The sequence below is a fragment of the Providencia sp. UF-224 genome, from assembly GCF_058245955.1.
On the sequence record NZ_JBSICC010000024.1, the window covers coordinates 1 to 56,114 of the forward strand.

Annotated in this window: 61 protein-coding genes and 1 riboswitch (1 of these 62 running past the window's edge); of the genes, 40 read left to right on the plus strand and 21 right to left on the minus strand. The window is 39.9% G+C overall.

The window, feature by feature from the left end:
* Positions 1–282: 282 nt before the first annotated feature.
* The 4 genes from AC4IFO_RS17780 (at position 283) to fabV (ending at position 2,904) form a co-directional block, all read left to right on the plus strand.
* Positions 283–435 carry an MbeCy gene (locus AC4IFO_RS17780; protein ID WP_490736379.1) on the plus strand — a complete coding sequence of 51 codons (153 nt, stop codon included), beginning with the start codon at positions 283–285 and terminating at the stop codon, positions 433–435.
* A 125-nt stretch (positions 436–560) separates the two neighbouring features.
* A complete protein-coding gene (locus AC4IFO_RS17785; protein ID WP_490736381.1) occupies positions 561–1,148 on the plus strand; it encodes a hypothetical protein in 588 nt (195 codons plus the stop codon).
* 77 nt (positions 1,149–1,225) lie between these two features.
* Complete coding sequence (locus AC4IFO_RS17790; protein ID WP_490736382.1) at positions 1,226–1,600, plus strand: DUF1090 family protein; 375 nt, start codon at positions 1,226–1,228, stop codon at positions 1,598–1,600.
* A 104-nt stretch (positions 1,601–1,704) separates the two neighbouring features.
* The gene (gene fabV, locus AC4IFO_RS17795) at positions 1,705–2,904 is read left to right on the plus strand and encodes an enoyl-ACP reductase FabV (protein WP_490736384.1); all 1,200 of its coding nucleotides are present in this window, start codon (positions 1,705–1,707) and stop codon (positions 2,902–2,904) included.
* A gap of 74 nt (positions 2,905–2,978) precedes the next feature.
* Here the strand turns inward: fabV and AC4IFO_RS17800 are convergent, their stop codons facing one another.
* Positions 2,979–3,488 carry a YcxB family protein gene (locus tag AC4IFO_RS17800; protein WP_490736386.1) on the minus strand — a complete coding sequence of 170 codons (510 nt, stop codon included), beginning with the start codon at positions 3,486–3,488 and terminating at the stop codon, positions 2,979–2,981.
* A gap of 140 nt (positions 3,489–3,628) precedes the next feature.
* A complete protein-coding gene (locus tag AC4IFO_RS17805) occupies positions 3,629–4,174 on the minus strand; it encodes a toxin-antitoxin system YwqK family antitoxin (RefSeq protein ID WP_490736388.1) in 546 nt (181 codons plus the stop codon).
* A gap of 234 nt (positions 4,175–4,408) precedes the next feature.
* Between AC4IFO_RS17805 and AC4IFO_RS17810 the strand changes: the two genes are divergently transcribed.
* The 3 genes from AC4IFO_RS17810 (at position 4,409) to AC4IFO_RS17820 (ending at position 6,865) form a co-directional block, all read left to right on the plus strand.
* Positions 4,409–5,614 (plus strand): nicotinamide mononucleotide deamidase-related protein YfaY, encoded by a 1,206-nt coding sequence (locus AC4IFO_RS17810; protein ID WP_490736390.1) that lies wholly within the window; start codon positions 4,409–4,411, stop codon positions 5,612–5,614.
* Between the two features lie 25 nt (positions 5,615–5,639).
* A complete protein-coding gene (locus AC4IFO_RS17815) occupies positions 5,640–6,026 on the plus strand; it encodes a GFA family protein (protein WP_490736392.1) in 387 nt (128 codons plus the stop codon).
* A gap of 62 nt (positions 6,027–6,088) precedes the next feature.
* Positions 6,089–6,865, plus strand: a complete 777-nt coding sequence (locus AC4IFO_RS17820; RefSeq protein WP_490736393.1) for a nucleotidyltransferase domain-containing protein — start codon at positions 6,089–6,091, stop codon at positions 6,863–6,865.
* Between the two features lie 4 nt (positions 6,866–6,869).
* Here AC4IFO_RS17820 and AC4IFO_RS17825 read toward each other — a convergent pair whose 3' ends face one another.
* Both AC4IFO_RS17825 and AC4IFO_RS17830 read right to left on the minus strand, forming a co-directional pair.
* Entirely contained in the window at positions 6,870–7,301 is a 432-nt protein-coding gene (locus tag AC4IFO_RS17825; RefSeq protein WP_490736395.1) for a DUF5339 family protein, read from the minus strand.
* A 130-nt stretch (positions 7,302–7,431) separates the two neighbouring features.
* Positions 7,432–7,857: a universal stress protein gene (locus AC4IFO_RS17830; protein ID WP_490736397.1), complete on the minus strand. Its 426-nt coding sequence runs from the start codon at positions 7,855–7,857 to the stop codon at positions 7,432–7,434.
* A 319-nt stretch (positions 7,858–8,176) separates the two neighbouring features.
* Between AC4IFO_RS17830 and AC4IFO_RS17835 the strand changes: the two genes are divergently transcribed.
* Both AC4IFO_RS17835 and map read left to right on the plus strand, forming a co-directional pair.
* Positions 8,177–8,383: a ParD-like family protein gene (locus AC4IFO_RS17835; protein ID WP_490736490.1), complete on the plus strand. Its 207-nt coding sequence runs from the start codon at positions 8,177–8,179 to the stop codon at positions 8,381–8,383.
* Positions 8,376–9,146, plus strand: a complete 771-nt coding sequence (gene map / locus AC4IFO_RS17840; protein WP_490736399.1) for a type I methionyl aminopeptidase — start codon at positions 8,376–8,378, stop codon at positions 9,144–9,146. The genes AC4IFO_RS17835 and map overlap by 8 nt, the downstream gene beginning before the upstream one ends.
* Positions 9,147–9,229: 83 nt before the next feature.
* Here map and AC4IFO_RS17845 read toward each other — a convergent pair whose 3' ends face one another.
* Positions 9,230–9,661 carry a carboxymuconolactone decarboxylase family protein gene (locus tag AC4IFO_RS17845; protein WP_490736401.1) on the minus strand — a complete coding sequence of 144 codons (432 nt, stop codon included), beginning with the start codon at positions 9,659–9,661 and terminating at the stop codon, positions 9,230–9,232.
* A gap of 156 nt (positions 9,662–9,817) precedes the next feature.
* Between AC4IFO_RS17845 and pdxR the strand changes: the two genes are divergently transcribed.
* Both pdxR and AC4IFO_RS17855 read left to right on the plus strand, forming a co-directional pair.
* Positions 9,818–11,287: a MocR-like pyridoxine biosynthesis transcription factor PdxR gene (pdxR, locus tag AC4IFO_RS17850; RefSeq protein WP_490736403.1), complete on the plus strand. Its 1,470-nt coding sequence runs from the start codon at positions 9,818–9,820 to the stop codon at positions 11,285–11,287.
* A gap of 319 nt (positions 11,288–11,606) precedes the next feature.
* Positions 11,607–12,890 carry a dicarboxylate/amino acid:cation symporter gene (locus AC4IFO_RS17855; protein WP_490736405.1) on the plus strand — a complete coding sequence of 428 codons (1,284 nt, stop codon included), beginning with the start codon at positions 11,607–11,609 and terminating at the stop codon, positions 12,888–12,890.
* Between the two features lie 84 nt (positions 12,891–12,974).
* Here AC4IFO_RS17855 and AC4IFO_RS17860 read toward each other — a convergent pair whose 3' ends face one another.
* Positions 12,975–13,862: a LysR substrate-binding domain-containing protein gene (locus AC4IFO_RS17860; RefSeq protein ID WP_490736407.1), complete on the minus strand. Its 888-nt coding sequence runs from the start codon at positions 13,860–13,862 to the stop codon at positions 12,975–12,977.
* 121 nt (positions 13,863–13,983) lie between these two features.
* On the opposite strand from AC4IFO_RS17860, the gene cuyB reads away from it, so the two are divergent.
* From cuyB to AC4IFO_RS17890, 6 genes are all read left to right on the plus strand, one after another.
* A complete protein-coding gene (gene cuyB / locus AC4IFO_RS17865) occupies positions 13,984–14,727 on the plus strand; it encodes a cysteate racemase (protein ID WP_490736409.1) in 744 nt (247 codons plus the stop codon).
* 279 nt (positions 14,728–15,006) lie between these two features.
* Entirely contained in the window at positions 15,007–15,951 is a 945-nt protein-coding gene (locus tag AC4IFO_RS17870; protein ID WP_490736411.1) for an SPFH domain-containing protein, read from the plus strand.
* Positions 15,952–16,128: 177 nt separating this feature from the next.
* Positions 16,129–16,614 (plus strand): 2-thiouracil desulfurase family protein, encoded by a 486-nt coding sequence (locus AC4IFO_RS17875; protein WP_490736413.1) that lies wholly within the window; start codon positions 16,129–16,131, stop codon positions 16,612–16,614.
* 19 nt (positions 16,615–16,633) lie between these two features.
* Entirely contained in the window at positions 16,634–17,083 is a 450-nt protein-coding gene (locus tag AC4IFO_RS17880; RefSeq protein ID WP_490736415.1) for a GNAT family N-acetyltransferase, read from the plus strand.
* An 80-nt stretch (positions 17,084–17,163) separates the two neighbouring features.
* Positions 17,164–17,517, plus strand: a complete 354-nt coding sequence (locus tag AC4IFO_RS17885; RefSeq protein ID WP_490736417.1) for an SH3 domain-containing protein — start codon at positions 17,164–17,166, stop codon at positions 17,515–17,517.
* A 394-nt stretch (positions 17,518–17,911) separates the two neighbouring features.
* Positions 17,912–18,718 carry a bestrophin-like domain gene (locus tag AC4IFO_RS17890; protein ID WP_490736492.1) on the plus strand — a complete coding sequence of 269 codons (807 nt, stop codon included), beginning with the start codon at positions 17,912–17,914 and terminating at the stop codon, positions 18,716–18,718.
* Positions 18,719–18,766: 48 nt separating this feature from the next.
* On the opposite strand, the gene ulaA is transcribed toward AC4IFO_RS17890, so the two are convergent.
* Genes ulaA through AC4IFO_RS17905 form a run of 3 tightly spaced genes read right to left on the minus strand, consistent with a single transcriptional unit; the run spans position 18,767 to position 20,790 of the window.
* The gene (gene ulaA, locus AC4IFO_RS17895; RefSeq protein ID WP_272516241.1) at positions 18,767–20,023 is read right to left on the minus strand and encodes a PTS ascorbate transporter subunit IIC; all 1,257 of its coding nucleotides are present in this window, start codon (positions 20,021–20,023) and stop codon (positions 18,767–18,769) included.
* 11 nt (positions 20,024–20,034) lie between these two features.
* Entirely contained in the window at positions 20,035–20,322 is a 288-nt protein-coding gene (locus AC4IFO_RS17900) for a PTS sugar transporter subunit IIB (protein WP_219248895.1), read from the minus strand.
* A 21-nt stretch (positions 20,323–20,343) separates the two neighbouring features.
* Entirely contained in the window at positions 20,344–20,790 is a 447-nt protein-coding gene (locus AC4IFO_RS17905; protein ID WP_490736418.1) for a PTS sugar transporter subunit IIA, read from the minus strand.
* 230 nt (positions 20,791–21,020) lie between these two features.
* Here AC4IFO_RS17905 and AC4IFO_RS17910 point away from each other — a divergent pair, with 230 nt between their 5' ends.
* Both AC4IFO_RS17910 and AC4IFO_RS17915 read left to right on the plus strand, forming a co-directional pair.
* Complete coding sequence (locus AC4IFO_RS17910) at positions 21,021–22,055, plus strand: LacI family DNA-binding transcriptional regulator (RefSeq protein WP_490736420.1); 1,035 nt, start codon at positions 21,021–21,023, stop codon at positions 22,053–22,055.
* Between the two features lie 249 nt (positions 22,056–22,304).
* Entirely contained in the window at positions 22,305–23,198 is an 894-nt protein-coding gene (locus AC4IFO_RS17915; protein ID WP_490736422.1) for an endonuclease/exonuclease/phosphatase family protein, read from the plus strand.
* Positions 23,199–23,248: 50 nt separating this feature from the next.
* On the opposite strand, the gene AC4IFO_RS17920 is transcribed toward AC4IFO_RS17915, so the two are convergent.
* Positions 23,249–23,542, minus strand: coding sequence for a hypothetical protein (locus tag AC4IFO_RS17920; protein ID WP_490736424.1), 294 nt, complete (start codon positions 23,540–23,542; stop codon positions 23,249–23,251).
* Positions 23,543–24,586: 1,044 nt separating this feature from the next.
* Between AC4IFO_RS17920 and AC4IFO_RS17925 the strand changes: the two genes are divergently transcribed.
* Positions 24,587–24,976: a hypothetical protein gene (locus tag AC4IFO_RS17925; protein ID WP_490736426.1), complete on the plus strand. Its 390-nt coding sequence runs from the start codon at positions 24,587–24,589 to the stop codon at positions 24,974–24,976.
* Between the two features lie 54 nt (positions 24,977–25,030).
* Here the strand turns inward: AC4IFO_RS17925 and AC4IFO_RS17930 are convergent, their stop codons facing one another.
* Positions 25,031–26,650: an FGGY-family carbohydrate kinase gene (locus tag AC4IFO_RS17930; protein ID WP_490736428.1), complete on the minus strand. Its 1,620-nt coding sequence runs from the start codon at positions 26,648–26,650 to the stop codon at positions 25,031–25,033.
* Positions 26,651–26,690: 40 nt separating this feature from the next.
* Positions 26,691–27,419 carry an SDR family oxidoreductase gene (locus AC4IFO_RS17935; RefSeq protein WP_490736430.1) on the minus strand — a complete coding sequence of 243 codons (729 nt, stop codon included), beginning with the start codon at positions 27,417–27,419 and terminating at the stop codon, positions 26,691–26,693.
* Between the two features lie 231 nt (positions 27,420–27,650).
* Here AC4IFO_RS17935 and AC4IFO_RS17940 point away from each other — a divergent pair, with 231 nt between their 5' ends.
* Complete coding sequence (locus tag AC4IFO_RS17940) at positions 27,651–28,679, plus strand: LacI family DNA-binding transcriptional regulator (RefSeq protein ID WP_490736432.1); 1,029 nt, start codon at positions 27,651–27,653, stop codon at positions 28,677–28,679.
* A gap of 59 nt (positions 28,680–28,738) precedes the next feature.
* Here AC4IFO_RS17940 and fetB read toward each other — a convergent pair whose 3' ends face one another.
* Both fetB and fetA read right to left on the minus strand, forming a co-directional pair.
* Positions 28,739–29,515 carry an iron efflux ABC transporter permease subunit FetB gene (fetB, locus tag AC4IFO_RS17945; protein WP_490736434.1) on the minus strand — a complete coding sequence of 259 codons (777 nt, stop codon included), beginning with the start codon at positions 29,513–29,515 and terminating at the stop codon, positions 28,739–28,741.
* 12 nt (positions 29,516–29,527) lie between these two features.
* Entirely contained in the window at positions 29,528–30,178 is a 651-nt protein-coding gene (fetA, locus tag AC4IFO_RS17950) for an iron efflux ABC transporter ATP-binding subunit FetA (RefSeq protein WP_490736436.1), read from the minus strand.
* Between the two features lie 483 nt (positions 30,179–30,661).
* Between fetA and AC4IFO_RS17955 the strand changes: the two genes are divergently transcribed.
* Complete coding sequence (locus AC4IFO_RS17955; protein WP_490736438.1) at positions 30,662–31,423, plus strand: SDR family oxidoreductase; 762 nt, start codon at positions 30,662–30,664, stop codon at positions 31,421–31,423.
* Positions 31,424–31,559: 136 nt separating this feature from the next.
* On the opposite strand, the gene tkt is transcribed toward AC4IFO_RS17955, so the two are convergent.
* Both tkt and rpiB read right to left on the minus strand, forming a co-directional pair.
* Entirely contained in the window at positions 31,560–33,569 is a 2,010-nt protein-coding gene (gene tkt / locus AC4IFO_RS17960) for a transketolase (RefSeq protein WP_490736440.1), read from the minus strand.
* Between the two features lie 32 nt (positions 33,570–33,601).
* Complete coding sequence (rpiB, locus tag AC4IFO_RS17965) at positions 33,602–34,054, minus strand: ribose 5-phosphate isomerase B (RefSeq protein WP_206083968.1); 453 nt, start codon at positions 34,052–34,054, stop codon at positions 33,602–33,604.
* Between the two features lie 322 nt (positions 34,055–34,376).
* Between rpiB and AC4IFO_RS17970 the strand changes: the two genes are divergently transcribed.
* The 8 genes from AC4IFO_RS17970 to AC4IFO_RS18005 all read left to right on the plus strand — a co-directional run bounded on the left by AC4IFO_RS17970 (position 34,377) and on the right by AC4IFO_RS18005 (position 41,143).
* Positions 34,377–35,489: an MDR/zinc-dependent alcohol dehydrogenase-like family protein gene (locus tag AC4IFO_RS17970; protein WP_490736442.1), complete on the plus strand. Its 1,113-nt coding sequence runs from the start codon at positions 34,377–34,379 to the stop codon at positions 35,487–35,489.
* 123 nt (positions 35,490–35,612) lie between these two features.
* Positions 35,613–36,878: an MFS transporter gene (locus AC4IFO_RS17975; RefSeq protein ID WP_273804640.1), complete on the plus strand. Its 1,266-nt coding sequence runs from the start codon at positions 35,613–35,615 to the stop codon at positions 36,876–36,878.
* Positions 36,879–36,889: 11 nt separating this feature from the next.
* Entirely contained in the window at positions 36,890–37,891 is a 1,002-nt protein-coding gene (locus tag AC4IFO_RS17980) for a dihydroxyacetone kinase subunit DhaK (RefSeq protein ID WP_490736445.1), read from the plus strand.
* Positions 37,892–37,902: 11 nt separating this feature from the next.
* On the plus strand, positions 37,903–38,556 hold the full coding sequence (gene dhaL, locus AC4IFO_RS17985) for a dihydroxyacetone kinase subunit DhaL (protein WP_490736447.1): 654 nt from the start codon (positions 37,903–37,905) through the stop codon (positions 38,554–38,556).
* A gap of 157 nt (positions 38,557–38,713) precedes the next feature.
* Positions 38,714–39,676, plus strand: a complete 963-nt coding sequence (locus AC4IFO_RS17990) for a sugar-binding transcriptional regulator (protein WP_490736449.1) — start codon at positions 38,714–38,716, stop codon at positions 39,674–39,676.
* A 153-nt stretch (positions 39,677–39,829) separates the two neighbouring features.
* Positions 39,830–39,901: riboswitch (Fluoride riboswitch) on the plus strand.
* Between the two features lie 177 nt (positions 39,902–40,078).
* Positions 40,079–40,459 carry a fluoride efflux transporter CrcB gene (gene crcB / locus AC4IFO_RS17995; RefSeq protein WP_490736451.1) on the plus strand — a complete coding sequence of 127 codons (381 nt, stop codon included), beginning with the start codon at positions 40,079–40,081 and terminating at the stop codon, positions 40,457–40,459.
* Positions 40,460–40,558: 99 nt separating this feature from the next.
* Complete coding sequence (locus AC4IFO_RS18000; protein ID WP_490736453.1) at positions 40,559–40,843, plus strand: hypothetical protein; 285 nt, start codon at positions 40,559–40,561, stop codon at positions 40,841–40,843.
* 39 nt (positions 40,844–40,882) lie between these two features.
* Positions 40,883–41,143 (plus strand): hypothetical protein, encoded by a 261-nt coding sequence (locus AC4IFO_RS18005; RefSeq protein ID WP_490736455.1) that lies wholly within the window; start codon positions 40,883–40,885, stop codon positions 41,141–41,143.
* A gap of 37 nt (positions 41,144–41,180) precedes the next feature.
* On the opposite strand, the gene AC4IFO_RS18010 is transcribed toward AC4IFO_RS18005, so the two are convergent.
* Positions 41,181–42,131 carry a sugar-binding transcriptional regulator gene (locus tag AC4IFO_RS18010; RefSeq protein ID WP_490736457.1) on the minus strand — a complete coding sequence of 317 codons (951 nt, stop codon included), beginning with the start codon at positions 42,129–42,131 and terminating at the stop codon, positions 41,181–41,183.
* Positions 42,132–42,307: 176 nt separating this feature from the next.
* Here AC4IFO_RS18010 and dalD point away from each other — a divergent pair, with 176 nt between their 5' ends.
* The 7 genes from dalD (at position 42,308) to AC4IFO_RS18045 (ending at position 52,221) form a co-directional block, all read left to right on the plus strand.
* Entirely contained in the window at positions 42,308–43,696 is a 1,389-nt protein-coding gene (dalD, locus tag AC4IFO_RS18015) for a D-arabinitol 4-dehydrogenase (RefSeq protein WP_490736459.1), read from the plus strand.
* Between the two features lie 11 nt (positions 43,697–43,707).
* Positions 43,708–45,174 (plus strand): xylulokinase, encoded by a 1,467-nt coding sequence (xylB, locus tag AC4IFO_RS18020; RefSeq protein WP_490736461.1) that lies wholly within the window; start codon positions 43,708–43,710, stop codon positions 45,172–45,174.
* A 91-nt stretch (positions 45,175–45,265) separates the two neighbouring features.
* Positions 45,266–46,555: an MFS transporter gene (locus AC4IFO_RS18025; RefSeq protein ID WP_490736463.1), complete on the plus strand. Its 1,290-nt coding sequence runs from the start codon at positions 45,266–45,268 to the stop codon at positions 46,553–46,555.
* A gap of 613 nt (positions 46,556–47,168) precedes the next feature.
* A complete protein-coding gene (locus AC4IFO_RS18030) occupies positions 47,169–48,392 on the plus strand; it encodes a hypothetical protein (RefSeq protein ID WP_490736465.1) in 1,224 nt (407 codons plus the stop codon).
* Positions 48,393–48,398: 6 nt separating this feature from the next.
* Positions 48,399–49,634 carry a Zn-dependent hydrolase gene (locus AC4IFO_RS18035; RefSeq protein ID WP_490736467.1) on the plus strand — a complete coding sequence of 412 codons (1,236 nt, stop codon included), beginning with the start codon at positions 48,399–48,401 and terminating at the stop codon, positions 49,632–49,634.
* A 49-nt stretch (positions 49,635–49,683) separates the two neighbouring features.
* Positions 49,684–50,868, plus strand: coding sequence for an amidohydrolase (locus AC4IFO_RS18040; RefSeq protein WP_490736469.1), 1,185 nt, complete (start codon positions 49,684–49,686; stop codon positions 50,866–50,868).
* A 111-nt stretch (positions 50,869–50,979) separates the two neighbouring features.
* Positions 50,980–52,221, plus strand: coding sequence for a hypothetical protein (locus tag AC4IFO_RS18045; protein WP_490736471.1), 1,242 nt, complete (start codon positions 50,980–50,982; stop codon positions 52,219–52,221).
* Between the two features lie 61 nt (positions 52,222–52,282).
* On the opposite strand, the gene AC4IFO_RS18050 is transcribed toward AC4IFO_RS18045, so the two are convergent.
* A complete protein-coding gene (locus AC4IFO_RS18050) occupies positions 52,283–52,459 on the minus strand; it encodes a DUF2526 family protein (protein WP_490736473.1) in 177 nt (58 codons plus the stop codon).
* Between the two features lie 67 nt (positions 52,460–52,526).
* Positions 52,527–53,087, minus strand: coding sequence for a helix-turn-helix domain-containing protein (locus AC4IFO_RS18055; RefSeq protein WP_490736475.1), 561 nt, complete (start codon positions 53,085–53,087; stop codon positions 52,527–52,529).
* Between the two features lie 81 nt (positions 53,088–53,168).
* Between AC4IFO_RS18055 and AC4IFO_RS18060 the strand changes: the two genes are divergently transcribed.
* A complete protein-coding gene (locus tag AC4IFO_RS18060; RefSeq protein ID WP_490736477.1) occupies positions 53,169–53,837 on the plus strand; it encodes an AzlC family ABC transporter permease in 669 nt (222 codons plus the stop codon).
* 2 nt (positions 53,838–53,839) lie between these two features.
* Positions 53,840–54,157 carry an AzlD domain-containing protein gene (locus AC4IFO_RS18065; protein ID WP_273840015.1) on the plus strand — a complete coding sequence of 106 codons (318 nt, stop codon included), beginning with the start codon at positions 53,840–53,842 and terminating at the stop codon, positions 54,155–54,157.
* 56 nt (positions 54,158–54,213) lie between these two features.
* On the opposite strand, the gene AC4IFO_RS18070 is transcribed toward AC4IFO_RS18065, so the two are convergent.
* Complete coding sequence (locus AC4IFO_RS18070) at positions 54,214–54,402, minus strand: YegP family protein (protein WP_275076944.1); 189 nt, start codon at positions 54,400–54,402, stop codon at positions 54,214–54,216.
* 293 nt (positions 54,403–54,695) lie between these two features.
* Complete coding sequence (locus tag AC4IFO_RS18075) at positions 54,696–55,013, minus strand: hypothetical protein (protein ID WP_490736480.1); 318 nt, start codon at positions 55,011–55,013, stop codon at positions 54,696–54,698.
* 275 nt (positions 55,014–55,288) lie between these two features.
* On the opposite strand from AC4IFO_RS18075, the gene AC4IFO_RS18080 reads away from it, so the two are divergent.
* Positions 55,289–56,114: the 5' portion of a luciferase-like monooxygenase gene (locus tag AC4IFO_RS18080; RefSeq protein WP_490736482.1), read on the plus strand. Its footprint extends 179 nt past the window's final position; the window shows 826 of its 1,005 coding nt (coding positions 1–826); the start codon lies at positions 55,289–55,291; the stop codon falls past the right edge of the window.

Consider the following 56,114-nt stretch of genomic DNA (forward strand, 5'->3'; position numbering starts at 1 on the left):
AAATCGGTAGACACAAGGGATTTAAAATCCCTCGGCCTTTAGGCTGTGCGGGTTCAAGTCCCGCCCTGGGCACCATCACTCTTAACATTGTTAAGTTTGACAATTAACCACCTTAAGGTGGTTTTTTTGTATCTATACTTTTCTTCGCTATTATTCAAACGATTGATTCCAAATAAAGTATTTTCTATGTAAATTAACACGAAAATCGTGTAAAAATCCGTAAGTCAGACCGTTCTGCCAGTTTTTTATGTCATTATTCAACTTTTAAGAGAGAGACTGGCTATGTCACATATGAAAACAGAAGTTGTGGTTGTGCGTTTAACAAAGCACGAGCGAGCGCTATTAGACGCAGTAAAAACAAAACCATTATTAGCAGATTGGCTAAAAGAAATTGCAATGGCTGAAGTGAAAGAACAAGAAAAAAAGGATAATTGAACACTAAAATAAGGTAATTACTGTTCAGTCAGGTCATTTAATTTGATAAAGACGATGTTGTTTTTGATTAATTACCCGTTTTTGATAGTATCAAATTAGATGACTTAATTGGGATGTGTTAAGTAATGATAAAAAGGATTTTAATTACCTTACTTGTTTTTGTATTAGCGGGTTGTAGTTCAAACAAACTGGAAGCGCCCTACGGGTTTAAGTGGGGGCAAACACCTGCTGATTTAAAGCGATTGAATTTAGTTGGGTTACAATGTACTGAATTTCAAGAAAGCGGTGCGTTGTGCTCAACACCAAATACGCCAACCGTCAAAGGGCGGATGTTTTTATTGATGTTTTCTCGAGAGGAAAATACTTTGATGTTGATTTCGGCTCAAGGAAAAGATAGTCGTGATCAAGGCGTCATCTTGGCTGAGTATGATGAAATTAATCAAAGGATGTATGAAAAATATGGCATTCCAAAGAAAACAATCGAACGGTATAAACGCGATTCTTTTTTCTTAGATAAAATATCTGATGATGAAACTACGCCATTTAAACGAGTATATGAGCATAATGGAATGCAAATAATGGTGGGGATCGTCAGTAATTCCCATTTTAAAAAGATTCATGACAAAAAAGATATTATTTACTCTGTCATGATTATTTATAATTTAATTCCAAATAAGCTGCAAGATACTGCTACGAAAAATAAAATTAAGTAAAAGCACTTAATTTGATTAAAAATGCGTAATTTTTTCATCATGTTATCTCTAAATCTTAACTAAGAAAATTCCCGTAGATGGAAAAAGGGAATGATGATGAACTCAATATCATCATTTTTATGACCACCGAGAAAAACATGAAAAAGACGCTGGTACTCGCACTATTGTTAACGATAATCCCACTATCGTCCCAAGCAGGGTCACATTATTCTAGTTGTGAAAAGAAAATCATAAAGTTAGAAAAGCAGCTACGCCATCTATCTCACCATGAAAATAGGCACAAAATTGCCAAAATAAAGCAAAAAATTCATGAAATCGAAGACAAATGTTATGACAGCCGTTCAGGGGCAACTCGTATTTATGATAACTATCCACGTGGAAAAACGAGTGAGTTAGAAAGGGAATTGGAATCCTTAAGACGTGTGATTGAAGCATTAAAGGACTTAAAATAGACAAAACTGGTCTGTTCACCATGTTTATTTTCCACCAGCCTTAAGTAAATGGAGAATATCAGGTATATTAGACGCTGATTGTTAGCTACCAAGAAAGAATGACTATGATTATCAAACCTAAAATTCGTGGTTTTATCTGCACTACAGCTCACCCAGCTGGCTGTGAAGCCAATGTTCGTGAGCAAATCGCCTATGTTAAATCTCGTGGCGAATTAAAAAATGGGCCTAAAAAGGTTCTGGTTATTGGTGCATCCACCGGTTACGGTCTAGCTTCTCGTATCAATGCTGCATTTGGCAGTGGTGCGGCAACTATCGGCGTATTTTTTGAAAAGCCGGGTAGTGAGGGCAAAACAGGTTCAGCCGGTTGGTATAACTCAGCTGGATTTGACAAGGCTGCCAAAGAAGAAGGCTTGTATGCAAAAAGCATTAATGGTGATGCCTTCTCTAATGAGTGCCGTCAAACAGTCATTGATTTAATTAAACAAGATTTGGGCCAAATCGACTTAGTCGTTTATTCACTGGCTTCTCCTGTGCGTAAAATGCCAGAAACGGGGGAACTCGTGCGTTCAGCGCTGAAACCGATAGGCGAGCCGTACAAGTCTGTTGCGTTAGACACTAACAAAGACGTATTGATTGAAGCGGTTGTTGAGCCTGCGAATGAGCAAGAAATTGCTGATACTGTCAAAGTGATGGGCGGCCAGGACTGGGAACTGTGGATGAATGCGTTAGATGAAGCTGGTGTTCTGGCTGATAATGCGCAGTCAGTGGCTTATTCCTATATCGGTACTGATTTAACGTGGCCAATCTATTGGCACGGTACTTTAGGTAAAGCTAAAGAAGATTTAGACCGCGCTGCGCAAGCAATTAACCAAAAGCTGCAAGCGAAAGGCGGCTCAGCCTACGTTGCAGTATTAAAATCAGTGGTTACGCAAGCGTCTTCAGCTATTCCTGTTATGCCATTATATATCTCTATCGTGTTTAAAATCATGAAAGAACAAGGCATTCACGAAGGTTGTATAGAACAAATTCAACGCTTATTCGCAACGAAACTGTTCAGCGGTACTGCACCAGATACCGATGAAAAACACCGTTTGCGTCTAGATGATTGGGAATTACGTGATGACGTTCAAAATACTTGTCGCGAAATTTGGGAAAAACTTAACGATAACAATATCAATGAGTTGACCGATTACCAAGGTTATAAAGCTGAATTCTTGCGTTTATTCGGTTTTGGCTTAAATGGCGTCGATTACGATGCAGATTTAAGTGGTGAAGTTAACTTTGAAGTGACTGAACTGGTTTAATAAACCATACATCATTCATTTTAGATATAAAGCCCGCACATAAATGCGGGTTTTTTTATTGACTAATCTAGCGGTCAGGCAATTTTACTTTTAACAAATAATATAAATTGTTGGCTTTCATTTTCTGATATAAAGCTACGTGCGGGGATGATGATGGCGTAGACCCTATCTAAAAATAGGTACAATAAATCACCATCTGTTTGGATAAACTTTACAGCACTCCATTTTGTCGATGAAGAACCTTGGGCGCTGGTTTCGTGTATTCCTTCATCATCAAACTGATATTCACGTTCCAAAAATAAAAAACCGTCGTCATCGGGAATAGCTTTATTAAAGCTTTGTACCATTCGTAGAGCAAAGGTAATAAAGAGTAATACAGCCAACAAAAAAGAAATAAAAATTATTGGCAATGTCGCTTGAAAATACTTAAATGCAGAGGCACAGGCGACGATAAAAAAAAGTATAAAAAGAGTAAAGGGCAAGCTGCTGGTTTTCTTTTTCGAAAAATATTGGTTTTTAAAACAATAACGACTGAACCTAATGTAATCAGTTCGGTTAAGTGAAACCAAAATTGGATTTATCATAAATGGATATCTTAATTTTTTATCAGGGAATGGGCGATATTGGGATAATAGCGGTAAGCGTATCGTGTGTAAATCTGCTAGGAAAGGAATCGGATTGATATTCAGAGGAATGTCCCCGAACAGCATTCGGGGATTGACAATTATTGGTCTAAATAAACCTCACCATCACGGAAATAACCTTTAGTCGCCACAACGCCATTCTCATCGTATTCAGTAATTTTGCCCACAAGCTCACCATTATTAAAGGTTCCTACAATATGGGGCTTATTAGTTGCGCTGTTGTGGTAAATTTTAAATGGACCTGATAATTTACCATTCGCTGCTGTCAGCTCAATATCAATACGTCCATCATCATGATATGTACGGACTAAGCCATCAACTTGACAATTTTTAAGGCTAATGTCAGATTCTATTTTACCATTTTTATAGTAACTCTTTAGGTATTTATCAAAGCAACCTTTACGGATCCACGTTTTTAATTCGGGTTTACCACTGTCATATTCCGTTTCAAATGCACCATCAGCAATTCCCTTTGGTGCCTTAGTCGACGGAAATTCAATTCCCTTAAGTTCTTCGAGTGAATCAAACTTTGAACTTGAACTGGATAACCCGCCAACTTGGCAGCCAGAAATAGCCAGTGCAAAAGAAAAAAATACGACAGATTTTAATTGGTTTATTTTAAACATATTAGCCTTATCTATTGCTGTGAAAAAATTAAATTATTCAATTGCCTATATGACTATAGACGTTTTATGAAGCATTATGGTGAGAATTTTCTTAAACAATTCATTTTCTATAACGACTATTAAATTGTATTTTTAATTATTCATTTTCTTTGAGTTAAAAATACTGATTTTAGTCGTCGAGGTAATAGGGTAATTTAGCGTTAGAATACTATTTTGTGATAAAGGAAGTTACGAATGTTAGTTGTAGAGATGCTAAGCACCGGTGATGAAGTTCTACATGGCCAAATCATTGATACCAATGCGGCATGGTTGGCAGATTGTTTTTTCCAACAAGGCCTCCCTTTAAGTACAAGAACGACTGTGGGCGATAATCTAGACAGCTTAGTTAATGCCTTTTTAGAACGTAGCCAGTATGCGGATGTTTTAATTGTGAATGGTGGACTTGGGCCAACCAGTGATGATCTCAGTGCATTAGCCGCTGCCAAAGCTGTTGGTGAACCATTGATTGAGCATACGCAGTGGATTGAAGTCATGGAACGCTACTTTATCAGCCGTGGACGAGTGATGCCTGAAACGAACCGAAAACAAGCATTACTCCCTAAAAATGCAGAGCTAATTGATAATCCAGTTGGTACGGCTTGTGGGTTTTCGATAAAGCTTAACAACTGTTTGTTATTCTTTACCCCTGGCGTGCCGTCTGAGTTTAAAGTTATGGTTAATGACCAAATACTGCCACGATTGAGGGCGCAATTTACCTTACCTGAACCTCCTATTTGCTTACGTTTAACCAGTTTTGGACGTAGTGAAAGCAGTTTGGCAAAGCAATTTGACTCAATAGAGATGCCTAAGGGGTGTGTGTTAGGCTATCGCTCCTCCATGCCAATCATTGAATTAAAATTGACAGGGCCTGCTTCTCAAAAAGCGCTTATGGAGCAACAATGGCACAGTATTAGGCAAGGTGTTGGAGATAACTTAATTTTTGAAGGTACTGAAGGCTTTGCTAAGAAAATCAGCAAACAATTACAAGAAAGGCAATTAAAAGTCGCAGTGAGTGAACAGTTCAGTGCAGGGTTATTAAGTTGGACACTAAGTTCAGAAGGCGCTTTAAATAATATCAGCCATGTGATTGGGAATGACTCAGAGCAAACACTCGCAACATTAATCGACCGTGCAAAAAATATCGCTAAAGACCAATTAGCGCCTCTAGGATTAGCGGTAGGGGAATTTGATGGTCAATTTTTAAATTTCGCATTATCAACCCCAGAAAAATGCTATGCGCAAAGAATACATTATTTACCGAATAATCATTCAAAGAAAGAAAAGCAAGAAGTCAGTGTGATGCTTATGTTAGATATGCTTTCCCGTTGGTTAAATGATCGAGAAGTTATCGGGTATTATGAATGGCTAGTGCAGACTGAGACGTTAATTTTAGAATTCTAGATCAGTGATTAAATTAAGGAGGTTTATGAAAACAACGTTTTCTGGCGGATGCCTTTGTGGAGATATTCGTTTTCAGGCAACATCACCTCGTAATATTCACTCGTGTTCATGTGATATTTGCCAAAAGCATACTGGTGCACAAACGGCTGTATGGTTAGAGTTCGCGGCTGAAAATGTTGAGTGGATTGGAAAGGGTGGGAAACCTGCAATCTACCGGTCATCTGATTATTCGAGCCGAGCATTTTGCTCTAAGTGTGGTAGCTCATTGGGAGCTATTGATGATGAACCTACGGTTGCATTGTTAACTGGGGTGCTGGATGAGCCTTCTCAGTTAGCTTTGCATTTAGAATATCATTCATTCGTTGATTTAGCGCCAGCTTGGTGGTGCCACTTATTCAATTATGAGCAGTAATTGAATTTGCGCTTAGACGTGTTAAGGTCGTAAGAATTCCTGCAAACAGTAATGGTTAACTAATGGCTTTAGATACACATAGCTATATTCGTGTTCTTGAAGAACAGCCTTATCAATCAGAATTTCAGCAAGTAATAACGGCGTCAATAGATCGTCTTAGAACTTTGTTAAACAAGGATCTCCACAGTATTTATATTTATGGGAGCGTAGCGAAAGGGCAAGCAACCCCATACAAATCTGATCTTGACCTTTGTGTCATCGTTAATCAACCGCTCAGTCAAACGGAAGCATTTCAACTAGTGCAACTGCAAGAGGCTTTGGCTTCGAACTACCAAGTGATTAGTAAGGTTGATTTTGATATTGGCACATATTCGGAGGTTATGGATGAGGCTAATTTATATAGCTGGGGCTATTGGATAAAACACCACTGTCGCTGTCTTTATGGTGATGACTTAAGTCGAAAATTTATGCTATTTATGCCTTCAAGGAAAATTGTGGATGCGATAAATAGTGATTTTATCGATGTACTAAATGGTTATATTAATCAAATTAGCGCCTGCAATGATTTAACTAAGCGAAAACTTTTGCAAAGAGCGGCCGCTAGGAAGTTAATCCGTTCTACTGATCTTTTACGTAAAGAGGAAGACAAAGACTGGCCTGACAGTCTTGAGGATTATGTGCAAAAAATAGTACTGCGTTATCCAACACAAAAAAGGCAGTTACAGTATTTTTTAGATCAGGCTTTAGAACCTTTCGTGGATGACCTGCAATTTACCGTTAACCTAAAGGCGCAGATGAATTGGCTCTCTGAAGAACGGTATAATATAAAGAGATGCTAAATAGTTATTCTTCGTTAGATTGCATTGCTTCAATAATATAGTTAAAGCTTGATATTCCTTTTTTACAGGCTTTATCTTTTAAAAGTGAAGGCGTCTTATCAATAGTGCTTTTAAGTGCAGATAATTGGCTTGCATACATTTCAGCTCCAGTAATACTAGGATTGTTGCCTAGGTACTCCACCGCAGTATCCACTTTTTGGTAAAAATACTCACAAGGCTTATCACTCATCTCGATAGTCTGTAACTCTTTTATTGCATTAGGAATGAGTTGCTCAGAGTTTTGTTTAACAAGTTCTAGATATTCCCCTGATTGAACTTGCTCAATAAGAGTGGAAACTTTATTTTTCATATTGAAAAACATGACAATAGCGACAAGGAGAGCCACGACTAATACAACATTAATGGCGATACTAATTCCGAGAAAATACTTTTTCATTACATTCCTTGATTGAAAAATTGCTAGTAAAGCAGGGTAATGCAAGTAAACATTTTTGTAATTAGGATTAGCGTGAAAAATAAGGCAGCTCTAATCAGATAGCTGCCTTATTACTAATAGGAATGATAATTTAACGGACAGTTAAAACAGAGATTTTTGAGTTTTGAATGACCATCGCCGCAGTGGAACCCAAGAAATAAGTGGACATACCAGGTCGCCTTGAGCCAATGACAATTAAATCGGCAGATATCTCTTCAGCAACACGTAAGATTTCATCTCTTGGTGTACCCATTAAAACTTGAGCGCTATGCTTATTTGTTGGGATATTAAATTCTTGGATGATTTCAGCAAGCTGCTTAGTCACATTTTCTTGCTCGCTATCTGCTTTTTCGGCAAAACCAAAACCCATCGTAGTGTAAAAAGGCACAGTCGGAATAATGGCTAAAAAATGAATATGCGCATTTTCATATTCAGCCAAATATTGGATATGCGACATAACAAGATGGGCTAAACTTTTCTCTGTAATATCAATAGGTACCAAGATTTTATTATACATGTTTTTCTCCAGCTTTCATTTAATGAGTCCATGCTGTAATCGAATTTAGAATTATAAGTAGATGCTAATTTGTATTCGCCTAACATGAGTATTAGGGGTGAAGATCAATAGGCGAACAAGGTTAAATTTTGCATATTGATAATAGCTGATTAACAATATAAATACTTTGACGGCGGATTCATCTTAAGAAAGTTAATGGAAAAACATCTGATATTTTTCATGCAGCTTGTGCTATTCAAATCGCCTTAGGTTTGCTTTCTGATAGCATTATTATATGATCCATAATAATTCATATATATTTCGTATTGTCGAGGGTGTTTTGGGGATCGTAAAAATTTCAGATGAACTGCATGATTATCTGCGCCATGCAAGCCAAGTGATGTCGCGTTCAATAAACTCACAAGCTGAGTTTTGGATAAAAATAGGCATGCAGGCTGAATTGAATCCGGATAAGACATTTGCAATGTTAATCAACGAGATGCTAGAAAAAGAGCTATCTGAGGCAAAAGGAAAAGTTCATGACTAATATTACAATTAAAACAGCAGAAGAAATTGAACTGATGCGTGAGTCTGGAAGACTATTGGCCAATGTATTTAAAATGCTTGATTCAGTTATTGTGCCAGGTATGTCCACGATGGAAATAAACGACAAAGTTGAGCGTTATATTGTCGATGAATTACAGGCACGCCCTGCAAGCAAAGGGCAATATGGCTACCAGTATGTGCTAAATACCTCATTAAATGAAGTGGTTTGCCATGGCGTACCTAAAACAGATGAGATCTTGAAAAGCAAAGATATTATTAATGTTGATATTACATTGGAAAAAAATGGCTTTATTGCTGATTCAAGTAAAATGTATGTCATGCCCGATGCCTCTCCACTCGCCCGTAAACTTGTTAAAGATACGTATGCGGCAATGTGGGAGGGGATCAAACAAGTCAAGCCAGGTGCAACGTTAGGTGATATTGGTTCCGCTATTCAACATTATGCAGAATCAAAAGGTTACAGTGTAGTCCGTGAGTATTGTGGACATGGTATAGGCCGCGAAATGCATGAAGATCCACAAGTATTACACTATGGCGTTAAAGGTAAAGGTGCAGAGCTAAAAGAAGGAATGACTTTTACAATTGAACCTATGATCAACCAAGGTGGTATGAAAATTAAAACAAAAAAAGATGGCTGGACAGTTGTCACAAGGGATAAAAAATTATCAGCCCAGTCTGAACATACCATTTTAGTGACAAAAGAGGGCTATGAAGTACTGACTTTACGTGATGAAGAAAAATAGTTTTTATCAATTAATTTAAGAGTATTGAAATGAGTTTGCTTCTTATATTAGGGGCAAACTCATTTTTTTACAGTAAGTCTTAGCTATTGCCTTAAGGCAATCGCAATGCGATTAAATGCACTCATTAAGCCAATAGCAATGGTTAAGTCAGAAATTTGTACATCACTAAAATGGCGATTCAGTTCATTAAACAAGCTATCTGGAGTACCACTTTCTGCAATATTAACTACCGCTTCAGTCCATGCTAATGCAGCACGTTCAGGATCGCTAAAATGATGGCTTACTTGCCAGCCTGCTAGGGTATCAATTTTTTTATTGCTTACGCCGGAATTACGTAATGAACTCGCATGCATATCAAGGCAAAACGCACAGCCATTTATTTGTGAAACTCTTAAATAAACCAATTCAATCAGTTCGTTACCTAATCCACTTTTATTGAGGGCATTTTTACAATCAATTAGCCCTTTATAGGCTTCTGGAGATAATGTGTTATACGCTAATCTAAGTGCGCTCATGGTGTTTCCTCATATATTTATTCAGTAGATAAAATGCAAAGTACAGTAACAATGATTGTTATGGTTTAATTTTAAAGGTATCTTGGCCTAGGTAAAAGGGACAAGAATGACCAATTTTACTGGGACAAGTTTTAGGTGAGTACATTGGGAGATAATATGTTTTTAAAAATTGATACCAATATTAATACACCAATTTACCAGCAAATTTATCAGCGAATTCATGAGGGAATTAAAAATAGTCAACTAAAAGCTGGACAGCGTTTGCCCGCGGTAAGAGTATTAGCGAGTGAACTCAATGTTGCTCGAGGTACGATTGAATTAGCGTATCAGCTATTAGTTAGTGAAGGGCTACTCGAAACAAAAGGGGCTAAAGGAACCTTTATTTCCCAAACGATAAAAAACTTCCCAACAAATCGTTCTAAAGAATCCGAAGACTTGAATCTTGAAGAGAAAGGTTCTAATCAGGCAGCGCTGATAAATAATTGTCCAAAACAAAGTTCTAATGGTTATACGGTTTCCCCCTTTCAATTAGGTACTCCAGCGTTAGATGCGTTTCCTCATAAGTTATGGGCCAGAATTTCTGCAAGAATATTACGAGATAGCCATTTTGATTTGCTCAGTTACCCTGATGCCCAAGGATTAAGGCAGTTAAGGGAAGGTCTAGCTCGTTATTTAATGATATCGCGAGGAATTAACTGCTCCCCAGAACAAATATTCATCAGTTTTGGCCATCGTGCGAGTTTACAATTAATTGCTCAAAGCTTATTTGCAGTAGGAGATATCGGTTGGTTTGAGGAACCAGGCTACCATATAGCGCGTGATTTTTTACAGCAAATAGGACTAAAGTTGATACCTGTAAGCGTGGATGGGCAAGGAATTAATGTTAAACAGGGAGTAAAAGTCGCACCAGAAGCTAGATTTGCACTCGTTACACCAACACACCAAAGTCCAACAAACGTCACATTAACTTTAGAACGCAGGCTAGCATTGCTTGAATGGGCAAACCAACAAGGCAGTTGGATTATTGAAGATGATTATGATGGTGAGTTCCATTACCAAGGTCGTCCATTACCCGCACTAAAAAGTCTGGATAGCGAAGAACGTGTCATTTACTGTGGGACGTTTAGCAAAGTATTGTATCCTGCATTACGTTTATCTTATATTGTTGTTCCTTCCACCTATCGTGATCATTTCAATTCCACTGCAATGATAATGGGAAATCAATGCCCAAGTTGGCAGCAGGAGATTACGAACGTTTTTATTCAAGAAGGGCACTTTTCCCGACATTTGCGCAAAATGCGCCACCTCTATCGGCAAAGAAGAACATTTTTAATAGAGGCGATAAAAATAAAATTGCATGATGTTTTTGAAGTGGAATTACATGCTGGTGGCATGCATATTATTGTAAAAATTATCAATGGAATATCGGCAACTCAATTTTCCCAATTAGCCACATATCATGGGTTAAAAGTTGAAGCTTTAGATGATTGGTTGATAAATAAAAAAGAAAGTGCTTTTTTATTATTGGCTTTTACCAATATAAAAGATATACAGGAAGCTTTGATGTTATGCCATAAATTAAATGAAATTAGCCATAGTTTATTATCATGTGAAGAGTTTAAATAAAGAAAATCAGATTTATTTTTATCTGATTTATTTGACTTAAGCTACGGGTTTGAGCGATTTTTTATTATTGAATTTAAATAATAAATTTAATTTTAAGCTCAATAATTAAATTTTTATAATTTATTTTCTTTTTTTATTTATTTTAAATCAATATGTTGGGATTGAATTGTTTGTTATGCAATTTTTGCATAAGATTAAGTCCATTTGCATTTCTCTTTAAGTTAAAAAAATGTAACTATCCAAATCAGGCTCAAGAGTCGCATCCGATAAAAGGTTATAGCTCCAACTATAATTTTACATAAATAAAATAGGGGTACGAATGAATAGACATAAACTCATGAAACAAATTATGATAGCGATTGTGCTTGGTATTGTACTAGGCTGGGCGTGTCATAATTATGCGGCATCAGTGGAAGAAGCAAAAGATATTGCATCTTATCTAAATATTATTACTGATGTATTTTTACGATTAATAAAGATGATTATTGCACCACTTGTATTTGCTACAATTGTTTCTGGTATTGTTTCCATGGGAGGTTCATCTTCTGTTGGAAGTATTACTATTAAAGCCATGGTATGGTTTATTTCAGCAGCAGTTATTTCATTATTAATTGGCATGGTTTTTGTTAATGTATTCCAATTAGGGGTGGGGTTAAATTTAACGGTTCCTGCCGTTGCGGTTGATAGTGGGCTAAATACTTCTGGCTTTACATTAAAAGCATTTATTACCCATATTTTCCCAAAAAGTTTTGCTGAAGCGATGGCAAACAACGAAATTTTACAAATATTAGTGTTCTCTATCTTTTTCGGCTCGGGACTTGCGTTTATCTGCAAAGATAAAAAAAGCCCAATTGTGACATTAATTGAAGATTTATCACGCATCATGTTCCGTATTACAGACTATGTAATGAGCTTTGCACCCTTTGCGGTATTTGCTGCAATTGCATCTGCGGTCACAGTTGAAGGCCTCGGTTTATTATACGACTATGGAAAATTAATTGGTCTTTTCTATGTTGCGTTAGCTGTATTATGGGGTGTGCTGTTCTTTGCAGGTTACGTATTCTTAGGTAAATCTGTATTTAGCTTAGGAAAATTAATTCGTGAACCTGTTGCGTTAGCTTTTGCTACCGCAAGTAGTGAGTCCGCTTATCCAAAAACAATGGAAGCATTGAACCAATACGGTGTTCCTAAAAAAGTCACCAGTTTTGTTTTACCGCTGGGCTATTCTTTTAACTTAGATGGTTCAATGATGTACCAGTCATTTGCAGTATTATTTATTGCCAATGCGTACGGTATTGATTTGAGCATTACTGAGCAAATTCTTATTTTATTAACACTGATGGTAACAAGTAAGGGAATGGCGGGTGTTGCTCGAGCTTCTATTGTGGTCGTTGCGGCAACACTACCCATGTTTAGCTTGCCAGAAGCTGGAATACTGTTGTTGCTGGCAATTGACCAATTCCTTGATATGGGAAGAACTGCAACAAATGTTGTTGGTAACAGCATTTCTACGGCAGTTATTTCCAAGTTAGAAGAAAGAAAGGGCGGTTTAAAAGAAGATTTAGATGTGATACTTGATGAAAAAGTGACATCAACACCATAGAATTTAAGGTTGTTTAGTAATTGAAACCCTTCTGAGTTGGTTAACTTTAGAAGGGTTTTGTTTATTCAGATTAATAGCAAAATATTATTTACTTGTTTGTTTGCGCATAAACTGCCAAAAACGTTCAGATGAAATATTGAGTCTTGCTTCTGTTCGATAGATATAAACCCCCATCGTGATGGAAAGCGTGCTATCTAGGATAGCGAGTTCACTTCTCTCAAGTTCATTTTTAATTGAAAAATCTGGCAACCAACCCACACCACTTCCATTGAGCACCATACGTTTTAGGACGTCACTCATTGATGAGACAAATGATAATTCAAAAGGTAAATCGGAAGATTTGTCCATTAGCTGGTTGACTTGTCTCCCCATGTAACTTTCGTCGGTATATTTCATTAAAGGTAGTGTTGTGCCATCTAATGCAAAAATAGGTTTCTTGTTTTTATCGCACAGTGAAACAAGATGTAAACGGCTTTCAAGAATTTTTGCATGTAGAAATGGTGAGGACATTAATTCTTCATTATAGAAGGATAAAATAAAATCACTTTGTCCTTCTTTTAGTTTATGAACGGCTTCATCAACATTGATTGACTCGACAAAGAAAATTTTATCAATATTTTGTGAGAACTGGGAAATGAAATCTGGAAGAAGAAAAACAGAAAGTGAATGTGCTGCTGAGATATTAATTTTTTGTTTATCGTTATCGATACCTTTAATTCTGTTTATTTGAAAATAGACATCATCAAGTAAGTTTCTAGCATAAACAATAAAACTTTTCCCTTGAGGTGTGAGCTGCAATGGATTGGTGTTTCTATCAAATATTTCAAATCCAACGGAGGATTCGATAGATTGAATTCTGCGACTAAAAGATGATTGAGATATATTTCTTTTTTCTGCTGCTAAAGTAAAACTGCGACATTCTTCTAGAACAACAATATCGTGCAACCATTTAATTTCGAGATTACTTATCATTGTATCCTCTTATGATTATAGTTATTTATTTCCTATGCAAATTTAGCATAACTTATAGAAACTCTGCAATTACGAAAGGAGAGCATTATGCGATTATATTATTAATTTGATGGGAGGGGTTATGAAAAAAATATTAGGTATGTTAGGGGGAATGGGACCAGGTGCAACAGCAGATGCATTTTCTAAATTAATCAATAATACTAAAGCATCTAAAGATCAGGAGCACATACCTGTCATTATTGTCTCTATTCCTGACATTCCAGATAGAACGGAAAATATTATTTATGATGGGCCATCACCATTACCTGCGATGATAGATTCATTAAAAATACTTGAGGGTGCAGGGGCTTCTTGTATTGTTATGCCTTGTAATACAGCACATTATTGGTATAAGGAGCTAATGAAGGAAGTGAAAATTCCTTTTATTAGTATCATTGACGCAGCATGTAAAAGTATTATTAATAATAAAATTAAAAAAGTGGCTTTATTGGCAACAACAGCAACCATACGTACGAAATTATATCAAGATAAACTCAGCTTTAATAATGTTGAATGTATTGTCCCTGATGAGGTAAATCAATATAAAATAATGCAAAGTATTATTGCTTACAAAGCAGGTGATCTTGATAAAGCAAAAGAGTTAATTTTTCCCTATATTAATATGCTAAAGTCTGATGGTGTCGATAAATTTGTGATGGGATGCACGGAGATACCATTAATTTTAGAAGAATTAGTTGAAAAATCACCGGATGAATTTATCGATGCCACTGAGGCTTTAATCAAAGAGGCTATAGATTGGTATAATCTTAGAGATGAACAGTTTGAGCAGGAAGTGACTAGTGGGAGTTGTCACAAGTTAGTTTAATCTTTTTATAGCCAGCATCAGGGTGTATTTTAAATATAATTATTAATCCTAATATAAAAATAGTAGGCCAGTATTATTTCAGGTATTTAATGTTTTTTTATTTATGAATGGACGAATAAACTGAAGACCTATATAACAAACAAATTTGGGTTGTAAAATAAACGCTTTTTCTTAATTTATTTGGCAGTTTAGGAGTTTTGTAACTTGTAGTTAGCGGGGGAGTAGCGACAATAGGCGTTTTATTATAATTATTAGTTATTGTCAGATAGGGATCTACTCATGCAATTTAAATCGATGGTTAAATTGGTTATTGGTGCAGCAGTGCTGCTTGTTCTTGGGCTTGTTGGGATTAACTCATATACCATTGTTCAAGATGGGTCTGTAAAAGTTGGTACATTTTTAGGGAAAGTTGATCCGGTGGCATATGATGCCGGGCTGCACTTTCCTATTAACCCATTTACTAACTTCGACACATACTCAACAAAAGATATTCGTGTTTCATTAAAGGAACTTAGGGTTCCTTCACAGGATAAACTGAAATCAATTGTTGATATTACTGTTATGCTGCAATTTGATGGTGCAAAAGCGCCCGTATTACGTATTAATGGTGGTACTGAAAGTGAGGCGTTGGATAAATATGTGCGCCAAAAACTGATCTCAACAATTTTAGAATTTGGTAAAGACGTGGCAAATGCCCAAGATCTTTATACCGCAGATACACAGAGGAAATTACAAGATTCCATTCGAGATGCAATTCAAGGTTATGCATCGCCATATGGTTACACGATTAAAGAAATTATGATCCAAGATATTACCTTACCAGAGGTGGTTCAGGAACAAGTGGTTAATACTAAAATGCGCCAAGAGCAAATTAACCAAGCAAAAGCTGAAGCAGAAAAAGAACGTGAATTAGCGCAGAAGAAAGTTGTCATTGCAGAAGCTGAGCGTGAGTCTGCGGAGCAACAAGCGATTGCTAGAGAACGTAATGCGCAAGCAAATGCATTTGCGATGCGCCAAGAGGCGGATGCAAAATTATATGCAGCACAAAAAGAATCAGAGTCTAATGCAATATTACAGCGCACAATTACCCGTGAAATGATCAATTGGAAGCAGTTAGAGATTGAACAGATTAAAGCGCACAAATATAAAGGCGAAGTGCCTAATATTGTTGTTGGTGCTGATTACGACGGCAAAATGATTATGGATATGCGCAGTAGTCAATAATTTAGTCTGAATATTTTTTTTAACTAAGACCAGCTTTATGCAAAGTAGAGCTGGTTTTTTTATAAGTAAAATAAGCATTATTAGCGCGAATAGAGTGGATTAAATGAAGTTTAATAGCCGCTATGGTGATATTAAATGCAAAAATTCTGAGATGAAAGAGAGAAGGATGAGGCTAAGGTGATAGCAGTAAGCTCATGTTTATTAGGGTTTTGTGTAAGGTATGATGGTCAGCATCAACTCTACGCCCCCTTAAAAGAACTCTATGAAGCAGGTAAGGTGGTCAGCATCTGCCCTGAAGTTTTTGGCGGGCTACCAACCCCCAGAGCACCCGCAGAAATACTCGGTGGCAATGGCGAAGATGTCTTATTAGGACAAGCTAAGATTATAGATAGCCAAGGCATTGATGTTACACAGGCTTTTGTTCGAGGTGCGGAAATAGCACTCAAAAAAGTGCAAGATTTAAATATCAGTGTTGTTGTTCTTAAGGCCAATAGCCCATCTTGTGGAAGCCAACAAATTTATAGCGGTGAGTTCAATGGTTCACTAAAAACAGGCATGGGAGTTTGTGCTGCATTATTTAAACAAAATAATATTCAAATTTTGGATGAAAACTCGCCAAATTTAATATCAGTGGTTAACGCATCACTTGATAATGCAACGTAACAATAGCGTTAGGTAATTTATGATACAAATCCGTGCTGTCGATAAATTCAATTTTTGGGATGTTGGGGAATTAACCTCTAATAAGGATGGCATTGCTACTGTTTTAGAGGAGTATGTATGTTGCAATGCATTTTCAATTGCTGAATCTCATTTTTATCCTGAGTATAAACCGCATGCGCTTTATCAGGGAGAGATCTTGATAGGCTTTTTTATGTATAAAATATTAGAGGATAAACCCCAAGAAGCTTTTATTTGCCGCTTTATGTTAGATCATAAATTTATAGGACAAGGGTTGGGTAATCAATCTTTCTTTGCGATTATCAAGTACCTCAAAGGGAGTGGGGTAAATAGAATTTCTTTGGGCTTAGATGATGAAAATAATATTGCAAAAAAAGTTTATATGAATCATGGTTTTAAATTTACCAATAAAATTTTGGATGGTGAGCATATTTATGCTATAGAGTTTTAATGTGTCAATTTGATCCTTTATAAAATTGGCTATAGTCTTCTACTATGATAATTAAAGACAAAAAAACTATGGGTAACGTAATGAAAAAACAGTTTATTGTGATTAGGAGCCATACATCGGAGTATCCTAACCCTATCCATTTTTCAGCGGGAGACCCGCTGGTGGTCGGCGAAAAATATGTAGGAGATGAAGGTTGGGACAATTGGTACTTTTGTTCATGTAATGGTTTAAGTGGCTGGGTTCCCAAACAATTAATCGAGTTAACTGGCGTAACTACGGGAATTGCTAAAGAAAGCTACAGCGCATTGGAACTGAATGTAGAGCCTCAGGAAAAGGTTATTGGATATCAAAAAACCAATGGATGGGTTTGGTGTGAAAAATTAGATTCACAAGAGCAAGGTTGGCTCCCTGAATTAAATCTACAAGAAATCTAGAGAATAAGCTCTCTTTTATAAAGCTGGGGCAAAATTTCTCTGGAAGTATCATGATTGAATGAATGGCCCTTATTTGAACGAGTTTTAGGCTTTTTTATCCGTTGGTCGTCAACTATTATTCCCAGCTCAATAAAAGGTGTGCTTTTTTCATCTAAAAAAATCAATATGATCATATCGGCACTATATATCTCGCTTTCTTTTTAACTTTAAGTCAAATTAATGTCTTTTAATGCTAAACAAAAAGCAAGCCACACTGAAAATTACACATTTTAAGTCATTACTGGATAATGATTTAGTGATCTTATCTAAATATCCTATTTTAGAGTTTCCTTGCTAGATAGTTATCTCGTAATCGTGGTATATCATCAGGAAATAAATCTGATGAGTTTAAATGATGTTTAATATCTCTGAGTTGATTAATGATTCGCCAATAGATTCGATTCTTTTATTTGTGATCACGTTTGTTTTATTAATTTTATCTGCTTATATTGGTAAATATATTTTTAAGCGTAAGTCGGCTCATGAAGAAGTTGCAGATGATGAAGCTAAAATTATCCTGGGGGCAATTTTATCTCTGCTAGGTTTACTGATTGGCTTTGTGCTCTCTATTTCTATTAATGGCTATAATAACCGCCAACAAACAGAAGAAAATGAAGCGATTGCAATTGGAACGGCATACCAACGTGCACAATTGTTAAATGCAGATGATAGAAATAAAGCCTCTCACCTTTTGCAGCAATATTTAGAAGCACGTATTGAGTTCTTCAAATCAGGGATCAGTGATGAAAATAGTCAATGGCGGATGGTTTCTCTGGAGAAACAAAACCAGCTTTGGGAAATCGCTGTCAAAGAAGCAAATCAATCGCCAAACCCAGTTGTTGCCTCGGTACTTACTGCATTTAGCGATCTTTATCTTTCCCAACAAAAAACAATGGCAAGTTGGCGGCATCAAATTCCCAATGCGACTTGGTTTCTCCTCATCTTTTTTGCTATCTGTTCGAACGTGCTTATTGGCTATAACATTCGAGGTACTAAAGGGAAAAATTGGCTGATCCTCATTCTACCCTCATTAACTACGTTGGCATTATTTATGATTGCAGAAATTGATGTGCCGGGAGAGGGGATGATCCATGTCGTTCCTGACGACTTAGTATTATTGCAGGAATTCTTATTTAAGGATGGTGCATGGCTGGGAAAGTAGAATAAAAGTAAGACTCCCCAAGTAAAATAGCTTGGGGAGTTTACTAGATTAGCGAACGATAATACCTAATAAAATTCCGATGGCACCAAAGTCAGCATCACTAAATGTGGTGTTTGCGATACCAATATCCCCAAGAACAGGTAATAAGAATACAGGTAAGAAGGTGATTAATAAGCCTTGCGCAAATGCACCTAAAATAGCGCCGCGGCGGCCGCCTGTTGCGTTACCGAATACCCCAGCAGCAGCTCCCACAAAGAAGTGTGGTACCACACCTGGGATAATCACGGTCATATTTAAGGCATACAATAAGAACATGCCGATGACACCTGCAGCGAAGCTACTTAAGAAACCGACTAATACCGCATTTGGGGCATAAGGGAATACCACTGGGCAGTCTAAAGCAGGTTTTGCATTTGGTACGAGTTTGTCTGAGATCCCTTTAAATGCAGGGACAATTTCAGCAATAACCATACGCACACCTTGCAGGATAATGTATACCCCAGCAGCGAACGTAATAGATTGCATTAATGAGAACATAAACCAGTTTTTGCCACCACTCACTTCACGTACAAAATCACCGCCCGCAAATAAGCAAGTAATGATAAAGATAATGAACATGGTGAACGAAATAGCCACTGGTGTATCACGCAGGAATAGCAAGCTTTTTGGCACATTCATGTCTTCAGTCGAATGTTCTTTATTACCAAATTTGCTACCAATAAACCCAGCTAAAACATAAGAGATGGTTGAAAAGTGGCCAATGGCAACATCATCAGAACCAGTAACCTTTTTCATATATGGGTGTGCTATGGCAGGGAAAAACACCATACAGAAGCCCACAATTAAAGAACCAACAGTAACCAACATAGTGCCTTCCATTCCAGCAGTTGCTAGAATAACGGCAATCATCATAGACATAAATAATGTGTGATGACCCGTTAGGAAGATAAATTTCCATGGTGTTAAGCGAGCAATCAAGATATTGATTAACATCGCAAAGAACATGATCATGGCCATTTCACGACCAAAGCTTTTTTGTGCGATAGACACAATTGCTTCGTTATTTGGTACTACGCCGTTGATGCCAAAAGCATGTTGGAAGATGGCTGAGAAGTCACCTAATGAGCTCACCACTAAGCCTGCACCTGCACCTAGAATGACAAAACCCATGATGGTTTTAATGGTGCCTTTAATGCATTCGGTGACTGGTTTTTTTTGTGCGATCAGACCGATAAGGGCGATAAGACCGACTAAAATAGCAGGTTCAGATAAAACATCCTGCATCAGAAAACGAAAGAATGACATAGTGCCTCCGCTTACATCGCACCAAGTTTTTGTAATGCAACGGTGAGGCGCTCTTTCATGGCAACTTTATCAATCATGTTTTCCAGCGCGACGATTTCACCACCCACTTGTTGAGCAACTAGCTGCTCAGCAATATCACTTGTGCCAACAAAAATATCACTGACAGTGCCTTTCGCTGAACCTAAATCCACATGGTCAACTTCAGCGCTGACTTGCATGTCTTTTAAAATATTTTTGATGCTCATTTCCATCATTAAACTGGTGCCTAAGCCATTTCCACAAACAACGGTGATTTTCATAATGTTTACCTTAATATTAAATTATTCGTATTTAGCGATGATTTTAAGAATGTCATCGACGTTTTCTGATTGCATGATGCTGTCAATATCTTCTTGATTATCAAATAGCTCAGCAAGTTTTGCGATAGCGCCGATGTGGCTATTGCTATCTGTCGCAGCAAGGACGATAAGTAATTTGATAGGGTCATTGCCTTCTGAGCCAAATTCTACGCCTTGCTTAATCACGGTTAAGCCAAGGGATAGCTGATTTACGCCATCTTCAGGACGAGCATGAGGCATGGCAATACCTGGGCCTAATACATAATATGGACCAATTTTTTCGTGTGATTTGATGATCGCATCGATATATTGCGGTTCGATTAACTTATTATTAATTAATGGTTTACAGGCGATTTTTATCGCATCTTGCCAATCTGCGGCACTTTCGACGACCTGAATAACATTCGAGGTCAGTAAAGTCGTAAGCATTGGGTTGCTCCTGGTTGATTAAATTTTTATCTTTTTAATGGTTGAGTGAATAGTAGTGATCTATGGTAGCGCTATCTAGCTGATTTGTTCATTTTCGTGATAGCGCTATCATTTTGAATAAATATTGCGAACAAAGGCTAAATGAATAGACTTGTAAGCTGATTAACAAATTCAACCTGTGCTAAGTTAATGCTGTTGAATAATAAGTTTAGGCTAAATAAAAGTATTACATGCAAAAAACACGAAAAAGAAAAAATACTGGGCGGGTGACGTTACAGGATGTGGCTAAATACGCAGGCGTTGGCTCAATGACGGTGTCCCGTGCTTTGCGAACGCCAGAATTAGTCTCAGACAACCTGCGTGAAAAGATTAACGCAGCCGTTGAGGAGCTTGGTTATATCCCTAATTCCGCCGCGGGGATTTTAGCATCTGGGCAAAGCCGAATTGTTGCGGTGTTAATTCCTTCTTTGCGTGATAATGCGAGTTCAGTTTTTTTGCAAGCATTACAAGAAGTATTGAACAAAAATAATTATCAAGTGGTTATTGGTAGCCATGATTATCAGCAGAAAAAAGAATCAGAAGTTTTATCGACGTTATTACAAAGTAACCCTGCGGCGCTGATTATATTTGGAGCGGTTAATTCACAAAGCATTTTTAATTATCTTAAAAATTTGGATATTCCAGTTATTAACGTAGCAGGGGAATCCAACCATCCTATTACTTTAAATATTAAAAGTAACATTGGTGAAGCAGTTAATTTTTTAACCCATTTTTTATTGCAAAAAGGATACAAAAAAATAGGTTATATTGGTGCCCAAATGGACAGCAAAATGCAAAGCCAGCAACTGAGTGGTTGGAATAAAGCTATGTTGGCTTATAACCAGAGTGCTGACCAAAGCATTACAACACCGTATGTTGCTACAATGGATTTTGGTCGTCAGGCGATTAGTGAAATGTTAACGCGACAGCCAGAACTTGAAGCCGTTATTTGCAGCCATGAAATGATAGCACTTGGCGTACTTTTTGAGTGTCAACGGCGTTTAATTAAAGTGCCGAAAATGCTTGCGCTCGCTTGTGTAGAAGGTTCATCAAATTGCGATCATATTCAGCCGTCCCTGACCTCTGTTCGTATTGATTACAGTAAAATGGCACGAGAAACCGCTAAAAAGCTACAGAAATGGTTAGCCGAGCCTGATACTGATTTTTCAGAGACTCAAGAAGAGATCATTTTTCCCTACAAGTTTGAAGCCAGACAAAGTGCATAAAATATAGCTCGTTGGTTTAAGTTCACGTTTTAGCGTGTAATTAAATATCTGATGGATAAAAAATCGGGAGGTAAGTCAATGTTTGATGAAAATCAGGATTGTTTTTTTGTCTCTCGAAATAAGATTGTCGGTTGGGTCACTGCATCCTATTTATTCCCTGCTAATGTATAACGAGGGCAGTTAACTGCCTGCATATTATAGTCAGTCCATTACTCAATGAGTTCATTGAGCCATTACTGGGGAGTCACCATGAAATTTCTTAAAACTATCATATCAACGGCTATTTTAGCTTCTTGCAGCGTGAGTGCTGCAACGACAGGTTCTGAAGTTCTAAAAGTACAAGACGGCGGTACACCGAATAAAGTTTATGTCGCCAATAAACCGACCATTAAAGTGGCAACTTACAATATTGGTAAGAATGAATTAGCATCAGATGTAGCGAATTTAGATAACTTAAGTAAGGCAATTGGTAAGATAGATGCTGATGTTATAGTTTTAACTGAGATTGATAATAAAACGGTGCGCAGTAAAAAAGTTCACCAACTTGAAGAAATCGCCAAAGCAAACAAGATGGATTTTGCCTTCGGTAAAGCATTAGATTTTGATGGTGGCGAATATGGCGTCGGAATTTTATCAAAATACAAAATAGAGAAATCCCAAGTTGTTAATTTACCATCAGGTGATGCAGAGCAGCGTGTAGTATTAATTTCACAGATAACTAAGCCTGGTTTTGATGCACCAATTATTGTGATGGGAACGCATCTTGATTGGCAGAAAGATCCAACTATTCGTATTGGCCAAGTACGCCATATTTTAGATGCGAGCATTGGTGATACAGATACAGGCTTTGATAATATCGCAGCATCGATAAAAATATTAGCAGGGGACTTTAATTCTACGGCGAATGAGCAGCCTATTCAGGAAATTCGTTATATGTGGAACCCTGTACAGAAACAAGGAGTCGATTATCGCAGTTGGCCCGCGGTAAACCCAGCGATTGACATTGACCATATTTTTACATTTAAAGGCCAAGTGTGGGATGTGAAGAACATGCAGATCCCAACCGATGGAAAAGAATTCCAATGGTCGAGTGTTAGTGACCATCTTCCAATTATTGCTGAATTAGAATTACAAGAGCAGTAAAATTTGCTTAGGATTTATTCTTATAAAAGACCTCTATTGTGAGGTCTTTTTTATTTCTTGCGCTTTTGTAATAACCTTTGCCTTTCAATATAACGTTCCTCAGCAATAGCCAGATACTGTGCAATAGTCAGGTAGATTTGTTCTTGGGGAACTGAGATGAAGTTACAGCTCATGGAGTCAGTCATTTGGGACATAAAACCAGCCATAAAATCGGGGATATTTGCATATTGATTAGCGACATGCGTGTAGTAAAACTGATAGATATAGGACGCTTGCGAATGGCTAAGTTCCATTTTATTGGTGAGGTTATTTGCTGCAAGCAAGAGTAGTTGGTTATTTGTCATGAGATCCCCTTTTTTTAGGTCACAAATGCTACCTGATTTCTCTATATTATTTTATCAAAATTAGTCGGATAATTTTAAGTATTCGTTGTTGGCTTTAGTGTCTTAAGAATATTCTGTATTTTTATTGATTTAAGATAAGTGGAAGCCAAAGGTAGTTTGTTTTTATGAAATTGCAATAGTGATGGTTAGTTAATTTCAGTTAAATATTCTAATGCTTGTTGTGTTAATATGTTGTTAATACAAATTTTTTTTCATCATTTTAATAATTATGGATACATAAGTGATATGATTTTTCTATTTAAAATCAGTTGATTAGGTTGTTTTTATTTTGAGGTTTTTGCTGTTTTGTTAATGGGGGTTGTAAAATAAAGAGATAAAAATATATCGTTTAGAATTTTTTTCTTATTTTTGGGTTAAACGAAATAAATTTGATTATCCTTATGAATAAAAAGGATTTTTTGGTTTGTTTTTTGATGGTTTAATTTAATGGTATAACGTAAATTGAAATGAATTATATTTATTGATACTCACTTGGTGAGTACGAGTACTCGCAATTAGTGTTTATTCACAATTGGCAACATTATTATGTACATTGTATTATTTAATAATATATTGAATATAAGTAATATTAAACAGTATTAAACTGTTAAGGTGAATTATTGTTTCTGATGCTGTAGGTATGAAACCTTTTTTGTATAAAAAATACAAATTGCAACAGTTAATCTTTAAGGTACTATTTATATCTGAGGATTAATACTGGTATACTTACTCATGTAATAGGTAAAATGAAGTGTAAATACGGAATAAACGGTGCTGGTTAGAGTAAATTGATTTTTACTAAAGGTGACTTTTACGCGAAATTAAAATTAGAAAGGTCGGGCTTTCTAATAAATTATTCTTATATGGATTGGCAAGCCTATTATTAAAATAATTATTACTTTCTTACAATTAACTAAATATATCTACTTACATACCTTTTAAGCAAAGGTATGGTGAACGATTTTGGTCAATTGGTTGTGTCACTGCGTTTATGAGAGCTTAAATATGAACATAATAAAGTTGCTCACAATACTATTATTAACGGGATGCTCTTTTATTTTAGGCGTCACGTTGAACTATTCACCAACTCCAGATTTGGTGAAGATGGCGAAAACGAGTGTGGAGGATTACTTATCCTACCCAGAGTCAGCTTCTTTTAGGAATGTGCAATATAATTTTATTCGACAAACCGCAGATAAAGGGGATTTAGGTTATATCTGTGGTGAAGTGTTTCGAGTTAAAAATGCAAAACTTGAAGGTTATAAGAAATTCATTGTGAAAGCTTATAATGATAAAGATGGGCGCGTCACAATGTCCATACCACTTGTAGAAGGGGATTATGATTTATTACCAATGGAAATGATGGATTCTCTATGGAATAAGTATTGTTTCTAATTTGATTGCGAGTGATAAAGAAAGCCATTTTGGCTTTCTTTATCTGAAGATATTTTAACCCTTGAGTTCTCTTGCGCACTGCTGAAGCTTTATAAAAGAAGCAAAACGCGTATCGTGGCGCGTCTGGTAACTTTCATTTGCGTAGTAAGTTAAATCAATTTCACTGAATTGATCCATGGCTTGAGCCACATCGTCACAGACTTTACCTGCAACAGCACCTAAAATGGCTGAACCGAGTAAAACAGGTTCGCTAGCTTGTGTTGAAATAACAGGTACACCGCATGCATCCGCTAATAATTGACGAATTAATGGGTGTTGTCCTGCTCCACCACTCACAACAATGTTCTCAATTGCTGCACCTGATTTTGCTTGTGCTTCAATGATTTGTCTTAAACCATAGCCAATACCACATACACCAGCAACATAGAATGACAGTAAATTCTCTAAGCTGTTGTCCATGGTGAGTCCCGCAATAACTGCTCTTGCATGTGGGTCAGCAAATGGTGCGCGGTTACCTAAAAATTCAGGAACTACATGAATTTTCTCAGCAAGTTCAACAGATTGAGATGCCGATGTTGTCTTTTCTAACACGAGGTCAGCTAAGTAGACAGGAAGTGGTTTTCCTTGCTCTTTTGCAGTAATTTGTGCGCCTACGCAAGCAGGGTGGAGGGATAGTAGCTGATCAATCGCTGCACCAGCGGCGCTTTGGCCACCTTCGTTCAACCACATGCCAGGAACCATAGCGCTATAATATGGCCCCCAAACACCAGGGATGAAAACAGGCTCTTTGGTCGTTGTCATGGTACAAGATGATGTGCCAAAGACATATGCCATGTTGGCAATCGCATCACCATTGACACCCACTGTACCAATACCGCCAGCATGGGCATCAATCATACCTGCTGCAACAGGGGTACCTGCTAATAAGCCCATTTGCTGTGCTGCATCGTCTGTTAAGCCAGAACCACAAGGGGTTCCTGGTTCAACAATCAATTGTCCTATACGGGCAAATTTCTCATCAGCTAGCTCAGATAAACCAATCTGATGGAAGTAGTCTGCATCCCAGCGTTTTTCATGGGCGAGATAAGTCCATTTGCAGGTTACTGTGCAAGTTGAACGAGCTAATGAGTCAGTTGATTTCCACGTCAAGAAATCCGCTAAATCAAAAAATTGCCATGCTTTTTCATAGGTTTGAGGTAAATTTTCTTTCAACCATAAAATCTTTGGTGTTTCCATTTCAGGTGAAATTTTACCGCCGACATAATTTAAAACAGGGTGTTTTAGCTGGTTAATACGTTCAGCTTGTTCAGTTGCACGGTGATCCATCCACACAATAATATTACGGTTTGGATCTTGAGTGGGACTAACAGAAACGGGTTGTTTATCGTGCCCGATAACAACGAGTGAACAGGTTGCATCGAAACCAATACCTGCAACTTGCTGGGGGGAAACTTGTGAAGAAGCGACCGCTTGCTTGACACAATAACAAACAGCTTCCCAAATCTGGTTACTTGACTGCTCAGCGAAGTGAGCGCTATCTCGGTAAAGTGTAATATCTTGTTTGGCTGAGGATAGCATTTTGCCAGACATATCAAATACACCGGCTCGGGCGCTACCTGTTCCAACATCAATACCGATAACCACTTTATCATTTTGAGGGGTTGAGTGATGCATTTTACCTCCAAAAATTAGCTGTTAAAAATAGGATAAAGCGTTATAGGTCGACACTGTTTGGCACAATGACAAGGTCACGAACCGTAACATGTTTTGGGCGAGTTAACATAAAGAGTACCGCTTCGGCAACTTCAATGGGCTGCATTAAGCTGCCATTTGCAAGAGCTTCTTCCATTTTTTCTTTTGGCCAATCATCCAATAATGCGGTGACGACAGGACCTGGTAAGACGGCACCAACACGGACACCATGCTCGGAAACTTGGCGGCGAGTTGAATGAACAAAGGCTTGAACCGCAAATTTAGATGCGGTGTATATTGGCTCCCAAATAACAGGAACAACACCCGCAATTGAGCTGGTGAATAAGACATCACCTGATTTTTGGGCAATAAAGTGAGGCAAAACGGCACGAACACTACGGAAAGCCGCGTTGATATTGAGATTTAACACCTTATCCCAAACATCAGGATCACCCTCTGCAACAGGACCGCCAATATAAGCCCCTGCATTTGCATGGAAAATATCTAAACGGCCTGCTTTGGCAAGGATTGCATCTAACATGCCGTCAACTTGTTTGGTGTTCATTAAATCAATGACTAGAGGGATTGCATTTTCGCCTAACTCGGCGACAAGTTGATTTAATCTATCTTCAGCACGGTCAATCAGAACGACTTTGACACCTGCTTTGATCAGTGTACGTGCACATTCGAGACCAATACCAGATGCTGCACCTGTAATTGCGGCAACTTTATTTTCAATGGAAATAGCCATAATGATTTACTCCAATCGGATTTTAGCAGAGGAAAATTAAAGAATAATGAAATCAATGAGATGACAATGAGTCACAGGAATGGTTAAGGTGGCTGCATAGAATGGATTGATATGAATTTTTTTATTATATCAACTCACGTTTCATCAATTTCAATATTGCTCAATCGATGTAGCAGTATTGCGACTTTTCCGCTTTGGTGTCAAGCTAGGAAAAAATGGAGATATAAATCTGTGACAAAGATCAGACAAAATAAGAAAACAACGATCTACGACCTTGCAGAACTGGCTGGTGTCTCAGCAAGTGCTGTGAGCGCGATACTCAATGGGAATTGGCAAAAAAGACGCATTAGTGCGAAGTTAGCTGAAAAAGTAATGCGTATTGCGCAAGAACAAAACTACTCAGTGAACAAGCAAGCTAGCTTATTGCGTAGTAATAAATCAAAAATTATTGGCATGTTGGTTCCAAAGTACGATAACCGCTACTTCGGCTCGATAGTGGAGCATTTTGAGGAAATGGCCCGTGAAAGAGGGCTGTTTCCAATTATTACCTGTACGCGGCGCGACCCTAAATTAGAAATAGAAGCCGCCCGTGCAATGTTATCGTACCAAGTGGATTGGCTGATTTCGACAGGGGCAACGAATCCTGACAAAATAACACAAACTTGCCAAGCATCTGGTGTACCGACACTAAATTTAGATTTGCCTGGCACTCTAGCGCCATCCGTCATTTCGGATAATTACCTTGGAGCGAAAAAACTTACACAGCGTATGTTAAGTAAAATAGACCGTGCTTCAGCATTAAATGAAGCGCTAATTTTCATTGGTGGGCGTGAGCATGATCATAATACCCACGAACGTATACGTGGCTTTATTGATGCACATAACGAAATGGGGATTACTGTTCCAAATGAAAATATTTTAGCGTGTGGGTATGCCCCTGAAAAAGCAGAAAAAGCGCTATCTAGTTTCGTTAAAAAGCACAATGAAAATTTGCAAAAGATTGCCCAAGGTGGCCTATTTATTAATTCAACGATTTCATTAGAAGGGGTGATGCGTTGGTTAGGGGAGCAAGGTTGTACAGGTCAAAACCAACCTAATTTAGGGTGTTTTGACTGGGATCCTTTTGTGGCGCTGTTAGGTAATGATATTGAAATGGTGAAGCAAGATGTGCCTACGATGCTCAATCATATTTTCAAACTGATAGATGAAGGAAATAGTCAGGCACAGTTGATTGAAGTATTGCCTGTAGGTATCGGATGATATGCCGAATATGAGGAAGAGTCGCCCGTCGTAAAACAGGCGACATTGAAGCATATAGGTTATTTATTTAAGGTATTAACCAATAGCTGGTGGCGTTGGTTATAAAATTTAATATAAGTCATATAGCCCGCTAATATTGTCGAAAGGCTGGCAGTGGCTAATAGCATAAAAGTTACCATAATTTGATATTTTACGGCCTGCAATGGGTCGACCCCCGCAAAGATTAACCCTGACATCATTCCCGGTAAGCTAACAATACCGACTGTTTTTGCTGAATCAACGGTGGGAATCAATGAGGCGCGAATACTTTCACGAATGATTGCGGCTGAGGCAACTTTTGGGGTTGCTCCGAGGCTTAACATTTCTTGAATTTGCTGCTGCTGGCTGGCAAATCGTTGCCCCAGATTATTAAAGCATAACCCGACGGCTATCATTGCATTTCCCGCAATCATTCCTGTAATCGGTATCACTTGCATCGGGGTAAACGCAATGGCTTTGGTGAGAATTAAGACCAGTAGCGTGAGAAAAGTGCCTGACGTAATCGCCACAAAGGCAGTGAGATAGATTTTATCTAAATATTTACTTCGTTTCTTTGCATTCCACGCAGCATTAACGCAAATAAACAGTACCAACGCTACAGTGAGAAGCTCATGATCAACATTAAAAATATATTTTAAAATGTAGCCAGCAATTAATAATTGAACAATGGCGCGGCAAGTACTCCAAATAATGTCTTTTTCCAAAGATAGCTTTTCTTTATGGCTAATAAAAATCGCCACTAAGACTAACATGATAGAAAAGGTAAGAGACTCATTGGAAATGGTAGGTTGATGCACGATGGTATCCTATTATTTAGCCAGATGAACGGGAAGGGTGATGACTTCATTTGCATGGGCAATTTCATCTTGGTCGTGAGTCACCCATAAAACCCCAATACCTTTTTCTATAGCTAATTTATGAATTAACTCATTCACTTTGACTTTATTTTCTTCATCTAGTGCGCTAGTTATCTCATCTAACAATAAAATTTCGGGCAGGAATTGTAAATTTCGAATTAATGAAATGCGCTGTTTTTCGCCCCCCGAAAGCTCGTTAATTCCTTTCTCAAGAATGGTTTCTGGTAATGAAAGATAATGCAAGTCACTGATAATTTTTGTTTTATCAAAAGACTGCTTTCTGATTTGGTAAGGGAACGCTAAGTTGTCGTAAACTGTTGCCCCGAATAATGCGGGGGTTTGAGTACAATATGATACTTGCTGGCGGTAGATTTCAGGGGAGAGAGTATTAATGTCTTGGCCGTTAAAAATAATACTCCCTTGGGTTGGGGAAATCAGTGATGCCACAATTTTTAATAAAGTACTTTTCCCGCAACCAGATGGTCCTGTGATTAATTTAAATTCGCTGGCACCTAGGTTAATCTGCACATTATCAAGAATCGTTTTTCCATCAATTGAATAGCCAATATCCTGTAGTTGCAGCAGTGAAGGTTTTTTTTCCATTTTTCCATGACCTATGTAATCAACTCACGTTATTAACGCGAATGAGAGCTATTTCTCTATTTTATCTGATATCAGCCTATTGGTTTTGTTTGATATCAATTTAGATATAACTAAGAGTATGCGCCAGTTATTGTTAAATTTACACTGTATTATGTAAAGGCGGATTATCTAAGGCTAGTTGAAATACGATTATTATGAGTATTTGGCGTTATTTTAAACAATGCAAATGATTGGATGATTTCAAAATAGATAACAAATAATCAAGTTGAATTTTATTTTGAACAGATGTTTCTTTAGTCTTTATTATTATTTAAATAATGGGATGTGGCGCTTTATTTTAAATGATGAATGTGGCTATTATATTTAAATAATATTATCTTAATTAAATAACGATACACTTATAGGTTATTAGGATTTCGAAAGAACTCCAATATCTATACTCCCCTAATCTCAAATATCACCTCATGGCGTTAAGGAATGAAAATGACAAAGTTTAATGGTTTTAATACCCAATTCTCTCTTGATGGCAAAGTTGCATTAATCACGGGGGGCGCTGCGGGTATTGGTTTAGCTATTGCCCAACTTTATGTGGAAAAAGGCGCCAAAGTTGCTTTGGTTGATAAGTCTGAAAATGTCATTGATGTTGCCAATAAAATGAAAAATGCCATTGGTATTCAATGTGATATAACAAAAATAGACTCTGTATCACAGATGGTTGAGCAAGTAGTAAATCATTACGGAGCATTGGATATTGCAGTTAATAGTGCAGGGATTGTCGCATTGGCTCCTGCTGAAGATTTAAGTGAGCAGGACTGGGATTTGACCATGAACGTTAATCTCAAAGGCACTTTTCTTGTATGCCAAGCAGCTGGTAATGTCATGATTAAAAAAGGAAAAGGTAAAATAATTAATATGGCATCACAGGCTGGTGTTATCGCCTTAGATCAACATGCGGCCTACTGTGCGAGTAAAGCTGCCATTATTGGTTTAACCCAAGTTTTGGCATTAGAATGGAGCCCTAAGGGTATTCAAACCAATGCAATATCACCGACTATCGTTCTCACTGAGCTGGGTAAAAAAGCGTGGGAAGGGTCAAAAGGTGATGAAATGAAAGAAAAAATTCCAGCAAGGCGTTTTGCAGAACCGTCAGAAATTGCCGCCTGCGCTCTGTTTTTAGCTAGTGATGCTTCTGATATGATCACGGGGCATAATTTAGTGATCGATGGTGGATATAGCATTCAGTAATAAAATACAATAAGCGAATAAAATAGATTATTCGCTTATTTATAATGAGAAAAATAAGCCAAATAATAAAATTATTATTTGGCTTGTAATATAAATTACAAAGTAGGATAACAGATTTAAATAACTTTGCTGTTGGTTACGCTTTGGGTTGTAATAATGATAAGGATTGCTGAATAAGCTTCTCTACTGTAAAGCCAAAATAATCAAATAATTGTTCAGCGGGAGCTGACTCACCAAAACTATTCATTCCCATAACCGATCCATCAAGACCTACATATTTTCTCCAGTAATCACTGATACTGGCTTCGATAGCAATACGGTTGCGGATATGATTGGGTAACACACGTTGCTGGTAGTCTATGGATTGTTTGTCAAAGGTATCTGTTGATGGCATAGAAATCACGTTCACTTTAAAGCCTTGATCAGTGAGATATTGCCACGCTTCAACGGCTAAAGTGACTTCAGATCCCGTTGCTATCAGCAATAACTCGGGGTTTTGACTGTTGCTACGTAATATATAACCACCCCGTTGGATATTGGCTAACTGTTCAGGGGTACGGGAATGTTGTTGCAAATTTTGTCGTGAAAGGACCAATGCCGTTGGTGTCTGTTGGTTGGTGATGGCTTGTTGCCAAGCAACCGCCGTTTCCACTTGGCAACAAGGGCGCCAGACAGATAAATTTGGCGTAGACCGCAAAGATGCCAGTTGTTCCACGGGTTGATGTGTTGGTCCATCTTCCCCTAACCCAATAGAGTCATGAGTATAAACAAGCACTTGCGGTAATTTCATTAGCGCTGCCATGCGCACTGCATTTTGTGCATATTCGTAGAACATCAAAAAAGTCGCAGTATAAGGGCGAAAACCCCCGTGCAATGCCATACCGTTGGCAATAGCGGTCATGCCAAACTCCCTGACACCATAATGAATATAGTTACCCGCAGGTTGTTTATTGATAGGAACTGAGCCAGACCAATAAGTCAGGTTGCTAGGGGCTAAATCTGCGGAGCCGCCAATGAGTGCAGGGAGAATAGGGCCAATGACATTGAGGGTATTTTGCGAGGCTTTACGAGTAGCAATTGTTTCTGGGTTATCATTCAAATTCTGAATGTAGTTCGCCATCACCGTAGAAAATGTGCTGGGTGTTTGGTTAGTTAACCGTTCGGTGAGCTGTTCAGCAAGTTCTGGATACCTTTTGGCGTATTCTCTAATGGCCTGCTCCCATTGCAATTGTTGCTCTGCGCCATGGGCTTTGGCATTCCATGACTGGTAAATGTCTTCGGGGATCTCAAAGGGGGGGTATTCCCATCCTAACTGTTTACGTGTTAGGGCTATTTCTTCCATGCCCAGTGGTGCACCGTGTGAGTTTGCTGTTCCTGCTTTATTTGGCGAGCCATAACCAATGGTAGTGCGGCAAATAATCAGAGTCGGTTTGTCTGTTTGCTGCCGTGCCTGCTCAATCGCCGCTTTGATAGCAGGTCTTGAATGGCCATCAATACGACGAATAACATGCCAGCCGTAAGCTTCGAAACGCTCGGCGGTGTTATCTGTAAACCAACCTTTAGTGTCACCATCAATGGATATTTGGTTATCATCATAAAAAGCGATGAGTTTGTTCAGCTTCAATGTACCCGCGAGGGAGCAAGCTTCGTGGGAGATCCCCTCCATTAAGCAACCATCACCAAGAAAAACATAAGTAAAGTGGTCAACAACGGAAAAACCAGATCGGTTGAATGTCGCGCCAAGGGTTTTTTCTGCAATTGCCATACCGACTGCGTTGGCAATGCCTTGCCCGAGCGGCCCAGTTGTGGTTTCAACACCGGGGGTATAACCTAGCTCAGGGTGCCCGGGTGTTTTTGAATGTAATTGCCTAAATTGTTTTAAATCGTCAATGGAAACATTGTAACCCGTTAAGTGTAATAAGCTATATAGCAGCATAGAGGCGTGACCATTTGACAGGACAAAGCGGTCACGGTTCGGCCAAGTCGGGTCGGTAGGGTTATGCTGTAAGTAGTCTCGCCATAGTACTTCGGCGATATCAGCCATGCCCATTGGTGCGCCCGGGTGGCCGGAATTGGCTTTTTGCACCGCATCAATAGAAAGAAAACGGATGGCGTTCGCTAACGGGTTTTGTGCCTGTGTGTACATAAAAACACTCCTAGAAAACTGTCTGCGTGAAACTAACGTTCCCCATTTTCATATTCACTAATGCGAGCGACTTTTGGCGCTGAACGCCCACCTTCATAATGCGAAGCCAACCAAGTATCGACGATAGTTTTTGCAAGCTCAGGGCCAATAACCCGGGCACCAAAGGTAATAATTTGTGCATCGTTACTTTTTTGTGCGCGTTCTGCTGAGTAGGTATCGTGGCAAAGTGCGGCTCGAATCCCCGTGACTTTATTGGCAACAATAGACATCCCAATCCCTGTTCCGCAAATTAATATCCCTCGTTGATGTTTTCCTTGGGCAATAGCCGTTGCGACAGCATGGGCAACATCTGGGTACATTTCATCCTTAACCCCTGTATTTAAACAATAATCGGTGACTTGAATATTCAGCGCTGCGAGGTGTTGTTTGATCAAATCTTTCATTTCAAATGCGGCGTCGTCTGCACCAATGGCGATAGATAGCATGATTGAGATCCTTATTGTTGAACAAAAGTTCATTGATTATTCAAATGTACTAATTAGAAAATAGGATCTTATGAACAAATAATCAATAGGTGAACATATGTTTTTAATTTGAATAAGCTGTATTTTGTGATCTATGGCCTTAAAATCACTTTTTTTTGCTAAGAAAGCGCAAATCCATCATTTTATGTCGATTTTATAGGAATATTTGCTCTGAATCACACTTTGAGAATCTGGTGATGTGCATCAATGATTAAAAGAAGGTATGGTTAATTTGTATCTTCATTGAACTTATGTTCATTTAACAAACGCCGAGGGTAAGACTATGTGTGAACACTGTGATCAAAAAGCCACGATGAGCGAAGGCATTCCAGAAAAAATGAAAGCGGTAGTGGCTTATGCACCGAAAGATTACCGTTTAGAAACTGTCGATGTTCCAAAAATTGGTGAAGAAGAAATTTTAGTTCGTGTTGAAGCTTGCGGGATTTGCGCAGGTGATGTGAAAGCGTTTGAAGGCGCGCCAAGCTTTTGGGGGGATGCTGAGCAACCTGCCTATATTAAAGCGCCAATGATCCCAGGACACGAATTTATCGGGCACGTTGTAGGGTTTGGCTCAAAAGTGGAAGGTTTCACATTAGGTGACCGCGTGATCTCCGAGCAAATTGTCCCTTGTTGGGAATGCCGCTTCTGTAAACGCGGAGAATATTGGATGTGTGAAAAACACGACCTGTATGGTTTCCAAAATAACGTCAATGGCGGTATGGCTCAGTACATGAAATTTACGAAAGAAGCCATCAACTACCATGTGCCTGTGGATATGCCGATTGAAGACGCAATTTTAATTGAACCGTATGCCTGCTCACTGCATGCCGTGCAACGTGCGAATGTGAAGCTGGGCGATGTGGTTGTGCTTTCGGGCGCAGGCACGCTTGGTTTAGGCATGATTGGCGCAATCAAAAAATCCGGTGCAGGCAAATTAGTGGTGCTGGATTTATTCGATAAACGCTTAGAACTCGCTAAAGAATTCGGCGCAGATATGGTCCTGAATCCAAAACGTGATGATGTGGACAAAATCATCAAAGGGATGACGGAAGGGTATGGTTGCGATATTTACATTGAAGCGACCGGCGCACCGAAATCAGTAGAACAAGGGTTAAAAATGATCCGTAAACTCGGTACTTTCGTTGAGTTCTCTGTCTTTAAAGACCCTGTAACTGTCGATTGGAGCATTATCAGCGACCGTAAAGAGCTGGATTTATTAGGTTCTCACTTAGGTCCATATTGCTACCCATTGGTTATCGAGGGTATCGGCAATGGTGATTTCCCAACCAAAGGTGTGGTAACGGATATTTTACCGTTAGATAAATTTGCAGAAGGTTTTTCCATGATGGCGAAGGGCGACCCGCATATCAAGGTGGTCTTAGACCCGAACCTGTAATGCTGTAGTGGGTTCACAAGCAAATAAAACAATAATGAGAAAAATTGGACCTGAATAAATGTCACCCTACCAAGGCTTGTTATTCAGGTCCTAACCCAGCGAACAAGCACTGAGGTTAACGATATGATAATCAATAAACTGTCTAAAGTAACGGGATTTTCGCCAAAGTTGCTCCTTGGCTATTTTGGTGTCCTTATCTTCATGATGGGGGAAGGTCTCGAGCAAGGGTGGCTTTCACCTTTTATTATTAGCCGCGGAATGAGCATTGAACAATCTTCATTACTGTTCAGCGTATATGGCTTTTTTGCTGCGGTTGCGGCGTGGTTGTCTGGCGTTTTAGCGGAAATTTATACCGCTCGCCGAGTGATGATTTTCGGGTTTGTGATGTTTGTGATTGGCTCCGTCATTTTCTTATCCATTGGCCTGCCAAGTAACAGCTTATCCATCATGATCCCTACCTATGCATTACGTGGATTTGGCTATCCGATGTTTGCCTACGGTTTCTTAGTTTGGGTAGCGTATGAAGCGCCCATTAAAAAATTGGGTTCCGCCGTGGGGATCTTCTGGTTCGTCTACAGTGGCGGGCTAGGTGTGTTGGGGGTGATGTACTCAAGTTATGCCTTACCAATTTTAGGTGAGATGGCAACGCTATGGAGTGGGCTGATTTTTGTCACCATCGGGGCGTTTATTGCGATTGCCCTTAACCGAAACCATGAGGGCGGCGAACAACCAAAACAAAAAGTATCGCTTAACTATGTGTTTAAAGGGATCACCATTGCATTTGAAAACCCAAAAATTGGTTTAGGGGGAATAGTTAGAACCATAAACACATCAGCGGCTTACGGTTTTGTGATCTTCATGCCAATGTTTCTCGGTGACTTTGGCTTTTCCCGCACAGAATGGTTACATATCTATGCCGCACTTTGGACCGTGAATATTGCCTTTAACTTGATTTTTGGTGTGGTGAGTGACCGAATTGGTTGGCGCAATATTGTGATTTGGTTCGGGTGTGTCGGTTGTATGCTTTGTACCCTAATGTTCTATTACGTGCCGTATTACTTCGGCCATAACTATACCCTGATGATGATAGCGGCGGGGTTATTTGGCGCGTGCCTTGCAGGTTACGTACCGCTCTCTGCCATCATGCCATCACTTGCACCTGAAAATAAAGGCGCTGCGATGTCCGTACTGAATTTAGGTGCGGGGCTCAGTACTTTCGTTGGCCCTGCATTGGTCGGGATCTTTATCAGCAGTGTCGGTGCGTTTGGTGTGATTTGGATTTTCTCAGGGCTTTATTTGTTCAGTGCGATATTGATGAGGTTTATCACGGTACCGCAAGAACTTCTTGATCAGTCAGCAAAAATGCAGCTAACACCAGAAAATAAGTAAAAGAGGGAATTATGAACAGAATCATTAATGAACCTGACCTAGTTGTTGAAGACGCAATCCAAGGCTATTTAAAAGCGCACCCAGAATATTTTGCGCAAACCGATAATGCCCGCGTTTTGAAATACCCAAAAGCGCCAATCCAAGGAAAGGTAGGGATTGTCACAGGGGGAGGGTCAGGTCATGAGCCCGCATTTTTAGGTTATGTGGGTGAAAACATGTTAGATGCGGTGGCGATTGGTGAAATTTTCTCTTCACCTACCGCAGGGGCTTTTTTAGATGCGTTCAAAGCCGCAGACAGCGGTGCAGGTGTTGCTTGTTTGTACGGCAACTATGCAGGCGATAACATGAACGTGAAAATAGCGATGAAAAAAGCCGAAAAAGCGGGCATGAAGATTAAAACTGTCGTGGCAACTGACGATGTCGCCTCTGCGCCAGCGAGCGAGAAAGAAAAACGCCGCGGTGTTGCGGGTGAAATTTTAATGTGGAAAGTTGGCTCGGCAGCCGCCAGTAAGGGCTACGACCTAGATGGTGTGATTAATGCGGCACAAAAAGCCATTAATAATTGCCACTCTATCGGTGTTGGTTTGACGTCTTGTACCATTCCTGCGGTGGGTCACCCAAATTTCCACATTGAAGATGGCATGATGGAACTTGGCATCGGTCACCATGGCGAGCCGGGCATTGAAATTATGCCAATCCAATCTGCGGCGCAAATGGCACAAACGATGTTAGCGCCAATTTTAACCGATATGCAGGCAAAACAAGGGGATGAAGTTGTCGTGCTGGTTTCTGGTTTGGGTGCGACCCCAGTGATGGAGCTGTATATCTATTATGCTGAAGTTGAAAAATTATTGAGCGAAAAAGGTGTTCGCATCGTGCGTAACTATGTGGGCAATTATTTTACCTCACTCGAAATGATGGGTGTCACGCTGACACTAATGAAAGTAGATGAAGAATTAAAGACATTGATGGATGTCCCTGCGTATTCATTAGGTTTAACACAGGTTAAGTAAAGGAGCCCATTATGCAAGTTATCTCAACGGAACGTGGCAATGAAATGACACTCGATTTAGTCCATATCATTGTGTCTAACCGTGAATATCTCAGTGAAATCGACGGTGCAATTGGGGATGGTGACCACGGCATTAATATGGCGAAAGGTTTTAACCTATGCGCCAAAGCGATTGAAGGGCGCGAATTATCACTCAGTGAAGGCTTTGAAGAGATTTCCGATGCGCTAATGGAAGGCATTGGCGGTTCGATGGGGCCGCTGTACGGCAGCTTCTTTATGGGGATGTCTGACAGTATTTCAGGCAAAAACGAGCTTTCACAGCACGATTTTCTGGCGATGCTACAAAACGGTTTATCAGAGTTGCAAGACATTAGTAGCGCGACGGTCGGTGATAAATGCTTGATGGATACATTGATCCCTGCGATTAATGCTTTTGAATCTGCAACCAATGCAGGCAAGGATTTCAAGCAAGCATTAGATGCAATGCAAGCAGCTGCGATTGCGGGGCGCGATTCAACCTTAGATTTAGTGGCAAAAATAGGTCGTGCCAGTCGTTTGGGGGAACGCTCCCGCGGGGTACTGGATGCAGGAGCAACGTCTTGCTGCTTATTACTCTGCCAACTTGCACAAAGCGTTGAAAAACATGGTGCTGTAGCCAACGCATAGCTATTTATTTTAGTTTTTGAGTGGATATAGAGCCGAAAACATCGCTTTATATCCACTGTCTTTGACAACTCGCTTATTAATTGCCACTAGAAACGCTATACTAAAACCTTATTATCCTTGTCGCGATTAACACCAATTGAGAGGAAATCACTACCTTATGGATAGATCACAAACATCTTCCGACATTGAGCTACTGACTGAAATTGCGATTGCGTATTATCGCGATGAAATTACGCAGGAAGAGATCGCCAATAAGTTTGGGATATCGCGAATTAAGGTGGGGCGCCTATTGAAGCGCGCAAAAGAAGAGGGGATAGTTGAAATTAACGTTCGCTATCACCCGATTTTTAGTACCCAACTCGAACAGCAATTACTTTCTCGGTTTCCGATTTCTCGTGCATTAATTGCATTGGATCACCCAGATGAAGAATCCCAACGTAATCAAGTGGGTACGTTGGTTGCCAATTATTTATCAACCACATTGCGGGACAATATGATTGTCACCGTAGGGCAAGGGCGTAATGTCGCCGTTGTTGCCGATAGTGGCGGGGCGGTGCCTGAAAAAGATTGCCGGTTTATTTGTGGTATTGGCGGAACGCATCGTCCCGGTGATTCGATAAACGCTGACCATATCAGTCGCCGCTTAGCGAAAAAATTTGGTGGAACCAGTGAAACACTGTATGCCCCAGCTTACGTGGAAAATAACGAACTTAAACAATCGTTTATGAAGAATGGCACCATAAAAGAGACCCTTGACCGCGCTCGTAAAGCGGATATTGCCTTGATTGGTATTGGCGATATGAATGAAGACAGCTATATGGTCAAATTGGGCTGGTTTACACCCCGTGAAATCGTGGATGCCAGTTTAAACCAAGGTGTTATTGGCGATATCGCAGGGTATGACTTTTTCAATGCGCAAGGGCAGCATGTGGATACCGTTATGAATGACCGAGTGATCGGCTTGAGCATCGATGAGCTGAGAAAAATTCCCTGTGTGATTGCAATTGCTTCTGAATCCTCCAAGGCAATGGCGATTATGGGCGCATTACGCACCGGGGCGATTGATATTATTGCAACTAGTGCGAGTAATGTGCGGACTATTTTAAAAATGTCCCAATAGCTTGTCATCCCCGTCATATTTCAAACCGCAGCGTTGCTGGCTGCGGTGATTCGCATTAATCACAGATGAGGTGTGAGCCTAACGGCTTATTAATAGCATCTATTATAAAATAGGTTTACATCTCCTAATTAGTTGCCTTATTATTTTAAGGTGATTATTTAGGGAGATGGCATTCCTCCTGCTGTTAAGAAACCGCCCTGTTGGGCTAATGATGCCTACGTTAACCTGTTCATTCGACGGGGTACGTAGGTTTATGTGCCCTGAATTTAGGGCATAAATGACTGATACTCGCCATACTTTAAGTTACTTAGCTTGTTACCTGCATGTAACTCAAATTATTTAGAGTATAATTGGGAGACTTTCCTTTCATTTATCCCGCCTAACGTTTTATGGGAAGTTTCTATGTACGCCTCTTTATTTGCAATTGCGATTGGTTCTGTTCTCGGTGGTTGGCTAAGATGGTTTGTTAGCCTGAAAATGAACCACCTCTATCCGAATATTCCCCTTGGTACTGTTGCGGTTAACCTTATTGGTGGCTTTGTCATTGGCTTTGCCATTTCTTATTTTGCCAGCGCTAACATCAGCCCTGCGTATAAGTTATTTATTGTGACGGGTTTTTGCGGTGCTTTTACCACCTTTTCGACCTTTTCATTAGAAGTGTTAGTGCTCATCCAAGAAGGAAAATTGGGCTTTGCGATTAGCACTATTGCTATCCATGTGATTGGCGCCTTGCTCTTTACCTTACTCGGTATGCTCTGCCATAACTGGCTGGCTCAGGGGTAAATGGGTATTTGATTTTGTCTGAATTGATAACAGCGATGCTTGTTCAAGGTCGGGTTACTGCTTATACTGAAATCATTGCTTTTAGTGGAGAGAAACAGGATGTTAGACAAACATTTAGAGTTTGAAGGGCTAACTGGCGTTGGTAAAGTTCAATTGGATTTTGTCCCTAACCAACAGGTATATACTCTAATTGGTGTCAACGGGGTAGGGAAAACCAAAACACTGGAAGCCTTGTTTCAGCTTATGTTTTTTAGTAACCAATTGGCTAATGAAGCTCTAACTAACATAAGTCCAATCTATTTAAAGTTTAGAACAGCACTATTATTATCAAGTAGATCTAAAAGCCACACTATTAGTTTTCCAGAAAGTGATACTGGTGAATAACGCGGTATCAAATGGGAAAATATAGATGTCTATGATTCAATGTGTAACGTATTAAATGGATTTCTTGAGTTAGATATTACACGCAATGTTGCTGAGTTATCAGCTAACCTATTTCGTTTCGACACTCATCAATTAGCCCTTACAGGGCAGGGCATGAGGAATATAGAAAAACGTAAATTTGATGTATTCCATTATTGCTGTGCGTGTTGTAACGATCTTTGCTTGGAGTCTAATGATACGGATATCGCAAAAATTGAGCAATTACATAGTCATTATTTAAGTATGCAAGCCACAGGTTAAGTTATGTATGCGGCACTGTGACCGCATACATAGAGGACTAATTATTTGCTAATAATTGTTGAGCAGTTGCTTCATCAGTGACTAAACCCGTGACCCAACTACCGTTAAGTACGGCTTGAATCGCCTGAGTTTTATGCGCCCCCCCTGCAAATGCAATCACAGGGTGATTTGGTGGGGAAAATAGTGGCACGCTCGTGTGGGTGTCATCTAAGCTGGTGGCTAAGCGCTCACCGTTAGCTTTAATAAAGTGGCCTAGGAGCTCTCCTGCGACACCTTTATCCAGCAGCATTTCTAGTTGTTCATCGGTGACAAACCCTTCTGAATTTAATGGGCAATTTTTCCCCACTTCGCCAATCCCAATAAAGGTGATATCGGCATTTAAGCCTTTTTCAGTGACCTCTTTATAGACGCGATGTTGGCACCACATGGCTTTATCTTCAGGGCTGTCTGCGTACAATGGTGCGGGGAGAATATAGTGGCGGCATTGCAGTTTTTCTGCAAAACGCAGGGGGATATCATAGCGTGTCGCAGAGCTATCGCGGGCAATTGCACCAATTAATGAGACACATTGGTGTTGCGGCAGCTCAAGGTAGGGTAACGCATCAATAATACTGCGCAATGTTCTCCCTGAACCGATACCGATAACTTGGGGTTTATCCTGCTCAATCAGCTGTTCCATCAACTCAGCACCCGCAACGGCGATCATATCCAACGTGGCATCAGTATCAAGTTGCCCCGAAGGCACAACATAACAATGGGTGAGATGGTATTTTTGTTGTATCTCATTAGCGAGTCGTAAACACTCAGTGACCGGGTGGGTGATTTGCACATGCACCATACCTTGCTCTTTGGCTAAAGAGATCAATCGCTGGGCGACTTGGCGCGATAGCCCTAATTCCTGCGCAATTTCTTGTTGCGTTTTACCTGCCACAAAATACAGCCACGCGGCTCTCGCGGCTTGTTCCATTTTTTTTAATTCTTTCTGCATGGGCGGTCTCCTGCCTTTTTTCATTATTGTAATTCTGGGCAATTGCTTATTAAAAGGGCAAAAGTCATTACTGTGACCATTATCGCAGTAATTCTCGTGTGATTGAAACTAAAATATAACAAACGGGCATATGCCCATAAAAATGGCAAATATTTATTTTAAGTTAAGGAGTCACAATGCTAAAGCAGAAATCCGTATGGATGCACATTGGTGCAGGGTCGTTCCATCGTGCTCATCAAGCTTGGTATTTACACCGTTTAATGGCGCAGGGGGATGACAGTTGGTCTATTGCGCTCGGTAATATTCGCAATGACGCGAATGCATTGCTTGATAACTTAGCGAAGCAACATGGCGAATATACCCTTGAAACCGTTTCGCCAGAAGGTGAGCGGCACTACGAAAAAATTACCTCTGTGCGCAAAATCCTGCACTGGGATGAAAATTTAAGCCAACTCGTTGAACAAGGCCGTGATAAAGCCACTCGCGTAATTGCTTTTACCGTCACTGAGGCAGGCTATTATTTAACCCCTCAGCATGAGTTAGATGGCCAGCAACCCGACATCAAAGCAGATTTATCAGGGAAAATGACCACAATCTATGGGGCATTGACTGAGATCCTGCGTGCACGACTTGCCGCTCATGGTGAGCCAGTCACCTTATTAAACTGTGATAACTTGCGCCATAACGGCGAACGTTTTCGCCATGGTTTCTTATCGTTTTTACAATTAAAAGGCGAAGATGAGCTATACCAATGGGTGAAAGACCATACCCGTTCACCAAATACTATGGTGGATAGAATAACGCCTCGCCCAACCCCTGATGTGGCAGAGCGCGTGAAACAGCACACGGGATGGGACGATAAAGCACCAGTAATGGGCGAAGCTTTCATTCAGTGGGTGATTGAAGATGATTTCATTAATGGACGCCCTGCATTGGAAAATGTGGATGTTGAAATGGTGGAATCGGTACTGCCGTGGGAAGAAGCCAAAATTCGTATCCTGAATGCAAGCCACAGTTGCATTGCTTGGGCAGGGACATTAATCGGCTTGAGTTTTATCGACGACAGCACGCGTGAATTACCCATCAAGCAAATGGCGTGGAATTACGTGACACAAGATGTGATCCCCTCGTTATCACCGAGCCCGCTGGATTTGGAACAGTATCGCGATGTGGTACTCGATCGTTTTAGCAATCCTTACATTAAAGATACAAATCAACGTGTTGCCGCTGATGGTTTATCAAAAATCCCTGGGTTCATTACACCAACACTGCAAGAATGTTACCAACGTAACCAAGTGCCAGCAGCAACGGCGGTATTGCCCGCGCTCTTTTTTGTTTATTTGCAGCGCTGGGCAAAAGGTGAGTTACCTTATGAATACCAAGATGGTGTGTTAGATGTGGAGTATTATCAAAAAATGATGAATTCCGCGGATGCATTAACACAATTTGTCTCGAGCGAGATGTTATTTGGCTCCCTTGCGCATTCACCTGAATTCCATGAACTTATGAACAAGACTGTCGCCAGTATCGAAACTTGGCTTAAATCACCGCAGCAATCGCTGTAAGGAGAAAGGCAATGTACCTTGGAATTGACCTTGGCACTTCTGAGCTCAAGGCTGTTTTGATTGACAGGCAAGGGGAGATTGTTGCGTCCAGCCATATGGCACTCACGGTGCAACGGCCACATCCTCAGTGGGCGGAGCAATCCCCAGATAGCTGGTGGGAAGCCACAAATGCCGTAGTAGCAACCTTAAAACAAAAAGCGCCAGAAGCGTGGGCCGCAGTCAAAGGGATTGGTCTATCAGGGCAAATGCACGGCGCCGTTTTATTGGATAAACAAAACAAGGTGTTGCGTGATTGCATTCTGTGGAATGACACGCGCAGCGCCAGTGAATGCGAATGGCTGATGGCGCAGCATCCTGAATTCCTGACCGTTGGTGCAAACTTGGTGATGCCCGGTTTCACTGCACCGAAACTCTTGTGGGTTGCGCGACATGAGCCACAGATTTTCAGCGAAATTGGCAAAGTGTTGTTACCAAAAGACTACTTGCGTTGGAAGATGACAGGGCAGTTTGTCAGTGAAATGTCTGATGCGTCAGGCACGTTGTGGCTTGATGTCGCTAAACGTGATTGGTCTGACGAATTATTGGCCGCTACAAATTTGACTCGTGAACAAATGCCATCCTTGGTGGAAGGGGCTGAAAAAAGTGGCGTGTTGTGTGCTGACTTAGCCTCACATTGGGGACTGAGTGCAGACGTGATTATTGCAGGTGGCGGTGGTGATAACGCGGCTTCTGCCGTAGGCGTCGGGGCCGTTAATGAAGGAGATGCCTTGATTTCCCTTGGCACTTCAGGGGTCATTTTTGTGGTGAATAACCAACTACAAGCTGACCCTCAACATGGTGTTCACGCCTTTGCCCATGCCTTACCAAACCGTTGGCACCAAATGAGCGTGATGTTAAGTGCGGCAAACTGTTTGCGTTGGGTCTGCCAGTTATTGTCAACGACAGAAAACCAACTGATGGACGAGGTAGGTCAATTAACGGATGAGCAGAAAAAACGCGCGCCGATATTTTTACCTTATCTTTCAGGGGAAAGAACACCACACAATGACCCTTACGCCACAGGTTCCTTTTTTGCACTGCGCAATGAAACAACCCGAGCGGAGCTGGGTTACGCAGTGATTGAAGGTGTTACTTTTGCCTTAGCAGATGGTATGGATGTGCTACAGCAAACGGGCACAAAAATGCCACGCTGTAGCCTCACGGGGGGTGGGGCTCGCAGCCCAATTTGGGCGCAATTAATTGCCGATGTGATTAATGTGCCTATCGTGACACATCCAGCAAGTTCTTCAGGGGCATTAGGTGCGGCACGCCTTGCATGGCTTGCCGATGGAGGCGAAGTGGATAAGGTATGTCAAAAACCAGACATTCTTAACACCTATTTGCCGCAAGCGATTAATCAACAAGTTCTCAATCAACGGCTTGATGTATTCCGTTTATTGTACCAGCAACAAAAACAAGCAAGAGAGCTGATGCCGTAATCGGTCGAAAAGGAGGTATTCCCTACCTACCTCCTTTATCGTTCTTTCTTCGCAACTGATTAAAATAACAATATAAAATGAGGAAACTGCAATGGAACAACAGCAGTATTGGCTTGGTTTACCTAAGCATTTGTTCTGGGGTTTTATCGCTATCGCTATTTTTATGAGCGGTGATGGCTTTGAAATGGCTTTTTTATCGAAACATATTACTGACTTAGGTTTTACACCAACACAATCCGCGATGGTATTCACCGTTTATGGCTTGATGGCTGCGGTGGCAGCTTGGGCGTCGGGTGTGGTTGCTGAAATTATCACACCATTAAAAGCCATGATGATTGGTTTTGTTTTATGGATTGTCATGCACGCATTATTTATGGCTTTCGGATTAGGCATGAAAAGCTACAGCATGATGTTGCTGTTTTATGGTATTCGTGGGCTGGCTTATCCGCTGTTTATTTATTCCTTTATGATGATGTTGGTGCAGGTGATCCCTCGTGCTCACCTTGCGGCAGCAACAGGTTGGTTTTGGGCGATGTATTCAGTGGGAATTGGTGTCATCGGCAGCTATTTACCCAGTTTCTCAATCCCGATGATGGGGGAAACAGGTACACTTTGGATGGCAATCGGCTGGGTCGCAATTGGCGGTATGATTGCTTACTTTAGCTTGCGTAACATTCCTGTTGATCGCTCAAAAGTTGATTTGCCAATGAAAGATAAAATGGCGGAGTTATCCCGTGCGGCGACAATTCTGTTTACCAATAAAGATATTTTTATGGCGAGTCTGATCCGCATTATCAATACCATTTCGTTATTTGGTTTTGCGATAATTATGCCATTACTATTTGTTGATCGCTTAGGTTTTACTATTTCTGAGTGGTTGCAAATCTGGGCCGTATTCTTCTTTGTAACGATTTTTACCAATATTTTTTGGGGAATTGTTGGGGAACATATTGGCTGGATCCGCCAAGTTAGGTGGTTTGGTTGTTTAGGAATGGCCGTGTCTAGCTTGCTGTTTTACTACTTACCCGTTTATTTTGGCCACAATTTTGCGATTGCCCTGATCCCTGCCATTTTACTGGGTATTTTTGTCGCAGCCTTTGTGCCTATGACTGCGGTGTTCCCAAGTATTGAACCACACCATAAAGGTGCAGCCGTTTCGATTTACAACTTATCTGCGGGCTTAAGTAACTTTGCTGCCCCAGCGATTGCCAGCTTGGTATTGCCTTTCTTCGATATTGTCGGGGTTGTTTGGGCATATACAGGGTTGTATATCTTTGCAGGAATTCTGACGTTCTTTATAAAAGTCCCTCAGCCAGGGTTTGAAAATAACCGTAAAATTAAACCGACTAAGGTGATTTCACAGCAGCAAACCAATAACTAAATCTATTTTTGTATCAGGCCCATAAATCGTAATTTATGGGCTTTTTATTTTTCACTGTCAATAATTCTATACATTGATAAAGGGGTATCTGCCTTTATTCACCCTAGTTGTAGCTAAATTAGTCGATAGTAAAATTAAGTAGAATATTTCATTTAAATATAAATATTAGCCATATTTATCATGTGTTTTTGCACTCACTCGTCTGAATTAGTGAAATTAGTTTCCTTGGCAATAGAATATAAATTTAAAGATTAAAAATTAATCTAAAGTGAATTTGATTGTCAATTAAACTTATTTAGGTTTTATATGTTGTTTTTGGCGTTTTTTAATAAACGAATACTGATGCCTAAGTGCTTTCCGGTGTAATAATCCACTACTCAATAATTTTACTGCCTGTATTCCTGCCTGATTTAAACCTGTTCAGTTATCTATACATCTATATTATCAATGTTATGATGAATTTTGTTGCAATTTTGTATGTTTGCAGCGAAATGCTCTTTATATTGATGTGTTATCATTCATAAACAAGCTGTAAATTAGTGATTAACTAATATTAATGGCTTCTAATACTAATAAAATAAACAAACAAAAAAATATACACGGGGGAAAAGTTATGTCGCAGATGTTAGCTCTGTTTTTGATAGTCGGAATATTATATATCGGGGATGCGATAGCGGTACGAACTAAGGCATGGATCCCATCCGTTTTTGTATGTGCGGTATTATTTCTGCTAGGGTATTGGACAATCTTCCCGAAAGATATCGTCAGTATTGCCGGTATTCCACAGGTTGTTGCTATTTCCTTAATGTATTTATTAATTACCAATATGGGCACCTTGTTGTCCTTAAAGGAATTATTACGTCAATGGAAAACCATTCTTATTTCATTGGCGGGTATTTTAGGCATTATTCTGCTGACCTTTATTGTCGGTATTACATTGTTTGATATGAATACGGTATTAGTTGCTGTTCCTCCATTAGTGGGCGGAATCGTGTCTTCCTTAATTATGTCAAAGGGTGCGGCGGAAGCGGGACTGGTAGATCTCTCTGTTTTTGCGATTTTAATCTATGTTATGCAAGGGTTTGCGGGTTATCCATTAACGGCAGTCATGCTGAAAAAAGAAGGACGTCGCGTACTGGAAAAATACCGTAGTGGGCAGTGGCAAGAAACGCTTTCAGTTGAGGGTGCCAAAGAAGTAGAAGTAAAAACTGTGGTATCGGAAGACGAAATGCCACGTATGTTTAAAAAAATTCCGAATCATTATAATACGAGCTACTTCAAGTTTTTACGCTTAGCAGCAGTAGGGTATTTGGCCTACTTAGCCTCATCATATGCTGCACCTTATGTGAATATCAGCCCATTCGTTCTGTGTTTATTATTTGGGGTTATTGCATCTTCATTAGGTTTCTTAGAAAGGCAACCGCTGCAAAAAGCTAATGGGTTTGGTTTTGCTATCATGGCATTGATGTTATTTATCTTTGATACCTTAAATCATGCAACGCCAGATATGTTATTGCGCCTTGTCTACCCAATGGTCGTGTTAATTAGTGCTGCCGTTATTGGGATGTACATTGCATCATGGGTTGTTGGCAAAATGTTGGGTGTTACTAAAGAGATGGCTTTTGCAGTAGCATTAACCGCGCTGTATGGCTTCCCAGCTGATTACATCATTACTAACGAAGCGATTAACGCACTAACAAAAGACGAAAAAGAGCGTCAAATTTTAACTAGCCATATGTTAGGGCCAATGTTAGTCGGTGGCTTTATTTCCGTCACCATGGTGTCCGTTGTTTTAGCGGGTATTATGGTCGCTTACATTGTTCCAGTTGCAGGGTAAATAATTATGGAAACAAGTACATCTCGAATTCAACGTCATTTAGAACAATTGGCAGAATACACTGCGACACCAGGCCAAGGTACAACGCGTATGAGCTATAGCGAGCAAGATAAACAGGCTCGTCAATATTTAAAACAGCAAATGGTGGAGCTTGGCTTACAGGTTCGTGAAGATGCGATTGGTAATATTTATGGTCGCCTAGAAGGGCAACAAGCGAATTTACCTGCTGTGATAATCGGTTCGCATTTTGACTCAGTGCCCCATGGCGGGGCTTTTGATGGTCCTGCGGGGATAGTGACAGGGCTTGATGTGGTCGCGCGTATTCGTGAACAAAACTTAACGCCTAAATACCCACTTGAAGTGATTGCATTAGTCGAAGAAGAAGGCACCAGCTTTGGTCGAGGTTTGATGGCATCCAGTGTGATCACGGGTTTAATCGGCACAAAAGAGCTCTATCAACTGAAAGATAGGCAAGGTGTTAGCGCTGCAGAACGTATGGCAGCGGCAGGTTTTAATGCAGATAAGGCAGCTGATGCGGTATTAGACCCGAAAAATGTTAAAGCATTCCTTGAGCTACATATCGAACAAGGGCCCGTGTTGGAGCAGGCTGGCGAAGATGTGGGCATTGTTGAAACCATCGTGGGTATTAGCCAGTTAGAGGTTAAATTGACAGGCAAAGCGGGCCATGCAGGTACAACTCCGATGGATATGCGTGCAGATGCATTAGTGTGTGCAAGTCAGATTATTAGTCAAATTCCTGCGTTGGCAAAAAATGCAGGGGACAATACAGTTGCAACGGTTGGGCGGCTTAATGTTCTGCCAAATGGCGCGAATGTTATCCCAAGCGAAGTCATATTTAGCATTGATATTCGTTCAAAAAATGATGTTGCTTTGCGCAAAGTGATTGGACACATCATCGAACTGGTAGAAAAAACCAGTGAGTCAGCAGGCATTGGTAGCGATATTATTCAGCCACTTTATGTGCAGCCCACAGAATTGAATAATGAAATTATTAGAACAATGCAACAGCAGGCAAGTGAGCAAAATTTAAAATATAGAACCATGGTTAGCGGTGCGGGGCACGACACGATGATTTTTGCGGGGATCACCCAGACAGGGTTGATTTTTGTACCTAGCCGCAATGGGTTAAGCCATCATCCTGATGAATGGACAGATTACGCACAAATTGCACGTGGCGTTGACGTGATGTTTGCCACCGTGAAGTCACTCATTGAATGTTAATACTCAAGAAAAACACCAAAGTATCGTATTGAAAAGGGGAAAGTAGAAAATGATCAGTTCAATTATTACAGCTGCAATCAAAAAACACACACCAGAGATGATTGCTTTTCGTCGTGATCTACACGCTCACCCTGAATTGCCATTTGAAGAAGTGCGCACAACACAGCGTATTGCTGAAGAACTAGACAAAATCGGTATTGAATATCGCCTGACTGAACCAACAGGGCTAATTGCTGAAATTAAAGGTGGGAAACCGGGCAGAACAGTCGCATTACGTGCAGATATTGATGCGTTACCGGTGCTTGAACTCAATGATTCACTTGAATATAAGTCAACTATCGAAGGTAAAATGCATGCCTGTGGCCATGATGCCCATACGGCAATGTTATTAACTGCGGCGAAAGCACTGCTTGAGGTCAAAGACCAACTTACGGGTAATGTCCGTTTGATTTTCCAACCTGCAGAAGAGATTGCACAGGGCGCGTTGGCGATGATCAAGCAAGGTGCCATTGAAAACGTCGATAACGTATTTGGTATGCACATCTGGACAACGACACCGTCAGGTAAAGTGTCTTGCAATGTAGGTGGCAGTTTTGCCTCGGCGGATCTATTAAAAGTCACGTTCAAAGGCCGCGGTGGTCATGGTTCAATGCCAGAAGCAACTATCGATGCGGCAGTTGTTGCATCTGCATTTGTGATGAATTTACAAGCGATTGTTTCCCGGGAAACCTCTTCATTAGATTCAGCGGTTGTGACCATTGGCAAAATGGATGTCGGTACGCGTTTTAATGTGATTGCGGAAAATGCGGTATTGGACGGTACGGTACGTTGTTTTGATATTGCGACTCGTGACCGTATTGAGGCCGCTATTCGTCGCTATGCAGAACATACTGCTGCAATTTATGGTGCTACCGCACAGGTCGACTATACCTATGGGACATTGCCAGTAATTAATGAAGAGCGCAGTGCCTTACTAGCGCAATCCATTATTTCTGAAGCCTTTGGTGAGCAATCATTGATCACCGAAAGGCCAACACCGGGCGGGGAAGATTTCAGTTTTTATATTGAAAATATCCCAGGTTGTTTCGCGTTATTAGGCACTGGAAACGCAGAAAAAGATACCCAATGGGCGCATCATCACGGCTGTTTTAATATCGATGAAGACACGATGGTCACAGGGGCTGAGTTGCACGCACAATATGCATGGGCGTATTTGCAACAAGAGAATTTCTAAAGGTTAAGTATTTAGGACAATTTTCAGTCCAAAATACTTCTCATTTTAATTATTCTATTGTAGTTTCAATAGGCATTAATAATTCTAGCGTTAATAAAAGAAGGTAAGAAAATGGAAAAACCATATTCTTACTTTCAATTTTTATGTTCGTTATTAATGTTTTTTATTATCGATGTGAATGGTTTATTACTTGATAATAATATTGAAATATATATAAAGGAATCGATTAAAATGGAAACAAAAACAGATACCTTATCAGATAAAGATATAGAGAATGTTAAAGTAAGTATAGAATCCATTGTTTTTCAGTATGTAGGGTCTCTGCCTGATAGTGTTATAATTCAAATTATTGATGATTCATTGATTGGTTATTCAATAGAAAATAAAGTGGCGATATTAAAAGATAATTTATTTTATCAATGTAAAATAAAAGAAATAGATATTTTAGAATACATGTCTGATGGGTTTTATAAAAAACATGTTGATGAAATTGAAAGCCAAGCTCAACAATTTGATTATGATAATATCGATTCATATTATGATGCGACATCTAAAAGTATGTTACCACTTTACAAATTGTTAGACGAGCAACAATTCCATCAAACATTAAAAATAAGGCTAAAAACTGCTCAGGCTGAATATCATAAGCAATTAAATTTTATTTTAAATGAGCACGAATCAACGATGGATACTATTTCTTTACAGCGTGATAAAGAAATTAATTCTGTTATTGAAAAATATATAAGAGACCGTGATTCTATTTATAAAAGATATGAAAATGAATTAAATCCAATTTATGAGAAGTATGGAAAAGAGTATGGGTCAATTTCAGAACAGGGCGATGAAATTTTAAATTCTTATTTTGAACGACGTGAAAATGAGTTGAAACCTATTTATAGTCGACGTGAAAATGAGCTAAGCTCTGTTTCAGGGCAATATGGAGAAAAAGAATTTGCGCTTAATTTGCAGTATGACGAAAAGTGTAATATTGCTGTTGAAAAAAAGGAAAAAGCGTTAAATTCTCTTTTTAAACAGTATGAATTGGCATTAAAACCGGTTTTAGAACAGCGTGAAAAAGGATGTGACTCGTTCGTTAAGCCAAGTAAAGAAGCGCTTGATTCCGTCACCATGCTTGAAGAAAATCGAACAGAGCTAGAGTTAGATTCTCAGCCAGAAAATAAAGTACAATCTGAAGAGAATGACCCATTTTTTGACTCTATACTTGAAAATATTAATGGATTCATACAAAAAGAAGCTACGTCGAGTATGACATACAGTGGAACTTGGACGAGTGAGACTTGCGTGTTTAAAGGTGGCGTAAAAACATGTACGGAAAAATCAGGCCAATTTTAGCCGTGGCTACGTAGGTATTTTATAATTTGTTCACATCCTATAATGCATAGGATGTGATTTTTTATGAGTTATGATGCTCAAAAATAGCGTCTCTTAAGCGCTGTTGTTGCTCAAAGCGTTGTTCTTGATTGAGTTCTGTATCATGGGAAAGCTGCATAAGCATTTCATTCATATTGTGAATGGAATTTTCATCAAGCAGTAAATCCACTTTGTTAACGATTTCATCATAGTGGGACATAGTCACAACTCCAATGTATTTGTATTGGCGTAATCATAACGCAAAACATCATTAAGTGGTTATACCATTAGTTCTGTTTATCGATGATCATCACAGCCATGGTGTCGGGCTCTAATGCGCGCATAATATGCGGTTCATCACCGGGGTAGTGAATATAATCCCCAACTGTTAACTCAACAGGGTTATCTAATGGGCCCACTAAGGCTCTACCCGCAGTGATAATGATGTGCTCACTAACACCGTGCATATGTGGCTCTGAAATGCGGTCACGCCCCGGTTGTGCAATGACAGTGTAGATATCCCGGCGCGAATTGTCAGGGGCAGATGACAATAAAAACGCCATATAATTGGCGTGTTCAGCGCTGACTGGAACGGCTTCACCGTGTCGGATCACGGTTACAGTCTCTTGTTTTTCTTCAATTAAGCGCGCAAAAGGGATGTCTAACGCAACACAAAGCGCCCACAGTGTTTCAATACTCGGGTTTCCGCTGCCCGACTCCAGTTGGGAGAGGGTGGACTTAGCAATGCCAGCTTTGCGTGATAATTCAGAGAGTGATAACCCACTTTTTTGCCGTTCGCGAGCAAGTGCTTTTGAGATAAGGTCAATCGGGGGAGCGGGTAAATTCAATTTTCATATCCTATATAGGTTGCACTTCACGGTGATGATCACCATAATGAATAAACGTATTATATATCGAACGGTTTGGGAATGCTAACGTCTACATTAAATTCCACGCTTAATAATAGCACAGTGAAAAATATTGCTCTGGTGTGCCTTGCTGACTTAATTGTGGGGATTTCATACGGTGCGCTCGCTCATTCTCAGGGCTTTGATTTCTGGGTGCCTTTAACGCTGTCAATACTCGTGCTTGCAGGAGCATCAGAGTTTCTCTTTATCGGTGTGATCTTTACAGGGGGAAGCCCAATTTCTGCTGCACTAGCGGGCTTGCTGGTTAATTCACGCCATATTCCTTTTAGTTTTGCTGTGGGTGATTTAACCGGCAAAGGGGCAAAAGCGCTTTTGGGATACCACATCATGAATGATGAAAGTGTGGTTTTTGGCCTTGCACAAGAAACGGAAAAAGAGAAACGGGCGGCTTTTTGGCTGTGTGGTATTGGTATTTTATTGTGTTGGCCACTTGGTGTGATTATTGGTGAAGTCTTGGGCAGTTTTGTGAATGATACCCACGTATTTGGTATGGATGCCATGTTCCCTGCGATTATTTTGGCACTTTCATTACCTGCTTTAAAAGATAAGCGTTTGAGAATAACCGCTATTATTGGCGCTGTAATCGCGGTTGCAACAACGCCTTATTTACCTGCGGGGATCCCCGTTTTATTGGCACTATTAAGCTTAGTTATTTATATAAGGAAATAATCATGATGGAGAACCCGTGGTTAATCTTCAGCGGCATCATGATATTAGCCGTTGGCACATACCTTATGCGAGCATCAGGGGCTTTGTTGAAAGGGCGCGTGGTGCTTTCAGAAAATAGCAAAACCTTGTTTTCCGCTGCTGCGATTGTGATTTTATTTTCAGTTGCAGTGACCTCTACGTTGTTTTCTGGGGAGTCATTTTCAGATTGGCCAAAGGTCATTGGGGTCTTAGTGGCAGGAATACTGACATGGTATAAAAAACCGTTTATTTTAATTGTGTTATCTGCAGCTATCGTTACTGCACTATTACGGTTAATTTAATAAAGCATGGGTAATCTAATAAAAATTGCCCCTATTGGTTGATAGGGGCAAACGAGTTACACGGTGAGGTCTTTAATGGTTTCTGAAGGGCCATTTTTTTGCACTGAGGCGATACCTTTTAGTGCGGATTGTTTAGAAGCATACATCTCACTGGTGGCAATAATTTCATGATTAGCCGCTTTTAATACAAAGTAATAAGGCTGAGCCACATCTTTCGTGGATTTTTTCAATTCATAATAGCCCATGATAAGCTCCTGCGTTTAAATGGAAAGCTAAATATCTAAATAAGGAAATAAGCAGAAAAAACGTTCTACTTAAAATAAGATTAGCTGCTGTTAGGTATTATTACTAGTGAGGGATGGGCATTTAGGAGAAACTACAAAAAAAGCCCCTGATAAACAGAGGCAATCGTAGGATATATAGAACTCTTTATTGTCCTTTAATGATATCGGTATCTTATTGGTTAAGATATTTGGTTTTGCTTATCAATAAAAAAGGTTTTACCGATACCATCAACAAGGCTAATCAATATGGCTCTCTATTGCGCTGCGGGTGCGTTAATAGGTTTTGGCATCGGCATGTTATTCATATTAGGAAATTCAGGGACTTCCATCACAGTGACTTTGACAACATAGCGTTTGCCATCTTCAATTTTAGGTGCATTGTTCGCCAGTTTTTTCACTGTTTCATTTGGTGTTGTCGTCTGTTCAGCTACGCTATACACCATATTATGATGATTACCCATATGTTGGCGCTGCATGTGATTATTTCCACCATTGCCAATATTGGCTGCGGTTGCTGCAAAGCCGACAGTCATTAATGCTAAAGCCAATAAACCCGCATTTAATTTTTTCATTTCGATTTCCTCTGTATGGTTAATGAGACCATCATTCACGAAAAATTTTTACGGCTCAATCGCTTTTACCTCCCTTGACTGAAGCTTCATAATTACTGCACTTTTTGTCCATGCTTAATCCATAATCTAGGGAAAACAGTGCGTTAGTAGACTGAAATTTACATTTTTATCCCAGTTGTGCTAATGAGGCTTTCAAATGTGGAGACCAAGAGCGCAATAGACTAGGATGGTAAGTTAGGTTCAATATCACCATAATCCTAACAAAGTGAGCGTGTATGTCTGATAAAAAAATTCCTCTTTCTTTGCTCGATCTCGCACCGATCACCCAAGGGTCAACAGCAAAAGAGGCTTTTTCCCATTCTCTTGACCTTGCTAAATTAGCTGAAAAGCTCGAATATCACCGTTATTGGCTTGCTGAGCATCATAATATGACTGGGATCGCTAGCGCAGCGACATCGGTACTTATTGGGTATTTGGCGGCAAATACAGAGTCACTGCGTTTAGGCTCTGGTGGCGTGATGTTACCGAACCATTCCCCTTTAGTGATTGCAGAACAGTTTGGTACGCTTAATACACTTTATCCTGAGCGCATTGACTTAGGGATAGGGCGAGCACCAGGAAGTAACCAGCAAACCATGCAGGCACTACGCCGCCACATGAATAGCGATATCGACAATTTCCCGCAAGATATCGCCCAGATAGTCAATTGGTTTGATGCGACGAATCCAGAGCCCGCCGTACGTCCCGTTCCTGGGTTTGGTGAAAAAATCCCTGTATGGCTATTGGGTTCAAGTCTTTATAGTGCGACTCTTGCCGCAAAATTAGGCTTACCTTTCGCGTTTGCCTCCCATTTCGCCCCTGATTTGTTATTGCAAGCGCTAGAGGTTTATCGCAGCAACTTCCAGCCATCAGAAAGACTCGCTAAACCTTATGCGATGGTGTGTATTAATATCATTGCGGCAGATACGCAGCGTGAAGCTGAGTTTTTGTTTACTTCGATGCAACAAGCCTTTGTGATGTTGCGCCGTGGGCAGACCTCCCAATTACCACCGCCAGTTGAAAGCATGGCCAATGTTTGGTCTCCCGCTGAGGAATACGGCG

Bases quoted from the DNA above. Each gene is read 5' to 3' on its own strand.
- AC4IFO_RS17780 (WP_490736379.1), top strand. From the start codon at position 283: ATGTCACATATGAAAACAGAAGTTGTGGTTGTGCGTTTAACAAAGCAC.
- AC4IFO_RS17785 (WP_490736381.1), top strand. From the start codon at position 561: ATGATAAAAAGGATTTTAATTACCTTACTTGTTTTTGTATTAGCGGGT.
- AC4IFO_RS17790 (WP_490736382.1), top strand. From the start codon at position 1,226: ATGGAAAAAGGGAATGATGATGAACTCAATATCATCATTTTTATGACC.
- fabV (WP_490736384.1), top strand. From the start codon at position 1,705: ATGATTATCAAACCTAAAATTCGTGGTTTTATCTGCACTACAGCTCAC.
- AC4IFO_RS17800 (WP_490736386.1), bottom strand. From the start codon at position 3,488: ATGATAAATCCAATTTTGGTTTCACTTAACCGAACTGATTACATTAGG.
- AC4IFO_RS17805 (WP_490736388.1), bottom strand. From the start codon at position 4,174: ATGTTTAAAATAAACCAATTAAAATCTGTCGTATTTTTTTCTTTTGCA.
- AC4IFO_RS17810 (WP_490736390.1), top strand. From the start codon at position 4,409: ATGTTAGTTGTAGAGATGCTAAGCACCGGTGATGAAGTTCTACATGGC.
- AC4IFO_RS17815 (WP_490736392.1), top strand. From the start codon at position 5,640: ATGAAAACAACGTTTTCTGGCGGATGCCTTTGTGGAGATATTCGTTTT.
- AC4IFO_RS17820 (WP_490736393.1), top strand. From the start codon at position 6,089: ATGGCTTTAGATACACATAGCTATATTCGTGTTCTTGAAGAACAGCCT.
- AC4IFO_RS17825 (WP_490736395.1), bottom strand. From the start codon at position 7,301: ATGAAAAAGTATTTTCTCGGAATTAGTATCGCCATTAATGTTGTATTA.
- AC4IFO_RS17830 (WP_490736397.1), bottom strand. From the start codon at position 7,857: ATGTATAATAAAATCTTGGTACCTATTGATATTACAGAGAAAAGTTTA.
- map (WP_490736399.1), top strand. From the start codon at position 8,376: ATGACTAATATTACAATTAAAACAGCAGAAGAAATTGAACTGATGCGT.
- AC4IFO_RS17845 (WP_490736401.1), bottom strand. From the start codon at position 9,661: ATGAGCGCACTTAGATTAGCGTATAACACATTATCTCCAGAAGCCTAT.
- pdxR (WP_490736403.1), top strand. From the start codon at position 9,818: ATGTTTTTAAAAATTGATACCAATATTAATACACCAATTTACCAGCAA.
- AC4IFO_RS17855 (WP_490736405.1), top strand. From the start codon at position 11,607: ATGAATAGACATAAACTCATGAAACAAATTATGATAGCGATTGTGCTT.
- AC4IFO_RS17860 (WP_490736407.1), bottom strand. From the start codon at position 13,862: ATGATAAGTAATCTCGAAATTAAATGGTTGCACGATATTGTTGTTCTA.
- cuyB (WP_490736409.1), top strand. From the start codon at position 13,984: ATGAAAAAAATATTAGGTATGTTAGGGGGAATGGGACCAGGTGCAACA.
- AC4IFO_RS17870 (WP_490736411.1), top strand. From the start codon at position 15,007: ATGCAATTTAAATCGATGGTTAAATTGGTTATTGGTGCAGCAGTGCTG.
- AC4IFO_RS17880 (WP_490736415.1), top strand. From the start codon at position 16,634: ATGATACAAATCCGTGCTGTCGATAAATTCAATTTTTGGGATGTTGGG.
- AC4IFO_RS17885 (WP_490736417.1), top strand. From the start codon at position 17,164: ATGAAAAAACAGTTTATTGTGATTAGGAGCCATACATCGGAGTATCCT.
- AC4IFO_RS17890 (WP_490736492.1), top strand. From the start codon at position 17,912: ATGTTTAATATCTCTGAGTTGATTAATGATTCGCCAATAGATTCGATT.
- ulaA (WP_272516241.1), bottom strand. From the start codon at position 20,023: ATGTCATTCTTTCGTTTTCTGATGCAGGATGTTTTATCTGAACCTGCT.
- AC4IFO_RS17900 (WP_219248895.1), bottom strand. From the start codon at position 20,322: ATGAAAATCACCGTTGTTTGTGGAAATGGCTTAGGCACCAGTTTAATG.
- AC4IFO_RS17905 (WP_490736418.1), bottom strand. From the start codon at position 20,790: ATGCTTACGACTTTACTGACCTCGAATGTTATTCAGGTCGTCGAAAGT.
- AC4IFO_RS17910 (WP_490736420.1), top strand. From the start codon at position 21,021: ATGCAAAAAACACGAAAAAGAAAAAATACTGGGCGGGTGACGTTACAG.
- AC4IFO_RS17915 (WP_490736422.1), top strand. From the start codon at position 22,305: ATGAAATTTCTTAAAACTATCATATCAACGGCTATTTTAGCTTCTTGC.
- AC4IFO_RS17920 (WP_490736424.1), bottom strand. From the start codon at position 23,542: ATGACAAATAACCAACTACTCTTGCTTGCAGCAAATAACCTCACCAAT.
- AC4IFO_RS17925 (WP_490736426.1), top strand. From the start codon at position 24,587: ATGAACATAATAAAGTTGCTCACAATACTATTATTAACGGGATGCTCT.
- AC4IFO_RS17930 (WP_490736428.1), bottom strand. From the start codon at position 26,650: ATGCATCACTCAACCCCTCAAAATGATAAAGTGGTTATCGGTATTGAT.
- AC4IFO_RS17935 (WP_490736430.1), bottom strand. From the start codon at position 27,419: ATGGCTATTTCCATTGAAAATAAAGTTGCCGCAATTACAGGTGCAGCA.
- fetA (WP_490736436.1), bottom strand. From the start codon at position 30,178: ATGGAAAAAAAACCTTCACTGCTGCAACTACAGGATATTGGCTATTCA.
- AC4IFO_RS17955 (WP_490736438.1), top strand. From the start codon at position 30,662: ATGACAAAGTTTAATGGTTTTAATACCCAATTCTCTCTTGATGGCAAA.
- tkt (WP_490736440.1), bottom strand. From the start codon at position 33,569: ATGTACACACAGGCACAAAACCCGTTAGCGAACGCCATCCGTTTTCTT.
- rpiB (WP_206083968.1), bottom strand. From the start codon at position 34,054: ATGCTATCTATCGCCATTGGTGCAGACGACGCCGCATTTGAAATGAAA.
- AC4IFO_RS17970 (WP_490736442.1), top strand. From the start codon at position 34,377: ATGTGTGAACACTGTGATCAAAAAGCCACGATGAGCGAAGGCATTCCA.
- AC4IFO_RS17975 (WP_273804640.1), top strand. From the start codon at position 35,613: ATGATAATCAATAAACTGTCTAAAGTAACGGGATTTTCGCCAAAGTTG.
- AC4IFO_RS17980 (WP_490736445.1), top strand. From the start codon at position 36,890: ATGAACAGAATCATTAATGAACCTGACCTAGTTGTTGAAGACGCAATC.
- dhaL (WP_490736447.1), top strand. From the start codon at position 37,903: ATGCAAGTTATCTCAACGGAACGTGGCAATGAAATGACACTCGATTTA.
- AC4IFO_RS17990 (WP_490736449.1), top strand. From the start codon at position 38,714: ATGGATAGATCACAAACATCTTCCGACATTGAGCTACTGACTGAAATT.
- crcB (WP_490736451.1), top strand. From the start codon at position 40,079: ATGTACGCCTCTTTATTTGCAATTGCGATTGGTTCTGTTCTCGGTGGT.
- AC4IFO_RS18000 (WP_490736453.1), top strand. From the start codon at position 40,559: ATGTTAGACAAACATTTAGAGTTTGAAGGGCTAACTGGCGTTGGTAAA.
- AC4IFO_RS18005 (WP_490736455.1), top strand. From the start codon at position 40,883: ATGTGTAACGTATTAAATGGATTTCTTGAGTTAGATATTACACGCAAT.
- AC4IFO_RS18010 (WP_490736457.1), bottom strand. From the start codon at position 42,131: ATGCAGAAAGAATTAAAAAAAATGGAACAAGCCGCGAGAGCCGCGTGG.
- dalD (WP_490736459.1), top strand. From the start codon at position 42,308: ATGCTAAAGCAGAAATCCGTATGGATGCACATTGGTGCAGGGTCGTTC.
- xylB (WP_490736461.1), top strand. From the start codon at position 43,708: ATGTACCTTGGAATTGACCTTGGCACTTCTGAGCTCAAGGCTGTTTTG.
- AC4IFO_RS18025 (WP_490736463.1), top strand. From the start codon at position 45,266: ATGGAACAACAGCAGTATTGGCTTGGTTTACCTAAGCATTTGTTCTGG.
- AC4IFO_RS18030 (WP_490736465.1), top strand. From the start codon at position 47,169: ATGTCGCAGATGTTAGCTCTGTTTTTGATAGTCGGAATATTATATATC.
- AC4IFO_RS18035 (WP_490736467.1), top strand. From the start codon at position 48,399: ATGGAAACAAGTACATCTCGAATTCAACGTCATTTAGAACAATTGGCA.
- AC4IFO_RS18040 (WP_490736469.1), top strand. From the start codon at position 49,684: ATGATCAGTTCAATTATTACAGCTGCAATCAAAAAACACACACCAGAG.
- AC4IFO_RS18045 (WP_490736471.1), top strand. From the start codon at position 50,980: ATGGAAAAACCATATTCTTACTTTCAATTTTTATGTTCGTTATTAATG.
- AC4IFO_RS18050 (WP_490736473.1), bottom strand. From the start codon at position 52,459: ATGTCCCACTATGATGAAATCGTTAACAAAGTGGATTTACTGCTTGAT.
- AC4IFO_RS18060 (WP_490736477.1), top strand. From the start codon at position 53,169: ATGCTAACGTCTACATTAAATTCCACGCTTAATAATAGCACAGTGAAA.
- AC4IFO_RS18065 (WP_273840015.1), top strand. From the start codon at position 53,840: ATGATGGAGAACCCGTGGTTAATCTTCAGCGGCATCATGATATTAGCC.
- AC4IFO_RS18070 (WP_275076944.1), bottom strand. From the start codon at position 54,402: ATGGGCTATTATGAATTGAAAAAATCCACGAAAGATGTGGCTCAGCCT.
- AC4IFO_RS18075 (WP_490736480.1), bottom strand. From the start codon at position 55,013: ATGAAAAAATTAAATGCGGGTTTATTGGCTTTAGCATTAATGACTGTC.